Below are 57,148 nucleotides of genomic sequence, written 5' to 3'. Positions count from 1 at the left end.
CGAAACGGATGTTACTACCTATTCGATGGTGAAAGAGTTAAAGGGTGGTTTTAAAGCCTTTGTATTTCAATCAGTTGCCGGTTTATTTGGGCACAATCTTAAAGAAACATACGACCGCAATGAACAGCGCGATATTGAAACTATCCTGCAGGATGCAGGTTATAGTTCCAATTATAATTGATAATGGACGATAGAAGTATTTATCGCTTTAATGTTGACAAACTCGACGGCGACACCATCAGCCTGGCTGACTATAAAAACAAGGTTTTATTAATAGTAAACACCGCATCGCAATGTGGGTTTACCCCCCAGCTAAAAGACCTTGCCGACCTTAAAACAGAGTTTGCTGACCAGGATTTTGAGATACTGGCCTTCCCATCAAATGATTTTGGTGGGCAGGAACCGCTTGACGGACAAGCAATTGGAATTTTTTGTACAGATAATGGCAGCAATTACCCTGTATTTGATAAGATACGTGTACGCGGCCCTTATGCCCACCCGCTTTACAAATTTTTGATAGATAAAAAAGAGAACGGGGTGCTTAACTCGACCCCCCGATGGAACTTTCATAAGTACCTAATAGACAAAAATGGCAAGGTAGCCGACTTTTTTTACCCCTTTACCAAGCCTACATCATCCAAAATACGAAAGAAGATACAGCGCTTGCTTGCTTCTGATAATCAATAGTTTATATTTATGAAATTAGATATTTTAGTTTTGCCAGTGCACCCCGATGATGCCGAACTGGGCTGCGCGGGTGTTTTGTTAAAGCATATAGCCATGGGCCATAAGGTGGGTATTGCCGACCTTACCCGGGGCGAGTTAGGCACCCGTGGTACCGCCGAAATACGCGATAAAGAAGCTGCCCGATCTGCCGAGATACTGGGTGTACATGTGCGCGAGAACCTGGAACTGCCCGATGGTTTCTTTGAAAACACCAAAGAATACCAGCTAAAAGTGATTGCTGCCATACGTAAATATCAACCCGAAATTGTGATAACCAACGCCTATCACGACCGCCACCCCGACCATGGCCGGGCAAGCGAATTGGTTGAAACCTCGGCTTTCCTATCTGGCTTGCGTCGGATAGAGACATTGGATAACAATGAGTTACAAACTGAATGGCGCCCAAAACAGGTGCTGCATTTTATACAAGATAGGTATATAGAGCCTGATATTATTGTAGATATAACCGATTATTGGGACAAAAAAGTAGAGAGTGTTTATGCTTTCGGATCGCAGTTTCATAACCCCGATTGGAACCCGGACGAGCCGCAAACCTACATCTCATCGCCGGAATTTATACAGGTGGTAGAGGGCCGTGCGCGCGAATTCGGCAAAAGCATCAACGTAAAATATGGTGAAGGTTTTACCTCGCGGAAGATTTTAGGAGTAGATAATTTGTTCCACCTGTTGTAGAAGTGCTATTACAGGTTCCGCTATAAACTATTCCATATTTTTGCGAATTATTCGTTATTTTTCGTTTTAATTCGTTTTAATTGTTCCGCGCCTGTTAACTAATATAGAATAATATTTGACAATTCCTACATAAATTTTAACTATCGCCAAATCCACCTGCCGTTTTGACACTTTTGTTTGACGCCGGATAAAACACTTAATAACAAAAAGGCCGCTCAATTCAAGCGGCCTTTTTGTTTTAAACCCCAACGTATTCGAAGCGGTTGTTCTCGTTACTTCTTTCGCGCTTTAGCCTGTTTTCTTTTGCCAGTTTTAGCAAAATGCCCGATAGCTCTGAAGTTTTAAAATCAGAGTCGAATTTTTCTTTGCAGTACTCGGCTATGGATGATATAGAGTGCGGTGTCTTAAAATAATCGCTGTTTAGCAGTTGGTTTAAAACCTTGGTAGCACCGGGCTTTTTACGCCCCGGTATTGATTCCCTGCTTTCGCTGCTTCCCATTTCCGAACCGTTTTTGCGGCCTCGTTTATTGAAAATATCAGATCCTTCCGTATCCACCTTCTCAACTTCCATAATCTCGTCTAAAAGCCTGTCAACAACTCTAACTTGCACAGCTTCAGACTGGAAAGAATTTACAACTTCAGCAATCTCTGAAAGTTGTTTTTTCAATTTTTCAATTTGTCTGTTCATTCTTTTTTGGTATCCGTGTTTTTATATAATTATAGTTTGGCAACAAAACATACTTAGGGTATATGCAATGTTACGTGTGGTATTTGCTACATCTATAACTTAATATATTATAATAACGTAAAGTTGCGATTATAGTATTTTTATAAATAAAAAAAGCACCTGTTTATTTTAAACAGGTGCCTGTAGCAATATTATTACATTTTAATTATTAAATGAACGTCAATTTTAAAGATTAGGCAATATTTTTTCGAGCATGTTTATTCCTTCATCAATATGATGCTCTTCCATAATAAGTGCGGGCCTAAAACGGATGCTTTGATCGCCGCAGCCCAGGTACATAATATTATTTTGCAGCCCCATACTTATAAACTTATTGCGCATTGCTGTAGTAGGGAAATCAAAGGCGGTTATTAAACCCTTACCGCGCACGTTGCTCACTTTGTCGTTTTTGGCAGCAACAGCCTTTAGCCTGTTTTGCAGATATTCGCCGGTTTTAGCGGCTTTTTCGCAAAGATGGTCCTCTTCTATGATCTCCATTATCTTGGCCGACCTTACCATATCTACCAGGCTACCACCCCAGGTAGAGTTGATGCGCGACGATACTTTAAACACATTGTTTTCTACCTCGTCTACCTTGTTGCCTACCAGTATGCCGCAAACCTGCATTTTTTTACCAAAGGCCAAAATATCCGGCCTTGCCTTTTCGCCAAAATGCTGGTGGCACCAAAACTTACCGCTAAGGCCAACGCCGGTTTGCACCTCGTCGTATATCAACATGGCTTCATTCTCGTCGGCAAGCAGGCGCAGCTGCTCTAAAAACTCGCGGCGCACGTGCTTATCACCACCTTCCGATTGTATAGGCTCTATAATAATAGCGCATACATCATCCTTATTATCTGCAAAAGCTTGTTTTATTTGGGCTATAGAACGGGCCTCGCGCATTAGCAGGTCGTTCATATTGGCTTCAGTAAGCGGGAAGTGTATCTCTGGTACCGATACCCTTGGCCAATCAAACTTGGCAAACCATTTGGTTTTAACCGGCTGTGTATTTGTTAAGCTTAAGGTATAGCCCGAGCGGCCATGAAAAGCGTGCTCAAAGTGTATCACTTTAAAGCCCTTTTCGGCTGTAATGCCTTTGGCAAAGTTTTTTTGCACTTTCCAGTCCATGGCTACTTTTAGCGCGTTTTCTATAGCCAGGCTGCCGCCTGCAATAAAAAAGGCGTGGGGCAGGTAATCGGGTATGCCTACACGGGCAAACGTATCAACAAACTGGGCGTATTGCTCGGTATAAATGTCGGAGTTGGATGGGTTGGTTAATGCCGCCAGCATCAGGTTTTTTTTGAAAACCTCATCATTTAGCATTTTGGGGTGATTATAACCTAATGGCACCGATGCAAAGCAGGTAAAAAAATCAAGCAGGGTAGCGTTGTATTTCGAATCGTAGATATGAACGCCCTGGCTTTTCTCCATATCAAAGGTCAGATCGAAACCGTCTGCCAGGATATGTTTGCTTAAAGTGGCCTGAACGTTTTGTGGGGTTACCGGCGTAGTGCTCATAAATGGTTCTAATTTAGTATGCACCAAATCTAACAAAAAGGCCTCAAAAACAATAATTTAAAGGTTTTTGAACCGATTGCCCAAAAAGTAACTTTAAATTAACTAAAGTTGGTTTTTGTACCGAACGCACATTTGGTATGCCATATTTTTGATGTACAGATGTGCAGAGATGTGCGGAAGATGTGCAGATTTCGAATTAATATGCCGTCAATTTGAAGGTATCTCCTCTCCCGAAAGTAATGGCGCTAATATTTTCAATCAGTTCAAAGTTAGCGCCATTACTTTAAAGAGGGGAATCGCACAATTGATATTATCATCCCCGAAATTCTACTTATTCTTCAACCTGATTATTTTAAACGTATTAGCCTCCACATTAACGTTTACCAATTTTTCACTTACCGTCATGGTGCTTTGTACCGGGCTTATTGCTGTTGGGTTATCAAGGGAGTTTTCGTCGCTGCCTTTTTCGCTGTGCAGGGTTATCACGGCAGCTTTTTTCTGGTAATTGCCGCCGTTTATTTTAAAGCTTACGTTTTGCGCTGTAGCAGCGGTGTTTACAAATTTGATAATTAGCTCGTTGGTGTTTTTATCCAGGCTGGCGGTGGCATAACAACCATCCTGCCCGGCAACCGAGTTGTTGCCCAGCATCAGGGGAACTACATCGGTACCTTTATATAACGAGAACAATTGCTGTACATAGTAGTTTGGCGTTCCGTAGCTTTTTAGGTTATCAAACCAGATCAAGTCGGGTGTCCATTGCCAGCCGTCTACATGGGCAAAAAGCGGTGCGTATGAGGCCATGTTTACCACATCGGCATTACGCTCAAGGCCGGTCATAAAGGCTGCTTCGGCAAGGGCGCATTCCCAGTTATTTTTATTTAAGGGGCTGCCGGTTTGTACGCTTTGCGCGGCATATTCGCCGGCAAATATTTTTGGCCCTTTGCGGTCGTAATTATCGTAACGGCGTGCATTATCCCTAAACCATTTTGGCGATGCATAATAATGCTCGTCTAATATATCGGCGCCCAGGCTACGGAAGGTTTTATTCAATAAATCAAATTCCGGGCCTTTTGGAAAGGGGCCCAATGCCGATACTATTTTTACATCCGGGTATTTAGCTTTTATGGCTTTGGTAAATATCTTCCACCTGTCTATATATTGCGGTCCCCATTGCTCGTTACCTACACCAATCAGTTTCAGGTTAAATGGAGCCGGGTGGCCAAGGTCGGTACGCAGTTTACCCCAGGTGGTAGTTGTATCGCCATTGGCAAATTCAATCAAATCAAGCGCATCCTGCAAATAAGGGTCAAGCTTATCTAAGGGCACCATTTCGGATGTGTTAAACTCGCAGGCCATCCCGCAATTCAATATAGGTAGCGGCGATGCGCCAATATCTTCGGCAGTCATAAAATACTCCATAAAGCCAAGGCCAAAGGTTTGGTAATAATCAGGCGCGGGGCGGTGCGCAAATTCTGTGTTCCAGCGGTTAATGATGTTGGTACGGTTATCAATATCGCCGATACTTTTTTTCCATTGATAGCGGGTATTCAATTCGCGCCCTTCAACAATACATCCGCCCGGAAAGCGCAGGAAACCCGGTTTAATATCAGCAAGTTTTTGCACCAGGTCGGCTCGCAAACCTCCAGGGCGGTTTTTCCAGGTATGTTCGGGAAACAGCGAGATCATATCCATGTCGATAACGCCTTTGCCACTTAGCCAAACGTAAACCTTCGCTTTTTTAGCGGTGGCAGATGCCGTAAATTTTACGCTGTAACGGTTCCATTCCTTATCGGGGGCATTCAGTTCGGCTTTACCTATAATGGCATCGTTATCGCCATGCAATTCTATATTAAGCTTTACGTTGCCTTCGCCACCTTGCCGGGCCATTACCGAAAAGCTGTATGTCTCGCCTTCTTTAATACCGGTTCCGCCACGAAAACCTTCATTTTCAAGGCCGAATGATCCTGTTTCCGATGTTACGTAGGCTTTTATAAAGTGAGCGTTTTCGGGCCTTTCTGTAGCGCGGTTAATTACTTCTACCCTGCCATCACCGCCATCTTTTTTATGTTCTTCCCAGGCCATCATCGGCATGTTAAACTCAAACGAACGGTTTTTTATTAATTCGGCATACACACCGCCATCGGCACCCTGGTTAATATCTTCAAAAAAGATACCGTACATGGTTTTTTGTATAGGTGTTTTAATTTTATCGGCCTGTATGGTATAAACCCTGGGCGTTTGCGCCTGTGCCGATAAAAGCATACCTGCGCCGCAAATAGTTAAAAAAGTTTTCCTAATCATTGATGGTTGTATTGGCACACTAAAACTACAAAAAATATTAATAAGTGTAATTTTAACAATTATTGTTTTTATTTTGATTTCTCAATGGGTGCTGTCATGTTTCCGCTCCGTTGACTCACCCCGACATCACTACGTTCGTCGACCCTCTCTCCGCTTTGCGGAAAGAGGGTGAACTCCCATTATACTACCGGGCGTCATTGCGAAGAAAGATATCTTCCTTCTTGAGAGAGTAATAGCCCATCATATGACAGATGGTGTTAAACTTCTGTTGAGAAGCAGGTTGAAATTTGACTTATTATCTCTGTGGTTATATTTAAATGTAAATTCGTTTAGATAGGCTTGAAGGTGCTTAATTGAAACCTTATGATATTGGCCATAAATGCCTCGCTTAAGTAGTGTCCAAAAACCTTCAAGGGTATTTGTATGATATTCACCACGCACGTACTCTTCTTTTTCTTTGTTCAACACCTGGTGTTCTTTATACTGTTTATCAAGGCCCGAATATCCACCAAATCCATCAGTTACCAAACGAGCCTCCTTACTTACCGTTTGCTCAATGATGGGTTTTATAGTCTTGCCGTGTGTTTTTTTCAAGTACCTCCAGCTTTATTCTTCCCGATCGCTCTAACAAACCGATTACTGCTTTTTTGTGCTGCATCCCAGTGAAATTTAAGCCGCTTTCGCGCCTTTCCTACCGCCTTTGCTTAGAATGATTTCGCTGGGCACCACCTATATAAGTTTCGTCTACCTCTACGATTCCCTTAAAAAGATCACTATCATCACCCTCTTGCATAGCTTTCCTTATACGCATTTGCAGATACCAGGCAGTTTTGCGGTTAACCCCGATATCTCTGCCTAATTGTAATGTCGATAATCCTTTCTTAGCATTCAACATTAGGCTGATAGCTAAGAACCATTTAAACAAAGGCAGCTTCGTATCTTCAAAAATTGTCCCTACTGAAACACTATAACTGCTATTACAATTATTGCATTGATGGCGGTAGGTGTCTTTTCGATGACTGCTCTGTTTACTATTACAATAAGGACATTGAGGCTCTCCCTGCCATCGTAGTTCCTCCAAATGCTGAATACAAGTTCCCTGACTTGAAAACTTTGTAAATACTTCGCTTACATTCATTTGCATAAATATACAAAAAAAATCTGTCTACTCATGGGCTATTACTCTCTTGAGAGGGTAAACTATATATCAGTTGGGACAAAGATTTAGGGCATCCTATCTAAACCAGAAAACTTAAATTTTCCTGCGATCTTCTCAAATATAAATGCAAATTGATAGCCAGGCTCCGACTTACTTGTAAACCAAATCTGAAACTGTGTCGGATATTTTATCTTCATATCTTTATCTTTTATAGAACTGTATACGGCGAGATGATATTTGTCTGTAAGAATAATTCTACGACAGCTCGGAAACATTTCCTTAAAAAAAAGGCCTAACAGTTTATCTGGCGAGGTTAATGAGTTGCAATTAGGGTCGATAGGCATCAACATACATTTCCCGGAAACTATCTTGGATGAAAGCAATTTTAAAGCATTGATGTCCTTACTGAATAATTCTTTTTTGAATACATTCCATGCTTTAATTAATTCGATAGAGTCTCTTTGGCTTATATTATCGTTTCCACCTTGTGCAATAGATTTTATGGATACTATTAACAATAATGCAATAAAGATGAGTTTTTTCATATTTAAGTCACTTGTGGCCTAAATATAATCATTATTTACTTTTCTTGCCCTTTGCCTTTTCAGGCGGTTTCCCTAAAAACGAAGCCTTAATCACTTCATCAAAAGTACCGTGTATTTTTAACTCACTTTTCTCGTACTTTTCAGGACAATAGTTGACCCACCTTGTGGATGTGGTGGCTTATTATATGTTTTTGTATATTCGATAAACCTTATCAACATGATTGAAGAAACAGAAGAACGTAAAGCAGAAAAAGCACAAGCTTTAAAAGACATGCGTAAGCATGGATTATTATTTATAATTGGTGCTTCTATAGTTTATTTACTTTCCCATTTCTATTATAAAATATTCTAAACTTTCCTTGTCCCAACTCATATATAGTTACCCTTGAGAGGGGGCAGGGGTGTGTTAGTCAGTTATGCCTCTGCGCCGTTGACTCACCCCGACATCACTGCGTTCGTCGACCCTCTCTTTGCTGCGCACAAAGAGGGTTAAATATAACGAGGATTAAAAAAGAGCTTTTCACCCTCGTTCCGCTTGCGGAGAGAGGGTCGAACAGCGAAGCGCATTCGGGGTGAGTCGACTCGCCAACTATACATCCCGCACGTCATTGCGGTCCGTTGGCTAACGGAGTGTCAATCGTCTAATACTCATATATACTTTTCTATCGAATATTGCTTCGTGCCTCGCAATGACGTATGGGATATGCAAGTTGCCAATCTGCATATCTGAAATCTGCACATTTGCATATCTGAATCTGCACATCTACAGAAACTTCTCTTTCATCCCTAACAACCCCCAAATACCGCCGCTGTGTATGGCCAGTATGGTGCTGCCGGGGGCAAAGTGGCCCTTGGCGGCCAGGTGGTAAATGGCATAAAGCATTTTGCCGGTGTATATAGGTTCTATCAGTATGCCCGTGTCGGCTACAAAGGTTTTGATGAATTGGATCAATTCGGGCGTGGTTTTGCCATAACCGCCAAAGTGGTATTGGGTGTGCAGGCTGTAATTGGCCGGGGCGGTTAAATAGCGGTCTATTTCGGCCCTTATAAATTCGCCGTTTTTAAATACAGGTACAGCGTTAAAATGTGTGCTTAGCTGTTGGGCAGTTATTCCGTTAATAATGCCGGCCGCGGTAGTACCAGTGCCCGATGCGCAAAAAATATGGTCATACACCTGGGGCAGTTCCTCTACCAATTCGCTGCAACCTTTGGCACCCTCGGGCGATGATCCGCCTTCGTCAATAAAAAAAGCTTTTGTGTCATCGGCAGAAAACTGCTTAAACAATGCGGGTTTATCGCGGTAGCTGTCCCTGTCGGTAAATAGCAATTGCATGCCATGCAGGCGGCATAAAAATAAGGTGTCGTTTTGCACCTCTTCGCCACGCACAATACCGGTAGTTTTAAAGCCAAACTGCGCGGCAGCGGCTGCGGTAGCCAGTAAATGGTTAGAGTATGCCCCGCCAAAAGTAATTAGGTGGGTTTTGCCCAGACTTTGTGCCTGTAGTAAAGTGTATTTAAGCTTGCGCCATTTATTGCCCGATATAATGGGGTGTATCAGGTCGTCGCGCTTTATAAAAAACTTCAGCCCCTTATCAGCAAATAGTTTGTTGGTTATTTGCTGTACGGGGCTGAAGATATCTATATGCAGATGGGGTTTCTTAGAATCCAAAACCAATACCCGCGTTAACTGATGTATATTCTGCTACAGCTGCTGCAGCGTATATACGGAAAAAGCCAAGCTCTAACTGAAAACCGAGATCGGCACGCAAGCCGTTTATGCTTGTTTTTTTAATGCTTACCGGGTCGGTATAGGTGGTGTAATATTTTTGACCAAGAATGGCATCAGTAGTTACAGGGTAATTACCTAATGCAGCTACGTTGGTTTTTGAAGTGTTATAACCAACAGCTAAAAATGGTGTAAACACCGTAAGTTTTTTAGAAATAATGGCCTGTAATTGGAAGTTGTTAAAGTGGCCATCTATACGTTGGTTACTAAAATCAGTTTTAGTGCTCGAGCTTTCGGGCTGTGCATTGCCTTCAGGCTTAACATCCAACGGGATATCTAAATTTAAGCGCGAGTAACCAAATGCAAGGGCCAGGTCAAACGGAACAACTTTAGCCTTTTTACCTAAAATATCGGGCATAATGTTGTGCTTAACACCAAAGCCAAATTGCGATACCGAGCCAATATCATCACCCAACTTAACCTTGGGGATAACGCGTAAGGTAAGATCAGTGTTTTTTATTACACCAACGGTTAGTTGTATTTGCGGTGCAGGGATAATTGGCGTAACACCTTTAGGCATTTTAAACTCACCAACTTTTTGATGGCTGTCGTTGTAAGTGTTTAAGGTGGTTACCGCTTCGTCTTTACCGCCAAAAGTGGCCGTATTGTTTGGCGATCCGGGCTGTACACCTACGTGGTCTGACAGGCCCAGCTGTGTAACATCAAATGATTTTGATGATGCAGGCACAAAGGCGCCGCTTGCTGAGATGCGCAATTCAAATTTCAGCTTTTTTTTTGCTTTAGCTGTGCTGTTCCAGCCACTGTTCATGCCAACACCAAAACCTTTAAATAAAGGTTCGCCATAAGCATTTATCAGTTTGGTTGCATCTGCCGGGCTCGACTTGATAAGGTCGGAGAAACCGCTTTGCGCGTTTACCCTAAAGGCAAAGGCAGATAAAACAATGATTGTGAGGAAGGTAAAGGTTTTTTTCATGGCATAAAAGTAATAGTTTTTTTAAAATCAACGCAAAATAAAAAACAAGTACTTTTGCGCCGGTATGCCGGAAGATATAGACCTATTTGACCAGGAAGAACAGGACCTTTACGAGCACCTTAGGGTGGTGGTAGATAAGGGGCAATCCTTATTGCGCATTGATAAGTTTTTGATGCACCGTATTGAGAATGCATCGCGCAACCGCATACAAAACGCTATTGAACTAAACAATGTGCTGGTTAACGATAAACCTATTAAAGCCAGCTATAAGGTTAAGCCACAGGATGTAATATCGGTAGTATTGCCGCACCCACCGCGCGATACCGAGGTTTACCCCGAAAATATTGCCATTGATATTGTTTACGAAGATGATGACGTGCTGATAGTGAATAAAGCGGCCGGTATGGTGGTGCACCCCGGTTATAATAACTATACCGGTACGCTGGTTAACGCGCTGGTGTTTTATTTTCAGCAATTGCCAACCTTGCCCGGCAACGATGGCCGGCCGGGTTTGGTGCACCGTATTGATAAGGATACATCGGGCCTGCTGCTTATTAGTAAAAACGAGCGCAGCATGAATTACCTGGCCCGCCAGTTTTACGACCATACCATTAACCGCAAGTACATTGCGCTTGCCTGGGGCGATATTGAGCAGGATGGCACGGTTAGCGGCTATATAGGCCGCAGTGTGAACGATAGGAGGGTGATGTCGATATACGATGACCCCGAGAAGGGAAAGTGGGCGGTAACGCATTATAAGGTGCTTGAGCGCATGGGCTATGTTACCCTGATAGAATGCAAGCTGGAAACAGGCCGCACTCATCAGATACGTGCGCACATGCGCCATATAGGCCACCCGCTATTTAGCGATGCCATGTACGGCGGCGATAAAATTTTAAAGGGAACAGTATTTAGCAAGTACCGCCAGTTTGTTGATAATTGTTTTGAAATTATGCCGCGCCAGGCCCTGCATGCGGCTTCGCTTGGGTTTAAGCACCCTTCAAAAAAACAGGACATGTATTTTGAGGCCGCCCTGCCCGCCGATTTTGAAGGCGTTTTAGAAAAATGGCGCAAATACACCAGTGCCAATGCACCGGGTAGCCAGGGGTAGTGGTAATAAATTTAAATTAAGGCAATCTAATTTACAGCATCAGCGTTATTAGCTGTAATATTTACCAACAGAAATCTGCAAATTTGCACAGCTAAAAACTGCACATTAATAATGCCTGTTTACATCAATTTTAACGGAGAGATATTACCTGCAGAGAGCCAGTTGCTTACTGTGGCCAATCGTGCATTTAAATATGGCGATGGCTTGTTTGAAAGTATGCGGCTGATGAAAGGCAAGCTAAAATTTGCCGAATTGCATGCCCAGCGCCTGCAAAAAGGCATGAAAGCGCTTAAAATTGATGGCTATTCGCAGGCCGATACCTGGTTTTTAAAAGATAAGGTAGAGGAGCTTGCCCGCCGCAACAAGGTAAAGCATGGCCGCCTGCGCCTTACCGTTTACCGCGATGCCGAAGGTTTATATACCCCAAGCCAAAACAAAATGGGCTACTGCCTTGAGCTGCAACCCCTTGACGAGCCCCGCTATTTTTTAAACGACAAGGGCCTGATAATGGATGTTTTTAGCGAGCTGCCCAAGCCGTTCAACTACCTGTCAAACATAAAAACATGTAACTCGCTTATTTATGTGATGGCCGCCCTGTATAAGCAGCAAAACCGGCTGGATGATGTTTTTTTACTAAACCAAAACGGCTTTTTGTGCGAAGCCAACAGCTCTAACCTGTTTGTGTGGTACCAAAACCACCTGTATACCCCGGCGCTAAGCGAGGGCTGTGTTGAAGGTGTGATGCGCCAGGTAGTAATAAAGCTGGCCCTTGACAATGGCATACCTGTAACCGAGGCCCAAATAAATGCCGAAGTATTAAACGAAGCCGACGAGGTTTTTTTAACCAACGCCAGCAAAGGCATACAATGGGTAATGGGCTACGGCGTAAAACGCTACTTTAACCGCGTTAGCAAAGGGCTAATGGATGAGTTGAATAAGTTGTAAGGTTGGTTAAGGGTAACCCCTACGGGGCAAAAATTGGTTTCGTTAATCATATTTCTACAAAGCGGTAGTTCCTACGGAACTTTAAAGCGATTATCTATAAAGACTGGTTACTATCAAGTGATAGCTCTATAAAACAGCATAGCATTTTTTTATATAGACAGTTTAATCACAGTAGATATCCCGTAGGGATAACCGCTTTGTAGCAAACAGCAGGAGAAGTAATTTTGCGCCGTAGGTGCTACCCTTAAACCAAGTTTACTCTGGCTGTTTAAATATGTAGCGTTCGTCAAATTCAATATCAAAATTAACAAGCAACTTCCTGTACTCGTCTAAAAATGTAATTTTTTTATGGTGATCCTGCTGATTAGCTATGTATTTCACAACACTATTAATCTGCGATTTACTATAACTAAATGCGCCGTATCCTTCCTGCCATTGAAATTTGGAAGAGGTTAACCCTGTTTTATTTATCCATTCAGAAGAATCTCCCTTAACTAATCTCATCAAATCTGAAATGGATTGGGAGGGATTAAGTCCGATAAAAACATGTACATGGTCGGGCATATTGTTTATTGCCAATATTTTATGATTGTTGTTTTGTACAGTTGCTGTAATATATAACCTTAACCGCTCATCCCATTCAGCATTTAACAATGCCGAACGATTTTTAACAGCGAAAACTATATGTACATAAAGTTGAGTATAAGTATTAGGCACAATTAAAATTACATAATTTTATTATTACCCTTCCACTACTTCCGCTTTTATATTAGTCAGGATGCCATCCCATAGCGCTATGCGTGCTTGTAAGGCTTGTTTAACTGCGGTGGTTGCTTCAATCCATTTATTTTCATCATCGCCGCACAGTTCGGCGGTCATTTGGTAGGCCAGTTGCGAGTGGTGGTCGCCGTCAACCTCTATATGGCGCTCCAGGTAGTATAGCAGTATCTCCACCTTACCGGGTAGCTGGCCGTTTAGCTTTTTAACCATTTCTATAAACATGCCGGGTATCAGGTCCTCGCGGCCAAACGTAAATACGGCGGCCTGTAAAAAGCTTTTATTGGTGGCTATCACCTCAAAGGTGTGTTTAACAAAGTTGTAGGCTGCAATGGGTATATCCGCGTTTTTTAGGGCGGTAGTAACATCCGTATATTTGCTAAGCTGGTAAAACAACGATACAATGCCCGATGTATCGGCGCCGGCTTGTTCCATTGCCTGTATGTATAATTCAAAATGGCTGGTACGGCGGCCGGTATGGTCAACATCGCTTTCTTCGCCGGTTACAATTTCGTTAATAAGGTAGCGGGTGTTGGCATTGCCTACGGGCATCCACGGCAGGGAGGTGCAAGTTAGGTTTTGTTGCAAAGCCTTAAGTAACGACATAAAATCCCAAACAGCAAACAGGTGATGCTGCATGAAAACATGCAAATCGTCTATGCTGTTTATGTGATTGTATAATTGGTGGCTTATTAACTGTTGGCGTAAGGGGGCAATCTCGGCTTGTAAGCGGGCTATTCGGCTATCGGTAAATGTCATGATATATTATATAACGGCAAAAGTAAACTTTTGGATGTATTAGAAAACGACTATCACAATTTATTACCCCTCAAAAACTCTTCAATCCCCATGCGTTTTTTGCCTTCCAGCTGCACATCGGTAAGGCTTACAAAACCATCTTTGGTGGCAAATTTAAGGTGGGTTTTGTTGTTGGTGATAAAGCCGCCGGCGGCTATACCAGGTTCGGTAAGCTCATATTCGGCACCGTATATTTTTAATACCTTATCGTTGAGCAGGGTATAGGCAGTAGGCGATGGGCTTAGTCCGCGTATAAGGTTATACACATGTTCGGCAGGTTGGTTAAAATCAACCAGGCAATCGGCTTTAAATATTTTAGGGGCATGCTTTAGTTCTATCCCTTCGGCCAGTTGCTCCTGCGGGTGTTCGTTATAGCGGCCGCTCTCGATACCCTTTACCGTTTTTACCAGCAATCCTGCGCCTTTGTTCATCAGGCGATCGTGCAGCTCGCCGGCGGTTTCCGTGCCGGTTAGGGTAACTTTTTCGGTAAATAATATATCGCCGGTATCAATGTCGTGTTTTAAGAAGAAGGTTGTTACGCCGCTTTCCTTTTCGCCGTTGATGATGGCCCAGTTAATAGGGGCAGCACCACGGTATTGGGGCAATAAAGAGGCATGCAAATTAATAGTGCCCTTTGGCGGCATGTTCCAAACTACTTCGGGCAGCATTCTAAAGGCTACCACCACTTGCAGATCGGCTTGCAGGGCTTGCAGTTCTGTCAAAAAATCCGAATTTTTCAACTTTTCGGGCTGCAGGCATTTAATGCCATTGGCATCAGCATACTGCTTAACGGCAGATTGGTTTACCTTTTGCCCCCGGCCGGCAGGTTTATCGGGTGCGGTTACTACGGCAACTACATCGCAACCTGCTTTAATTAAGGCATCAAGCGATGCTACTGCAAACTGGGGCGTACCCATAAATATAATTCTCATATACCTTTTACATAATGGCCCTAAGCCATGGTTAAGAACGAAAACCGCCGCTGTGCCTATTTATACAACAGGTATTTGGCGCGTGTTACTTTAAATGCCGATAGCGATGGTTCCCAGCTGGCACGTATCTCGGCCTCGGTTTTACCTCCTACTATTTGCTGCTGCAATGTTTTGCTGCCTGCCAGTTTAGTAAAATAGGGGATAAAAAAGTGCTCCTTATCCGGGTACTGGTTATACATATCTATCAACCATGCTAAATTAAGTCTTCCATTACTCAGGATGGTTTGCATATTGTAATTTTTAAGGTCGATGCCATAGCAAACCTGGTCTTTTAGGGGCGGGTTTTCGCTCATTCCGGGTATACTTACCGGTTTAAACGAAAAACTATACTTGTCTTTTAGCAAAGGGCTGCCCAGTATCTGGAAAGGGAACATGGTGCCCCTGCCCAAGCTAATGTTAGTGCCCTCGAAAAAGCAGATGTGCGGGTACAGCAATATCGACTGTGCCGAATTTAAATTAGGCGATGGGCTAACCGGCAAAACATAGCGCATGTTGTGCGCGTAGTTGGCTATCTTAATTATTTTAAGCTTGCATTGCATCTTGTTTTTTAGCCAGCCTTCGCCATTTATCATTTGGGCATATTCGGCAATGGTCATTCCGTGCGATACGGGTATAGGGTGCATACCCACAAACGAGCGGTAGGCAGTATCCAATGTTGGGCCGTCAACCAGGTAACCGTTAGGGTTCGGCCTGTCCAGTATCATCAGCTCGATATTGTTTTCGGCGCAAGCCTCCATCAGGTAATGCAGGGTAGATATATACGTATAAAACCGGGTGCCAACATCCTGCACATCAAACACCATCAGGTTGATGCCTTTAAGGTCGTCGGGGGTGGGTTTGTAGTGCTTGCCATATAACGATATCACCGGCAGGCCGGTAGCTTTATCAATGTCGTTATTAATGGTAGCGCCATTGCTGGCATCGCCCCTAAAGCCATGCTCGGGGCCGTATATTTTTTTGATGCTGATGCCTGCCTTTAACAAGCTATCAACCACGGGTGTTTTTTTAGGGCCTATAACCGATGTTTGGTTTACCAGCATGCCCACGTTTTTACCCTTAAGGTAAGCAATGTAAACAGGTACCTGCTCGGCAGCGGGTATAATGGCTTTGGCGCTTTTTACAGTATCGGCAGCAGGGCGGGTAGTGTTGTTGGTAAGCGTTTTGGTATAGTTGTTACAGCTTAAAATAATACTGCCCAGCGCAATAATTGGCATTAATAACTTCATCCTAATTATAATTTTATAATGTAAAGCAAATTTAAAAGCAGTATGTTTAGTACTAAAAACGCATATTTGCGAAGGTACAAAAATCATTCTGCATTGAGTTTCGCCGGGTTTATATCAAGTCGTATTACGTTTAAATCAAAGCGTACGTTTTCCAAATTAATTGTGCGCATAGCCATAATTGGGATAATGCTGGGCCTTGGGGTAATGATACTGTCGTTAGCCGTTATAAAGGGATTTAAACAGGAGATACGCGAAAAAGTTCGAGGTTTTTCTGGCGATATCCAAATTGTAAAGGCCGACTTGAACAATTCGTACGAAAACTCGTCATTTACCGATAGCGCCAATGTTTTAAATAAAGTTGGCAAGCTTAGCCGCGTTTACAGCATTACACCTTACGCTACAAAACCCGGTATTATTAAAGCCAACGGCGAAATTGAGGGCGTAGTTTTAAAGGGAGTAGATAAAACATACAACTGGGAGTATCTTAAAAAAGCGCTGGTGGCCGGCATGGTTATCGATTTTAAAGATTCGGTTGCGGCTAATACGCAGATAATGATATCGCAGATAACAGCCAACCGTTTAAAGCTAAAGGCAGGCGATGACCTGCTGATGTACTTTATACAGGACCCGCCGCGCAAACGAAAATTGAAAATTGTAGGCATATTTAACGTAGGCGTTGACGAGGTGGATAAAACCTTTGTTGTAGGCAACCTTAGCCTTATAAAACGCCTTAACGACTGGAATGACCACGAAGTTGGCGGCTACGAAGTAAGAGTAAAAAACTTTGATGTGATAAACACAGCAGCCAATGATATTGATAATCAATTGCCGGTTTATCTGCGATCGTACACCATAACAGATAATTACCCCACCATATTTGAGTGGCTGGGCCTGCTGGATGTAAACACCGTAGTAATGCTGGTGCTAATGACGGCTGTAGCGGTTATCAACATGATATCGGCCTTGCTGATAATGATATTGGAACGCACCGCCATGATAGGCATGTTTAAGGCCATGGGCGCCGGTAACTGGCTTATTCAAAAGATATTTTTATACAACGCAGCTTACTTAATAGGGGTGGGATTGCTTTTGGGGAATTTACTGGGCCTTGGGCTTGGCTATTTCCAGGGGGCTACACACTTTTTTAAGCTTGACCAGGCCAGCTACTACATGACCTTTGTACCCATTAAAATAGACTGGAGCGATGTGCTATTACTTAATATTGGCACGCTAACAATTTGCCTGCTGGTACTCGTCATACCATCTATGCTGGTTAGCCGTATATCGCCGGTAAAAGCCATCAGGTTTAAATAAAAAGCCCCGCACATGAAGGGCTTAAATGGTCTATTTAATAAGGATATACCCCGTTAACCGTTTACTTTCGGTACTGTCTTTATAAGTAAGGATGTAGTAATACGTCCCCGGTTTTTGCATTGCCCCCTTTTTGGAGTGCCCGTCAAATACTCTGTTTTGGTTATCATATCCTTTTACCTCGTAAACGCTGTTTCCGTTAACATCCATTACGCTTAAAGTATTATCCGGATAGTTTTGGATATTGGCAATGTTTAGCACATCGTTTATACCATCGCCATTGGGCGATAGGGCGCTGCTAACTATGGGTTGTGCAGGCACATCAATATCATTCAACTTTACCGACGATGCAGCCACCGTTAGTTTACCGGCTACATAAGTAATTAGATAATTACTACTCGCAGCTCCGCTTGCAGTAATAACATAGCTGCCTGCTTTTGACGATGTAACCGCCGTGGTTACCAGTTTGGGTTGGGTGCCGAGGTCATTTTTATCATCTCCATTAACAAAGCCTTTGTAGGTTGCCGTTAGCGCCGGGTTGGCCTGGCCTGCTTTTTTGGTTTTGTTATCGGCGGTTATGGTAAGCGGCGCTTTAATTACTGTAAGTGTTTGAGTGATACTTTTTGCCGCGGTATATGTAGTATTACCGGCCTGGCTGGCAAAAATGGTTGCCGTACCCACACCTGTAATATGTAGCTTGCCGCTAACAATAGTAGCTACTTTTGCATTTGAACTGGTATAGGCAACAGGTAAACCGGATGAAGCTGCGGCAGGTGAAAAATCGGCATCGCCGTATTTTTTGGCGACCGTTGGAAAAGTAATAATTTGGCTTGCCTTATTTACCGTTATAGTACGGGTTACATGTTGTATTGCAGTGTAGTATGCGTTACCCGATTGCGTAGCTGTAATATTGGTTTCGCCAGCGCCATTGATGTGCAGTTTATTATTGATGACAGAAATTACGTTAGGGTTTGAACTGGTATAGCTGATGGGTAATGACGAACTTATGATAGCTGGAGAAAAGTCCGCATCGCCTATGTATTTATTAGCAGTGTTAAATTGGAGTGTTTGAATACCCTTATTTACAACCATAACCACTCTATTTGATGCTGGTTCATACTCTTTAGTACCAAATTGACTTGCAATTATTTCTGCTTTACCCGGCTTTATTATATGAAACTTATTATTAACCACCGAGATTATTTCGCTGTTTAACGTATAAAATGTTAGAGGTAGTCCGGACGAATTTACGGCTGGAATAAAATCAGGGTCGCCATAATTTTTACTTTCCGTATTGAATGTGATGGTTTGTTGTTTTAGTGTAACGACGGTTACCACAGAAAAAGAACGAGCTGCGGCATATATGGCGTTCCCTTGCTGTTTTAAATAAAATCTTGCGTTCCCTGCCTTAGTATTATTAGGTTTGATCTTGTTGCCTATGATAGTATAAACATCTTTAGGAAGCGACTCCATCAATGTTAATGAAACAGGAAGATTTGATGATGCCGTTGCAACAACAAATGCCGAATCGCCAATGGATGACACCCATTTTACAACTTTTATTGTTTGTGGCAACTTGTTTACTGTTAGGGCGTTGCTTGCATTAACTACACTGAAATTATCATTACCCGCCTGCGTTACTGTTATTGTTGATGTCCCTGCACCAATAATGTGTATTTTATTATTTGTAATGATAGCTACTTTGGAGTTTGAACTGCTATATGTTACTGACAAACCGGATGATGCTGTTGACGGGCTGAAATCAGCGTCTGTTACAAACCTAGTAAGCAGGCCAAACGTAATAGTTTGTGGCGCTTTGGCTATGGTAAGCGCTTTGATTACGCTTGTTGCTGCATTATATATATCATTACCTGCCTGGCTGGCGGTAATGTTAGCTGTACCTGCCCCTACTATATGTATTTTACCATTTACAATGGTAGCCACATTGTTGTTGCTGCTATTGTAAGTTATTGCCAGTTTTGATGAGGCAGTAGCAGGTGAAAAATCCCCATCGCCATAGGTTTTGCTTTGGGCTGCAAGCGTTATGGTTTGGTTTTGTTTAGCGCGTGTTATGGTAATGGTATACTGGTAGTCTACCCCCTGCGGCTGCACCACTAAGGTGTTTACGCCCACTTTTATAGAGCTGTTATAGCCGGTATTGGTATTTGGCGGGTTTGTAGTAATTCCGTTAAGGATTGATTTGACTGCGCCCAGCGAAACATAGGTTTGCTCAAACGGCACCGAAACGCTATACAAATAATTAACACCCGATTTGCCCTGGTACACCAGCACGCTACCCGTATTAATGGCTGGCGCGGGCGGATACGCATCGCGGTTTACCACAAGGGTGTAGGTTGTAGTTGGTGAATTGGCCGCGGCTACCTGTATGGTAAAAGTATTTGACGTGCCCACGTTAAGCGGCACTTTTACTACGGCGTTTCTGTCATGCTCAACACCATTTATAGTTACGTTTACGCTATCGTTAGCTACCAGCGGCTGTATGTTTATCTCATTAACCTCGGCGCCCACCTTGGCTGTGTAGCTAAAGGTTTGTGAGTTAAATACGGGCGTTACTGTGCCGGCACTTAAACTGATGCCGGATAACCTGGTTTTACCAGCCAATTTATTTATCAATAGCGTATAGGTTTTTACTGCTGCATCTGTTCCGGTCACTTTTATAGCTATCGTATTATTGCCCAGCGTAAGGGGTAATATAAGGGTGCCGGATACAGGTAAGTTGTTAACTTGTATGCTTGCGCCTAAATTGGCTACAATTGGTAATAGCGCTATACTGCTTATATCGTCGCTTACTGTGGCGGTGTAGTTAAAAGTAGTTGGATCAAATAGGGTAGAGAAACTTACGTTTGATGTAAGATTGCTTAACAGGGCCGTTGCGCCAAGCCTTTTTACCGTGATATTGTACGTTTTTACAATATCGTCGCTAGTTTGTATAGTTACACTAATGGGCGTAGGGCTAAGCTGTAAAGTAAGGTTATTTGAAGGGTTGCCAGATAGCACGATATCTCCGTTAACTTTAATAGCCGCCGCGATGGCGTTGGCAGTTGGCGTTACTTTTATGGATGAAGTAGCCAATGGTACAGTTACCTTATAATTAAGCGAATCGGGTGAAAATGCCGGCGACAGCGTACCCGTGCTTAGCACAATAGCGGTTAGGATATTTTTTTTACGGTATACATTAATTGTATAAGTTGCTGCTACTACGCTATCGGGCCCGGTAATAATTATATTGATAGCATTTTGCCCAACGGTTAGCGGTATATTTAACGGGATACCTGAGGCAATCGTAATGCCCTCAATTTTAATGTTAAGGCCAGTACTGTCCGTTAACGGCGTTAACATTAATGAGCTTACCTCAAACCCAACGCTATCAACCGAGTAATTGTATGTATTGCGGTCAAAGCCTGGCACCAACTGTTTGCCTGATATGGTTAAGCCCGAAAGTAAAGGCTGGTTTACAGGCGGCTCTTGAGCAAAACAATTAGCTGCACCAACTGATAATGTTAAAAAGAAGAATAGAAATGTAGTTTGAGAAAAAAGTTTAAGCATAAAAAAAGCATAGGTTACCTATTTGAAGATACGGCAATACCATGCTTTTACATATCAAGGCATTTGGGTCTTCATATGTAAATGATAGTATAGGTTTAATCAAAATATTCGCTTATAAAACTATAAAATTGTATTGAGTTATGCAGGGCTCTGATAGTTATTTAATAAGTATATACCCCGTGAACCGTTTACTTTCTATACTAAGCCTAAAGTTGTTGTTGCCGGAGAATGGAGGAGGGCGCGCGCGCCTATTTTTTGACCCCTTTAAAATTAAACTTAAGGTTTAAACCACCTGCACCAAAGTTTATCTGCTGCGTGCCTAAACCACCTAAAGGGTATTTTAAAAAAGGCTCAAAAATCAGTCGGTTACTTTTGCCAACCGGTACACCCACACCAAAGGCAATGTTTAAGGTTTTACCAAAATAAAAGTTGTTAAAGCTTTTACGGGTAGTCTCATTTTCGGTAGTGGTTGATGCTGTGGTTATAATATTTTTATTAGCGTCGGCGCTGGTGTAGGTATAGTTGTAAGTGTAGGTGTAGCGCTCGTCTATAAACGTACCCGAACTTAAGCCCGCTGATATATAGGTATCTGATTTTTGCGGATTAAACTCGTATTTAATATTTACAGGTATATCTAAGCCAACCAGGCTGGCATTATAGTTACGGAATTGCGGTACAGCTGCAGATACGGCAAACAACCCGTCGGACCGTATTTGCGCCGGTGCAGATGCTACCAGGGCAACACCATTTGTGACAGGCGGTGTATTATCGTAGCTTAAGGTATTTTGTGCCAATGCAAGGCCTGTAGATAACTTTAAATTTTTGGTCAGCTTAATATCCGAGGTAAAACCGGCACCGGCGTTCATTTGGTTTTTACTGCCTTCGGCATAGTTAAAGTAGGTAGCAGCGTATACGCTAAAGGCTACCTTGCGGGTGTCTTGTTTATTACTCGCTTGCTTTTTGTAAGGCTGTTGTGCTTGTTCTTCGGCAAGTAATTGGGTAATGGTTTTAGTGGATTGCCTGGCAGCGGCCATGCTGTTGGTTTTATTATCGGTAAGCGGCGGTTGTGCTGCTATTACCTGTGCAGATGTATTATCAACCTTATGCGGCTCGGCTTTGGCTATTTGCGGGGTTGTTACAGGTAAAGTAGTAGTAGTTTTTTGGGTATCAACCGGGTTAGTAACACCTGCTGCTGTATTATTTTTAGGTAATACAGCAGCGGTGTAAGCTTTTGTAGGGGTTACTGGTATATAGGTATTTGCAGGGCCAAAATTGGTATGGGTGTTTTTACCTGCAGGGCTGGCATATGGTTTTGCAGATAAAGCACCGTTTTGTTTAGCGGAATTATTTGTTGCAGGGGCACTATTTAGCGCAATGCTGTTGGTAGCGTTGGTAACAGTATCGGCTTTGTTTGGTTGTGGTTTAACAGCCGGCTTTGCAGCTACTACATCATTGTTTTTGGTGGGTTTGTTATCGTACCATAAGCCTACACCTAAAAACACAAGCAAAACAGCGGCAGCGCTGCCCCACCATAGCCACACAACTTTATTGCGGCTTTGTTGCGCCGGGAATTTCTCCCTTAGCTTCATCCAGCCCTCATCAGCGCCCGGATGTTCAAAATTTTCAAACACGTCCCTGATGTGGTCTGTTAGTTTATTATCAAACTGCTCATCCATGGCTTTGTGCTTCTGTAGTAATTAACTGTCTCAATTTATCTTTCGCCCTGCTTAAATATACCCTTGATGAGCTTGCAGGAAGGTTTAAAATTTTACCGATCTCATCATGGTTGTACCCGTCTATCTCGTACATGTTAAAAATAGTAAGCTGAATTTCGGGTAACTTTTTCATCAGCTTTAAAATATCCTGCGCGTTTAAACTGCCAATAACGCTTGCGCTGCTACCCACGCCAATGGCGGTATCTAAATCGGTATTGGCCTGGTGCTTTATTTCTTTACGGCGCCTGTCAATAGCAGTATTTACAATAATAGTGCGCAGCCAGGCCCTAAATGGTTTATCGGTGTTGTACGTATTGATATTATTAAACACTTTTATAAATGCATCGTTAACCACTTCAATGGCATCATCGCTATTTAAACTATAGCGCATACTTATACCCATAGCATAGCCATAAAACTGCTTATACAGCAATTCCTGGTGTTTAAGGCTGCCTTTTTTGCAATTACTGACAATTTCATCTTCAGTAACGCGGTGTAGTAAATGCATTAATAATTATTAATTCCGCTTAAGTTGATATTTGCAATACGCGGTTACGTGCTAAAGTGTAACACGTAAGCAAAATATTATATAGGTAAAGCTTGTGCCGGTTAACCATGCACAAGCTTTTAATTATTTATGCAATATTTAGTTAACCTTTTTAAGGTCGTATTGCAGGCTTAAAGTATCTAACGAATTTGCTACCATCTGTAAAACACTACTACCATCAAAATAATACTGGTAAGTACCCGAAAGGTGCGTTTTTGCAGGCGTGCCTGTTTTAGGATAGGTGTCGTCATCAAAAGCAACATAATTAGCATTGGTGGCAAACCCATAATGCCCTTTACTGCCTGCATGCACAGTAAGTGTATCGCCTAAAACTTTGTAGCCAACGCCCGGTTCAAATACAATATTAATATTAGCCTTTGTCGTATCAATTATTGCGCTGTTGGTACGTTTGTGTAAACGCCTGAATTCGCCCGAATAAGTGCCCGATGGATAAACTCTCGGAACATTCTCGGCAGTCTTTAAACACCCTGATGCTAAGGCAACCAGTACGGGTATTAAGTAAATTAAACTTTTTTTCATATCTATTGTGTTACAATAGCGTTACGTATAAATTAGGCAAACGCTACAATTGGTTTAAACTTTTTTTGCTTCCTCCCAAAAAACATCCATTTCGGCAAGGTTCATATCGTGTAATTGCTTGCCATGCTCCTTTGCCTTGCTCTCCAGGTATTGGAAGCGCTTAATAAACTTACGATTTGTTTTTTCTAAGGCGTCCTCGGGGTTAATATTGATAAAACGGGCATAATTGATCAGTGAAAACAGCAGGTCGCCAAATTCGCCCTCGGCCTTTTCGTGGTCTATATCCTTTTCATCCGTATGGTTAAACTCGTCTTTAAACTCCTGCAGTTCTTCTTCTACCTTGGCCCAAACCTGGTCCTTGTTATCCCAGTCGAATCCTACACCACGGGCCTTTTCCTGTATACGCGATGCTTTCACCAGCGCCGGTAAAGATGCAGGTACCCCGCCTAAAACAGATTTGTTACCCTCTTTAAGCTTAATTTGCTCCCAATTGCGCTTTACGTCGTTTTCGTCGGCTACTTCGGTATCGCTGTAAATATGCGGGTGGCGGTTTATTAGCTTGTCGCAAATGCCGTTTAGTACGCCGGTTATATTAAAATCATTAGTTTCGGATGCTATGCGCGAGTAAAAAACCAGGTGCAGCATTATATCACCCAACTCCTTTTTTATTTCATCCATATCGCCGCTTAGTATAGCATCAGATAGTTCGTAGGTTTCTTCTATGGTTAAATGGCGCAGGCTTTCCAGAGTTTGCTTTTTGTCCCATGGGCAATTGATACGCAGGTCGTCCATAATGCTAAGCAAGCGTTGAAACGCTGCTGATGGATCATGAGCGGTAACAGGTGGTATAAGTGGCATAGTGTATAGTTATATACAAATATAATTAGTTTGCAGTTTGCAGTGTGCAGTTGGCGCGTAATAGTTTGCAATATGCAGTTTGCACATTGCTTTTTTAATCAGCTTGCCCAACAATATGCTAACTGCAAACCGTTTACTGCAAACTGCTTACTGCTCTCAGCATTTCGCGTTTGCCGGGTGCACCGGGGGCTTTTTCAACCTTTAGGCCTAAAGCTTTAATCGTTCGTTTTAGGTTGCCGGTAATGGCATAGGTAACAAACACACCGCCGGGCTTTAAAAATTTAAGGGTATGAGTGATAGCGGCTTCGTCCCACATTTCGGGCTGGTGCACCGCCGCAAAAGCGTCAAAGTAAATTACATCAAAACGTTCGTCGGTCCTAAAATCCATTAGTTTGCGCGCGACAAGTTGTAATTGGCAGGTATCGTTAACCTTTACCGGGCCCAATAAAGCCTGGCGGTAACTATTTAAAAAGCCCTGCCAAATAGGGGTAGGCACATATTGGTCGTAGCCTGTTTCGCTTATCATGGCGGTATCAAGCGGGTATGCTTCAATACCGGTGTAGTTTAAATAAACTTGTTCGGTGGTGCAAAAATCGGCACTGAGTAAAAAGTTGAGGCCTGTACCAAAACCAACCTCTAATACCGATACCTGCGCGGGTATAGTGCCGCAATTGTTTAAAAAGTATGCCAGCCCCGATTGTATAAAAACGTGCCTGCTCTCTTGCAGTGCCCCATGGCGCGAGTGGTAGTTTTCGCCAACATTGGCGTTGTAAATGGTTTTTGAACCATCGGCAGTAGTAACAATTTGTAAATGGCCGGTCATAGTAGGTGTTAAAGCTAAAAATAATTTACAGTTAATATTAGCCTTGCAACAACTAATTATGCCACCATTGCCAGCAAACGGTTAAGCTGTGAGCAGTAATCGGGTAACGATATTTTGCCTTTATCGTAATTGGCAACCAGTTCGTCAAGCTGTTGTGCAATTTGCTTGTGCGCTATTGCATTATCGCTGCATTTTTTTTTAATAGTATGTAATTTGTCGCCTGTAGCCTGTTGCTCAAACAATGGTTTTACATCGCGTGTTGATGCCATTATGCGGTTAAGCTTTTGCCTTTGTATTGTGTCGAACTTTAAAATTAAATATACAATAACCGACCCTATAACCAGGAAAAAGCAAAAAGTAAATAATGATGATGAAAATAATTCGCTCATAATAGCAGCCTCCTCATTGTAAAATATTACCGTTATTACGATATAAGCAACACATAGGTTTCAACGAATTTTATTTTTAGAGCAGCAAATGTTAAATGATATTGATACCTAATGTTTTAAACAAACGCTTTACCTTTGCGCCATGCCACCAAAGCACTTTACTGCATTTAAAATATATTGCATAGTATTATTTATAGGGTTTGCCACCAGTTTGCCGGCCTTTGCGCAAACCGGCAAACCTAAGCCTACCGAAACCATAAAAACTTTTAGGTTTAAAACTATTGTGATAGACCCCGGGCACGGTGGTAAAGACCCCGGCGCGCATGGCGCCTACTCAAACGAAAAAACCGTTGCCCTAAGCATTGGCAAAAAATTAAAGCAAGCCATAAACGACCAGATGGGCAGCGTTAATGTGATAATGACCCGCAGCACCGATAAGTTTATTGAATTGCACCGCAGGGCCGATATAGCCAACGAAAACAAAGCCAACTTATTTATATCTATCCATTGCAACTCATCGCCCGAGCGGGTGGGCAGCAGGCGCGGGGTGTTATTATTGGTGTATGGTTTTCACCGCAAGCAGGAGCAGTTGGAGGCGCTGCGCGAAAATGCATCTATTTATATTGAAAAGGATTACAAGCAAAAATATAACGGTTACGGCGAAGATGCTGCTGTAAATGCAATTGTGCTGGCGGCTTTTCAGCAACGGTACCGTAAACAAAGCGTGCAGTTTGGCGATCTGCTAAACAACGAATTTAAAGATATTGGCAGGCGAAGCGCAGGCGTAAAAGAACAAGGTGTGCTGGTACTGCAGCAAAGCGGTATGCCCGGTTTGTTAATAGAGACAGGCTTTATCAACAACCCCGACGACGAAAAATACCTCAACTCCGACGAAGGCCAGGATGCCATTGTACGATCTATTGTAAACGCTATAAAGAACTACAAGGATAGCTTTTCTTCCTAACACATTTTAATTGTATACCATCCTGTATATAATAATACTAATAGAGGCACAAATATTGTAGCTTTTGCCGATATTGTGTAACCAAAAAACCTTCTAAAGCTTATGAAACCAAAGTTAAAAACCTCCCGTCGTGATTTTATCCGTAAAGGTTCAATATGTGCCGGCGCGTTATTGCTGGGCTCGGCATTGTCATCGTTGGCCTCGTGTAAATCCGATAAAAAACTGGGTATAGCCCTGGTTGGTTTAGGTGGTTACAGCAGGGGGCAATTGGCCCCTGCCTTGCAGCAAACTAAAAATTGTTACCTGGCAGGCCTGGTAACCGGTACACCTGCAAAAGCGGCAGAATGGTCTAAAAAATATAACATTCCGCAAAAAAACATATACAACTACCAAAACTTTGATGATATAGCCAATAACCCTGATATTGATATTGTATACATTGTGCTGCCCGTATCAATGCATAAAGAGTATACCATACGCGCGGCAAAAGCCGGCAAGCATGTGCTTTGCGAAAAGCCAATGGCATTGAACGCCGCCGAATGTGCCGAAATGATAGCTACCTGCAAGCAAGCCAATAGGCTGTTATCCATAGGTTACCGACTGCACTTTGAGCCGCATACGCTGGAGGTAATGCGCCTTGGCCAAAAGCAGGTGCTGGGTAAGGTAACCAAATTGGATACCGGTAACGGCTTTACCTACAATGGCGACCCTAACGCCTGGCGATTGAAAAAAGCGATAGCCGGTGGTGGCGGGCTAATGGATATGGGTATTTACTCGATACAGGGCTCGCGGTATACATTAGGCCAGGAGCCCGTTGCAGTGAAGGCCACTCAGGAGAAAAAGCGCCCGGATTTTTTTAAAGAAGTTGATGAAACCGTTTTTTGGGAACTGAAGTTTCCGGGAGGTGCCAAAGTTACGGGTAAATCCAGCTATAACAACGATTGGGCCTACCTGCGCGTTGATGCCGAAAAGGGTAATTTTGAATTGGAACCTGCCTATGGGTACGGCGGTTTAGATGGTAAAATAAACGGCAAACCCATGGATATCCCAAATATTAACCAGCAAGCCGCCCAAATGGACGACTTTGCCACCTGTGTAACCCTAAACAAACAAAGCCGTGTACCCGGCGAAGAAGGTTTAAAGGATATGAAAGTGGTTGATGCTATTTACCGCAGCCTGGATAGCGGTAAGTGGGAAGATATTGTTTAGAATATCACCTTGTAAAAGCGTCGTTGTGGCGGTGTTACGCAATCTCCTTTTAATCAAAGCTATACCATCCTATAACAGCTAAATAACTATATTTACCGTATGCAACTTAAACGAATACTGGTAATGGCAGTTATACCACAATTGTTAGCGCTGATAGGCTGCGCTCAAAAAGTGCCTTATGGCCATAACAAAGAGGTGGGCAAGTATTATAATGTGAACGGGGTAAGGCTATATGTAGAGGAATACGGCACCGGGCAACCTTTATTAATGACCCACGGCAATGGCGGCGATATGAGTGCCTTTGCCCAAAATGTACCCTATTTTAGTAAAAAATACCATGTGATTTTGGTGGATAGCCGCGCGCATGGCAAATCAGTTGATAGTGCATCTACACTTACTTTTGAGCAAATGGCTGATGATTTTGCCGCGCTGCTTGATCAAATGAAAATACCCAAGGCCTACGTACTTGGCTGGAGCGATGGCGGCATCAACGCGCTGATGATGGCCATACATCACCGCGATAAGGTGATAAAGCTGGCATCAACAGGGGCAAACATTACACCCGATTCTACCGCGTTTGCACAGGGCACCTGGAAAGAGTGGTTTAAGTATTACACCGCCAACAAAAACAGGATATGGAAAACCCCTAAAGCAAAAAACGACTGGAAGATATTTTTGCTTGATTGGGATCAGCCTAATATACCGTTAAGCGATCTGCAAAAAATCACTACCCCATCTTTTATCATCGCTGGCGACCATGATGTGATTGCCGACAAACACACCCATTTAATACAGGCAAACATACCTAATTCAAAGCTATGGATAGTGCCTAACTCGGGCCATGGTACCCTGGTTGAACATGCTGATGAGTTTAACAAAAGGGTAGATGCCTTTTTTGAAGAGAAATAATATTGTCATCAATTGTTCAAAAAAAGGTGTTTAAACTTATATTTTATTTTATATATAAAACGTTTATCTATCTTTGATTCATAATTAATTGATAAATAACCGAAACAAGACAAAACAAATGAAAAAGACCCTTACCTTATTAGCAGCAGCATTATTTATGCAAACGGCTGTATTTGCGCAAAGCACCTGGAAAGCTGACAAAGCACACTCACACGTTACTTTCACTATCACTCACCTTGCAGTATCTGATGTTGATGGTACTTTTAAAGATTTTGATGCCAGCATAGTTGCAGCAAAACCAGATTTTAGCGATGCCAAATTTAGCTTTACCGCTAACACTGCTTCTGTTAGTACTGATAACGATATGCGCGATAAACACTTAAAATCGCCTGACTTTTTTGAAGTTGATAAATTCCCAACATTGTCTTTTACCAGCACCAGCATTGCACCTGCAGGTACAAACAAATACAAAGTAACAGGTAACTTAACCTTACATGGTGTTACCAAACCGGTTACTTTAGACCTTGTTTACCGTGGTACAATTAACCACCCAATGATGAAAGTGCCTGATGCAGGTTTTAAAGTTACAGGTACCATTAAACGTACCGATTTTGGTTTCGGTAGCAAATATGGCTCACCAATGCTAAGCGACGAAGTAGAACTGAGCGCAAGCGGCGAGTTCTTAAAAGCTAACTAATAATAGTTTTCATATATAAAAGCAAAGGGCCATGGTAATTACCATGGCCCTTTGCTTTTTATGCTTTTAGTTGATTAGTCGGTGTAACGGTGAAAGGTCATGGTTTTGCCAATAAATTTAACATGCCAATAGCCTTTAACCTTAAGCGACCCATCCTTGGCTAAATAAGCCGAAGAATTCCACTTGCGGCCGCTTTTGGCATCGTAAATCATACCATCTTCCCACGAATTACTTTTAGGATTGTAGGTTAGTTTTTCCAAAACATTTAGGCCTAATATTTTGCGGCTGCGCAGTGCGGGGTCGGGATTATGTACATCGGTCCAGGTGGCCATTTTTTTGTTGCCCTCCCCATCATTAAACCATACAATTTTGCCTTTAAATTGGTTATTATCGTCTTTATAAACCTGCACAATAATATTTTTTTGAGCCGATTCCCACTTGCCGCATATCATTTCATCTGCGGCGGTTGGCGCGCTTACTTTGCCGGGGTTACCCGTAAATAATAGCAGAAATAAAAAGCCTGATAGAAACTGGTTACTCATATTAAAGGTCAATTGGCTATTGTTAACGGCATAGCGCAATCATGATGCCAATTTAGCAATTTCTTATATATTTGAGATGTAAACCTATACATCTGCACCTGTATGAAAAAGCTACAACTATTGTTGCCGGTATTAACGCTGGCAATTTCGGCATCGGCACAACAAAAAAATATATACCATAAAGGCTGGGTCGATTTTAATAAGAATGGTAAAATGGATGTTTTTGAAGACCCATCACAAAACATCGAAAAGCGTATAACCGACCTGTTAGGCCAAATGACCGTCGACGAAAAAACCTGCCAGATGGCTACCCTGTATGGTTATAAACGCGTGCTTAAAGACGAGATGCCGGTTGAACGCTGGAAAACCGAAATATGGAAAGACGGTATAGCCAATATAGATGAAGAACTAAACAACCTTACCTCGCATACTGATGATGCGCCTACGCAATATTCTTACCCCTTTAGCAAGCACGCAGCAGCCATAAACACCGTGCAAAAATGGTTTGTTGAAGAAACACGCATGGGTATCCCTGTCGACTTTACCAACGAGGGTATACACGGCCTTAACCACGACCGCGCCACCCCGCTGCCCGCGCCTATAGGCATAGGTAGCACCTGGGACAAAAACCTGGTGCGCCAGGCCGGGCAAACCGTTGGTCGCGAGGCCAAAGCCTTAGGCTATACTAATGTTTACGCGCCTATACTCGACCCTGCCCGCGATCAGCGCTGGGGGCGGGTAGTAGAGTGCTACGGCGAAAACCCCTTTTTGATAGCCGAAATGGGCAAACAAATGGTATTGGGTATACAGGAAGAAGGAGTGGCATCAACCCTTAAACATTATGCTGTATATAGCGTGCCCAAAGGTGGCCGTGATGGCAGCGCCCGTACCGACCCGCATGTGGCACCGCGCGAAATGCACCAGGTATATTTATACCCATTTCGCCGGGTGATACAGGAGGCACACCCCATGGGTGTAATGAGCAGTTATAACGACTGGGATGGCGTGCCCATAACCGGTAGCTATTACTTTTTAACCACTCTGCTTAGGCAGCAGTTTGGCTTTGAGGGCTACGTGGTATCTGATAGCGAGGCGGTGGAGTTTTTGTACAGCAAGCACCATGTAGCTATTGATTATAAAGAAGCCGTGCGCCAGGCGGTTGAGGCCGGCTTAAACGTGCGTACCAATTTTACCATGCCGCAAACTTTTATACTTCCCCTGCGCGAACTGATCAAAGAGAATAAGATATCTATGAAGGTGATTGATTCGCGCGTGGCGGATGTGTTGAGGGTGAAATTCAGGCTGGGTTTGTTTGATTACCCTTATGTAAAAGACCCAAAAGCAGCCGATAAAACTGTACATACCGACGCCGATAAGGCGATGTCGCTTAAAATGAATCGCGAGGCGATGGTTTTACTAAAGAATGAGAACAACCTGCTGCCCCTTGATAAAACTAAACTGAAAAACATACTGGTAACCGGCCCGCTGGCCGCCGAAACCAATTATGCCATTAGCAGGTACGGCCCGTCGCATAACCCAGTAACTACAGTGTTTGATGGTATAAAAAACTATGTTGGTGCCGGTGCAAAAGTAAACTATGTAAAAGGCTGTGATATTATAGATGCCACCTGGCCTGAAAGCGAAATTATAGAAACCCCGCTAACAGCCGCCGAGCAGGCCGGTATTGATTCGGCAGTTGCGCAGGCCAGGCTGTCAGACGTGGTTATAGCCGTTGTGGGTGAGGATGTGGATAGGGTAGGCGAAAGTCTGTCGCGCACGGGATTGAACCTTCCCGGGCGTCAATTAAAGCTTATACAGGCCTTACAGGCAACCGGTAAGCCGGTGGTTATGGTAATGATAAACGGGCAGCCGCTAACCATTAACTGGGAAAACAAATATGTACCTGCCATACTGGAAGCATGGTTCCCCAGTGTGCAAAGCGGGCAGGTAATTGCCGAAACGCTTTTTGGAGACAACAACCCGGGCGGTAAGCTGCCTATTACCTTCCCAAAAACAACCGGACAGATAGAATTTAACTTTCCGTTCAAACCGTCGGCACAGGCCGACCAGGGCGGGCAAAACAGCTGGGGCAAAACCAGCGTAAAGGGTGCCTTGTACCCATTTGGTTATGGCCTTAGCTACACTACTTTTGAATACAGCAACTTGCAGGTATCGCCTGAAAAAGAGAACGCTCAGGGCGATATAACGGTTACAGTGGATGTAACCAACACAGGGCAGCGCAAAGGCGATGATGTAGTGCAGCTATACCTTAAAGACGATATTAGCACCGTAACTACCTATGAATATGACCTGCGCGGATTTGAGCGTGTGAACCTAAACCCCGGCGAAAAGAAAACCCTGCAATTTACCCTGCACCCGGATGACCTGGCCCTGCTGGATAAAAACATGAACTGGACCGTTGAGCCCGGCACCTTCCAGGTATGGATAGGCAGCTCGTCGCAGGATATTAAGCTGAAGAAAAGTTTTACGGTGGAGTAGGCTAATAAGAAAACTTAAATTAAGCAATGGCAGCATCATTTCATTTTGTTTTTGAGTTATTAAAAATAGCGGTACTGGCAGCTGTGTATGCTGGTATATTTATTTGTTTATGGTCGATTCGGCGTAATTTCAAAAAAGAAATAACAAAGTTTTCAAAAATTTATTTAACAGTTTATGTAGTTCTTTTTGTATTTATGTTTACCTATTACGGTGACCATGGCTTGGGTGATGAATCACGAATTCCAATAGGGCATTGGGAGGCAATTGATGCAAGTGACGGTTACCCGTATTTTAGACCAAAAGGTGAAAACGAAGTTAGATTATTCAAATATGTAGTAAAAAGCGATGTTTTATGTGCGACAGTTGATTCGGGTTATATGGCATATGATTTAAACGACGATCGGCTTAATAAATTCGCAAGTATAACCGATTACGAAAGTTTCGCTTCAAAAAATCATCTGCCATTAGTAAAGGAATTCATGGACTTTTATCCTCAATACGATAAATATTGGGGTGGGTGGAGATTTTGGCTGCTTCCTTAATAGCAATAACATGGGATGTGTTTATAATCTATATATTTAATCCAAATATTATCATATGCCCCATTCTTTGCGCTTTTTAGCAGTATTTAAAACCGTAGCATTATTAATGATTGTAACCGGCTTCACCATAAATGTAAAAGCCCAGAATATTTACAGCATAAGTGGTAATGTTAAAGACGATGGCGGCAACTTGCCTGGCGCCACCGTTTACATCAACGGATCAAAACTAATAACAGCCTGCGATAATGCCGGTAACTACCAGTTTAACAAGCTGTCGCCAGGAACGTATGGGGTAGTGGTAAAAATGGTTGGGTTTGCTGCATCAGCAAAATCTATCACTATAAAAGGCGGCGCGGTTAGGCTTGATTTTAAGCTACAGGCAAGCAGTAAAGTTTTAGGCGAGGTGGTAATACGGGCTGAAACCAATTGGGAAGACCATTACCAGATATTCAAAAAGCACTTTTTGGGCACAACCCCCAATGCCGAATACTGCAAAATAGTTAATCCTAAAATTCTATATTTTCATTTTGATAAAGCAACCCAGGTACTATCTGGTAGTGCAGATGAGTTTTTAGTAATAGATAACCAGGCTTTAGGCTATCAAATTAAATACCTGCTTACCAATTTTGAGTATAACGAACAAACAAACGTTTTAACCTACCAGGGGTACCCATCGTTTAAAGAGTTAACACCAAAATCAGATAAAGAAGCTAAAAACTGGGATAAGAACCGCGAACTGGCCTATCGTGGGTCTATACTACATTTTATGCGGGCTTTATACACCGGCGACGTGTATACTAATGGGTACGAGATATACAAGGTGATAAATAAGCCGCTGCCGGGCCACGAACCCGACCCCAAAAAGCCTGTGTATTTTGACAGGCGGCCGGTTGTAATGGACAGCCTGGTTTCGGTGGCAGACGAAGGCCTTAAAACGCTCACCTTTAAGGATGCCCTTTTTGTTTTGAATGTAAAGGAACGCGAATCGGCCCCGTTGGGAGGTAGCGGTTATAAAATAGAAAAACCCGTAGGGTATAAAATACCTAACGGGCAAATGTCTACGGTTAGCTTGTTGGATAGTAGCGTAACAATAGATATAAATGGTAACTACAGCGACCCGGCCGGATTATTGTTTGAAGGTTATATGGCATGGGAGCAGGTAGCCGACATGATACCGCTGGAGTATGGTAAAATAACTGCCAAGTGAAATGAGCTTTTTTAAATCGCCATTTAACAATAAACCCGAAGATAAGCCGGAGCCTAAGGCAAAGAACGAAAACTTGCTTGCGCTTATTAGCCTTTGGTATTTAAAACCAACCGACGATAGCTACAAAAATGTGGTATTTGAGCTGATGGATGGTAAAGCTACATTGTTACTGCCATCAAATAATAATACTAACCAAACCCATCAATGGCAAACGGCAGACGAGAAAACCCATTTAAAGCTAACATCGGTATCTGTTGTAGATGGGTTAAAGGTACTGGGCGCTTTTACCGACGAACAAGCGCTTTTGAACTGGGCAAACGAACCCAGTAGCTATACCGAAATGCTATCAGACGATGTGCTGCTGCTTTGCGAGCGCAATAGCATCAGTCGCGTGGTTATTAATAGCAATAGCTACAATATGTTTGTACTGGAACGCAGCCGCAAAAGCGTTAAACCAAATACCATTACGCAAGATACTTTAGTAAGGATAGGTACAGCCGAGCGCCAACTGCAAAAAAGCGTACACAATAAGCTAAAGATCGCGTTTAGTAATAGCGATATTGTTGAGGAAGCCTATCAATACGATAACGAAATTAATGGCGAAACAAAATTGGTTATCGGTGTAAAATTAGTTGCTTATACCGATGAAGCTAAAACCGCCGTTGTGTTTATGGTGCAGGATGCCCTTAAAGGCGAAACTACCGAGCAGGAGGTTGATGTTTTCTTTTTAGAAGATGATGCCTGGCTGCAAACTGTAAAGAAAATCCCGGGCGCGCTTATCTATAAAGGCGCACTTGAATAACATTGAATATTAGTAATCATGATCAACTTAGAATGGATCCCCGAAGCTTATTCATCTATGGATAATATAATCATACGCAAGGCTACCCATGCCGATATGGATACACTGCTGGAGTTTGAGCAAGGTGTTATAACCGCCGAGCGGCCTTTTGATAGTACTATAAAGGACGGGGACATAAACTATTACAACCTGGAGCTGATGCTTACAGCTCCCTACATTTATTTGGTGGTAGCCGAATTGAACGGCCAGCCTATAGGCAGCGGCTATGCGCGTATAGAAGATGCCAAGAAGCCATATTTTAAGCATACCCAACATGCTTACCTTGGCTTTATGTATGTGCAGCCGCAGCATCGTGGCAAGGGAGTAAATAAAAAGGTGATAGAAGCCCTTAAAGACTGGGCCGTAAGTAAAGGCATTAACGAATTACGCCTGGAAGTTTATTATGACAATGCTCCCGCCATAAAGGCTTACGAAAAGGTTGGGTTTAGCAGTAATATGATAGAAATGCGAATGGGATTGTAACTATTGCTTTTCAAAGTATTCTGTACGCTCGTAGTAGGCTAAATGATTTTTACCATCGGGGAAAGTTACGTTTACGTTAGATAGCACTTTGCCCTTTAGCCGCATGTGGGTGGCGTCAAGCCCGATTATTTGGTATTCAGTAACATCAAGCCCAACCAGTTGGGTAGTTAAATACTGTTGCTGATTGTTAACCCTAACACTGTAAGCATGTGTAAAAGTGTTGTTAAAGGCAGGGTCGTATGAGTTAGCTGTGCCTTTGCCGTCAAGGGTAAGCTCGGTACCCATGCCGTGCAGGTAGTTTACATGGTCTACCTCGTTGCCGGTAGCCATGTCGTGTATCACATCCATTGTAAGGGTCGATTTCCACTTGCCGGTTAGCAATCTTTCTGTATTTAAGCTTAAATCCTCCTCTTTTTTGCAGCCAAAAAATACGAATGAGAGTAATAATATGCTAAGTAACTTTTTGTGCATAACTGCAAATAATTGGCTTTTATAAATGTAGTGTTATTTAAATACATAGCGTATAAATAATTACAATTGCACATCCGTACTTTATTTATATTTTTATAAAGTTTTAGTACTTATAGCTATTTAATAAGTACAATAATTTGCACCTACAACCAATGATAGAACCCAAAGAGAAAGCCGTAAAAGGCAGTCATCTTAAAAACATGATTATCAAGCGTTTGTATTTTGATAAAGCCATGTCCTGCGCATCGTTAAGTTTGCTTTTCGATAAAAGTATCCCATCAATTGCAAAGGCGATTAACGAACTTATTAAAGAAGGATTTGTTGTTGAGCAGGGTTACGCGCCATCAAGCGGCGGCCGCAGGCCCTTAATGTATGCTATAAATACAAAAGCCATGTATATTTTGGCAGTAGCTATGGATCAGTTATCGGCACGCATACAACTGTTAGATCTGCAAAATAACCCGGTTGCCGATATGGCGACGGTAGAACTAAGATTATTGAACAATGATAAAGCGCTATCGCAACTCATTAATCATTTAAACACCTATATAGCTAATAGCGGCATACCAAAAAATAAAATTGCCGGCATTGGCATAGGTATGCCCGGCTTTATTAACGCCATAGAAGGCATCAACTATACCTATTTGGATGCGGGTGGACAAAGCCTTAGCAAATATATCAGCCGTAATACTGGTATCAGCACTTATATTGATAACGACTCGAGCCTTATCGCGCTTGCCGAGCAAAAATTTGGTATTGCCCGCTCGCAGCAGGAGGTTATGGTAATTAACCTGGGCTGGGGTATAGGCTTGGGGATGATCATAGACGGGAAGATATTTAGGGGCTACAACGGCTTTGCCGGCGAACTGAGCCATATTCCGCTATCAGAAGATGGCGCTTTATGTACCTGCGGCAAGCGTGGCTGCCTGGAGGCCGAAGCTTCAATGCTGGTGGTAGCCGAAAAGGCCGAAGAAGGTATTAAACAAGGCCGTATAACCAGCCTTAAACCCCACAACGGCCAATCAAAACTAATGGGCGATGCCCTGATGGATGCAGCCAACCAGGGCGACCAGTTTGCTTTAGAGTTACTATCAGAAGCCGGGTATAAAATAGGCAAGGCCTTGGCTATATTGATACATATTATGAACCCGGCCAACATTGTGCTAAGCGGCCGCGGTGCCAAAGTGGGTAAAATATTATTGGCCCCTATACAACAGGCGCTGCATAAGTATTGTATACCCCGCCTTTCGTCGGGTACCGAATTACTGATATCCTCCTTAGGATTTGATGCTGAATTAATAGGCGCAGCTGTATTGGTGATGGAGAACTTTGATAAAGAGATGAAGGGGTAATATACCGGCCATGCGCAAAGTAATAGCCACATAAAATAACACTATGAAAGTACTTTTATTGGGGGCAAATGGCCGTACAGGTAAGCAAATACTTAAGCAACTTTTAAAGCGGCGCTATAAGGTAAGTGTACTTATACGTAACAAAAAAACATTCTCGATATCCTCATCATCCTTAACTGTGTTTGAAGGCGATGTCACCGATGCAGCGGATATTGATATGGCGATAGAGGGCTGCGGGGCTATTATCAGCGCTTTAAATATATCCCGCAATAATGATTTCCCATGGGCGGCGCTACGTACACCTATCGACTTTTTATCCACAACTATTACTAATGTTATACAGGCTGCACATGCACATCAAATTAAACGTGTATTAGTAATTACTGCATGGGGTGTTAACGAAACAAAAAAGGATATCCCGTTTTGGTTTAGGTGGATGATAGACCATAGTAACATCAGTTATCCCTACAAAGATCACGAGCGGCAAGAGGACTTATTAAAGCAGTCGGGTTTAGACTGGACAGCCATTCGACCTGTAGGTTTAACTAATTTTGCAGCTAAAACCGTGCGTATCAGCCTAAACAACAAGCCCAAGCCAAACCTGCTTATCAGTCGTAAAAGTGTGGCTGTTTTTACAGTGCATGCGTTAGAAAAAGACTTGTACTTGCAAAAAGCACCGGTAATATCTAATTAAATAGTGATGCTATCGCCCGCTTGATATATCTCATGGAATTTAACGCCAAGATTATCAAAGTGGCGCTTGTAATTTTGGTAGCGTTGTTTAATAAAAAACTCTTTTGCATAGCCGTCGTGTACAGGCAATATCTGCTTAGGCATTAGTTTATCTGCAAAGTTGGCTATGGTAAGTTCGGTGGTAAAAGGCGCCATGGTTACCATCAACAGCAACTCAATTCCCTTGTATCGCGTTAGTTTGGCCTCCATCGAATCTACAGGGTGCAGCACTTTATCGTTAATAAGCAGGGCTGTCATTTGTGGGATGGGGTTGTCCAGCAAAGCTTCATGCTGTGCGGGGATAGCTTCTATTTTAAAGGGGCCAATATTATAAATACCCTCGTCTATTAAATGGTATGTTAAGCCCTCTTTTTCAATAGAATCGCCAACCTGTTTATTGGTATATATGGTAGCGTTGCTTAGCGCTACTATCTTTTTGAGGTTTTCGGTATCCAGGTGATCGGGATGTATATGGGTAATAACAATGCTGTTTACATCAGCAAATATATCAGGCGTTACTATACCCTCGGCAAACGAGAACTTGCCAGGATCTATCAGCAATTTATAACCATCCAACTCAAATAGCAGGCAGGAGTGCAGGTATTTAGCAATTTTCATATCATCGGTATTTAAAAATAAACTTACCGGCTGTAAAAAGGTTTGCTTAAAGCAGTTGCTTTAAATCTTCAAAACGGTCTATAGTAGCTACTTGCCCGCTTTCAACCACGCCAAAACCATAGGAACAAAAGATGAATGGAACACCCGCTTTTGTAGCCGATTCGTAATCGCCCATGGTATCGCCCACATAAACAGGGGCTTTAAGGTTATGGTCGTTCACAATATCCCTTATATTATCCGCTTTAGGGTTGCCTTTGGTACCATAGCACTGGTGAGCCAAAAAATAAGCGTGCATGTTGTTCAGATCTAAAAACAACTCGATGTACCCGCTTTGGCAATTACTAACTATATATAACTTGTATTTTTGGCGCAGGTAAGTTAGGGTTTCGGCAAGGTTGGGGTATAGTATGCCGCCAATTTTATGCAATATGTCCAGCTCGCTTACCGAGCAAAGCGACTGTATCTCTTTGCGTTGTGCATCGTCAAGGTAAGGAAAAAGCTTTTCAAATATCTTATCATAGGTCATCCCGGTTATCGATCGTACACGCTCGCGGGTCATTACCTCGTGGCTCATGTAAGGTGCTTGATCAAGAGCGGCCTGCCATGCCCTGGTAATGGTTTCGGTGCTATCCCAAAGGGTGCCATCCAAATCAAAAATTATACTGTCGTATGTATGTTGTAAGCTCATTTGCTGCGTTTTGTGCCGCAAAAATAGAAGATTATTTTTAGGAGCGGGGGTTTAATTATCAGCCTGTTTCAATTGCAGGTTGTAGTCGTCATCATGTAATACGGTATTATGGATATTCCAGTCTTCAATATCAATTAAACCGACAGGTGTTTGGTAATGATCGTTGTTTGAGGGGCATTTTACCACATACCCAGTGTTGCCTGCTAATGCAATAATGGGCCTTGCACCGCATTGTTTGCACAACTTGCAGTAAATGGATTTAGGAATATTTACATAGCCCTTCATAGTATAAAATACGTAGTATTACTCCACATGGTCGTGGAACACGTAAAAATTATCTAAAGCAGTTACTTGGCGTCGTTTATCTCGATAAGGTAGCCATCTGGGTCGCGTATGTAAACCTGGTTAACACCATCTACACGGTGTTCGGTTTTGCCGGTTTCGCCTTTCCAGTTGCTATATTCAACCTTCATGCTGTTTAATCGCTCAATAAAAGCGGTAATCGAGGGCACGCTAAAGCACAAGTGGACACCGCGGTGAAAATCGGCTTTGGGGCAATCGCCTTGTATAACGTGCATGGCCAAATTAGGGCCAATATTGTACCAGGTGTGTACGGTATCTTTAAAAGGATTTGGTATAATTTTAAGTTGTAAAACGCTGGTATAAAACTTATTACTAACTTTTAAATTTTGCGAACATATGGCCGCGTGATTAAAAGTAGCTTGTGCATTACTAACAAAGGGAAGGCAAAACAGCGCGAGCGCTACAGCCAATTTTAAAGCTTTTATTGGACTATACATTGATACACCTATTATATTGGTTTATAGTTGTTAAATATACACTTTGATATAATTGCACGCCCATATTATTTGTAACGATTTAGTGATGCTTGTTTTGGCGTTAAACCCTGCTTAACAGTTGTAGTTTAACCTATATAACATGATTAACACACTAAAAATAAGGGTATGAAAAAAGATATTGTAAAACTGTTAGCATTACTGTTTTTGGGTGCTGCAGCGCTATCCGGATGTGCGATTGATAACTACGGGCACCATAGGCGGGGCTACGATAACCGTTACCGCCACGACCGTAATTATGACCGTGACCACGACAGAGGGTATGGCCACGACAGGTATAACGACTCGCGCGGTTACTAATATTTGGTAGCAAAAGGCTACAAAAAAAGAGGCTGTCCTAAAAGGATAGCCTCTTTTGCTTTATCAGGTTTTTCTATTCCACACCCTTACTTAAAGTTTTCCACTTTTTTCGTTGTCATACAGGGGGATTTTCGTTTTTTTTTCGTTTTAATTCGTTTGGGAAGGTTTACTAAGATAATATTATTGGGCATATAAACAAGCTTTTTTACTATATAAATTAGGCTACCCGTAATCTTGATACCCTCAAAATTTTACTACCGGGTAACCAATACCCAGTCTACATAAACCGTTGCATTGCCTGCTTTTATTTTGTCAACGGTGCTTTGGGCTATACCGTAGTAGGGCTCTTTAACCTTGTTTACCGCGTTGGGGAAACCACCGCCCAGTGCCAGGTTCAATATCAGGAATTTGGGGTTGTCAAACGCCCAGCGGCCATATTTTTCTACCATGGCTTTGGTTACGTTATAGGTTACCTTGCCATCAACTTTAAAGGTAAGGCTATTGGCGGTCCAGTCTACCGTATACACGTGCCATTGGGTAACATCAACACCTTTTGCAAAAGGGGTACGTTTAACTATTGGCGTGTTGCCAAAGTAGCCCGGGCCATGCAGGGCGCTGCTGGTCCACGATCCATCGCCTACGGTTTCCATAATATCTACTTCGCCGCAATCGGGCCAGTTGCCAAGGCCCATGGCCCAAAATGCCGGCCATAGCCCTGCGCCATCAGGTATTTTCATACGTGCCGAAGCGCTGCCATAGGTGAACATCATTTTTTCGCGGGTGTTTATCCTGCCCGATATAAAGTCGTATTTTTTTTGCTCTTTGCTGGTGTGGCCGGGTTTGTATACGCCTTTTATAACCAGTGCGCCGTGCCTGGCACCCATGGTGTTGCCTTTTACAAAATACAGCGTAGCGGCCGAATCTACATAAGCCTGCTGCTCGTCGTTTACGGTGTTGCCGGTAACTTCAACGTTCCACTTGCTGCGGTCGAGCGTGGGTTTGCTGAAATCATCAAAAAATACGGTATCTTTTTTAGCATGCTGCGCCATAACTGCCGACGATAGCAGCAATAAGGCTGATAGGTTAAATAAAGTTAGTTTCATTAATAATTTATATTGGTGGCTAAAAATAGCAATTAAACCGCATTACGCATTTTTTACAAGCCAATTACCTTACCTTTTTTATATTGCGGCCTTAAGTATCAATATTTTATGCATAGGGGTGGTTTTTTAAGCGTTTTTTTAGTGATAGCGGCAATAACCTTGCTGATGGACTGGTATGTGTTTAACGGTTTGCGCACACTAACCCACGATATGCAATCGCGCCCCTGGCGGCTGATCATTTTGTGGGGTTTCCTGCTCATATCGGTGGGGGTAACGGTAGTATTTTTGCTGGGCTTTGGCAGCTTTAGCACCGCCAGGGGTATGACACCTTTCCACGAGTGGATGCTGAGCCTGCTCCTTACCTTTTTTGTAACCAAGCTGGTGTTTGTAATAGTGCTGTCGATAGGCGACCTGGGCCGTTTTATATATGGTATTGGCAGCAATGTAGCTACTAAAAGGCCCGAAGGGCAACCCTTTTTTCCCGAACGCAGGAAATTTATTACCGAGATAGCCATACTGTTGGCGGCTATACCGTTTTCGGGTTTCTTTTATGCCATGTTTCGTGGTAAGTACGATTATAAGGTACACCGCCACACCATTTACTTTGACGAACTGCCTGATGCCTTTGATGGCTTTACCATAACCCAATTATCTGACATTCACTCGGGTAGTTTTGATAATGTGGATGCCATGCAGCGCGGTATAGACCTGGCCAAAGCGCAAAAAAGCGACCTATTTGTTTTTACCGGCGACCTGGTGAACAATGCGGCCTGGGAGATAGAACAATACATCGGCCGTTTTAGCCAGATAAAGGCCCCATACGGTCAATTCTCGATATTAGGAAACCACGATTATGGCGATTACATACAATGGGACAGCGCGCAGCAAAAGGCCGCCAACCTGGCCCAGTTAAAAAAGCACCACGCCGACCTTGGTTACCGACTGCTGCTAAACGAGAACGTAGAGATTGAAAAAGGCGGGCAAAAAATAGCCTTAATAGGGGTAGAGAACTGGGGCAAAGGCTTTATACAATTAGGCGACCTGGACAAGGCTATGCGGGGCGTTGATAAAAATGCCTTTAAGGTGCTGCTATCGCACGACCCTACGCATTGGGAAGAAAAAGTACGCTATAACCCTATTGATATCCACCTTACCCTATCGGGCCATACCCATGGCGCGCAGTTTGGCATTGAGGCGGCAGGCATGCGCTGGAGCCCCGTTAAATATCGTTATGTAGATTGGGCTGGGCTGGTTAAGCAATACAACCGCCACCTTTATGTAAACCGGGGGTTTGGTTTCCTGGCATTTTCGGGCCGTTTAGGCATCTGGCCGGAAATAACTGTAATAGAACTTAAGAAAAGGAGGGCCGCATAACCGTTTAGGAATGCGCGGCACGCGCGCACCAGCTTGGGGTAATCCGAAGGTATCAATAGTTATTTTCATAACCACAAAAGTCATTCGTCCATAAATTACAGGAGGCTGTATCAAAAGTAAAATCTAAAGGCGTAACGCAGAATAATATTTTGTAATAGATAATCTCTGTGTTTCTTTGTGACTTACTCAGTGTACTTTGCGGTTAATTTTACCACAAAGTACGCCGAGACTAAGACACAGAGAACACAAAGGCAAATATTATTTGGCAACCTTTTGCTAAAATGTACTTTTGATACAGCCCCCTGTAAGCGAAACGCGCGATTCACTTTTGGTGCAGTTGCCAATTGCGTCCACTGGAATAAGGTATTTTTTTTAGGGCGAATTTACCTATGATAGTCTTAGGGAATGAATCTGATAACTCCTGTCCATTTTGCACCTTCCATTCAATTGTATCAGGAGGAAGATAGCTAAAATCTGTAATTAGAGCATTTTTAGAGGCACTTCTGATATTTTTTTCGAAGTCTACCCCAATTAACCAGCTTTTTAAATACCCATGCAAACTTTTCTCGTCTGTAATAATAATAAGTTGTAGGCCTTTTTTTTCAATTTTTGCATTTTGACTAAATAACCCCGAATAAAGCCAATGATGCTCCAGCCAAGCAGATTTTACATTTATCGAAATACTATCATTTATTTTATAAGGATTTTTTAAAGGCACGTACTCACAAATAAAAACACCTTTTTTTTTTGATTCTTGGATATTTTCCGATGCACCTAAATTTCCATTAGTCACAAAAAGATTACATGAACAAATGGAAATAAAAAAGAAAAAAGAGTAAAACATAAATCCAGCTGGGTATAAGTTGTTCGAGGGAGTATGCTTGGCTAACCTAATATGATTCACATTAAATGATTAATTAATTTCTTTTCAAGGATTAAACAATGGCTTGCATAGTGGCCAGTTGTAATAGATTCTTTTACTCTTTTCCTAAACTCTGTCCCAGGAAATGTTATTAAAATTCCACCAGGGTTATTCGCCACAATCGCAGGAAATCTAACATCGGGTATTGGGTTTAAAGTTGGATGCATTAACATAAGGACTAAATCTCCTTGACTTCTGCCAATGGATCCACACTCGTCCACCTGGCGATCACCAGATCATAGAACCTTGCGCCGTAATCATACTTCTGCAGGTTTTTCTGCAGTTCCTTGCCATTGTAAAGATACTCGTTTTTTGTACCCGCCGTATAGGTGGCTATTTCTTTGCCAAATGGCAAATAGTCCGTAGCCTGCACTTTTCTGGCGGCACCGTTGTAAATATCAAATGTTATACGGGTGTAGCCCAAATGTTCCCGCTTAGCAATCGCTCGGCTGCTGCCGGGTGATTGCTATTATAAGCCCCCCGGCCCCATCTATTCGTTGGATCGGCCACAGGGCCGGGTAATACTTGTCACTCGGCAGGAGCCGGGCGACTACCCGGTTGCCATGGCCGAGCTTTGCCATTCCTATCCTTGTTTTACGTTTTGGAACGCGACACGCGCGCACCAGCTTGGGGATTCGTTGTTGACTTAGAATTCCATTTAATGAGGCATAGACGGCCTGGTTAAGCTTATTAAAATAATCGTGAAAGCAAGACTTAACGTATAGTAGGAAATAATTAAGAAGCCCATAAGTTTAACATCTTTCTTCTCTACTTCAACATCTTTTATATCGTCTATGGGCATAAAAAGCTTTAATAAAATCATAATTAGTATGGCTAAAGATAAAAACCATATTATAAATGTATTCTTAGAATCAGAAATAAGGTTTTTATGAACCCCCATTTTAAGGATTAACAAAACATCAAAAAGATTTAACAGTAATATCCCCGTGACTCCTAAACATAAATTAAAGTAAGGAGTTCCATCGGGCCGTCTACTTTTTATACTTTGATAAACAGCGGCAAAAAAGTATCTTATTTTCCCCATAATAATATTAAAGGTATGTCGATTATTTTACAAACAAAATCCCTGCTGCAATCTTTATACTATATGGAACGCAAAAAAATAGGAACCAACAAAGCAGCGGTAAAGCATAGCGAAGGGCATGGCGTTATTGAGGTTATGAAACCCTTTGTGCATTTTGGTGTAAAGGCTATGGCTTTTTTAGGCAGTGCGCTGGTGCATATTGTTAAAAATGTACCCAAGCCCGATAGTAAACCTACCCGCAAAAACAATAAGATAATTAAGATATAATTTACAAAAAGGTATGACTCCTGGTTCTTGACTCTTGGCTTCTCGACCCCCTTTAACTAAGCCATTTGCCAAATTCGAAGTATTTTTTTATGCTGATGCCAATTTTGCCGCCAACCTTGTATTTGCCCCTGTCGTAATTAATAACACGTAAAACAACCTCGTTACGCTCGATAACCAGCTCTTCAAAAAAGCCTTTAAAAAGCACTTGTTTTATCAGCCATTTTTTACCCAGGCGGTTAATGTTGATGTGCTCGGCATAAATAACTACGGTACCACGTTTCGATTTTATACCGCAAACCTTTGCCTGCTCGGTTGTAAGTTCGGTGCAGGGCACTAATATTTTGGCGGTATATTGCAGTTTTGGCGAATGGTATAATTCTGCCGGCGATCCATGCTCCACTATTTCACCCTCTTTTATCACTATCAGTTCATCGGCCATTGATAGCAGTTCGGCAGGGTCGTGCGATACCAGTATAACCGTTACACCCCATTCCTTCACTATTTGCCGTATATCGTGCTGCAGGCCCTCGCGGTAATTAGCATCTACCTGGTTAAAGGGTTCATCAAGCATTAATACTTCGGGGCGGTTTATAAGGGCCTTGGCTATGGTAACGCGCTGCTTTTCGCCGCCGCTTAATTTGCCAAAGGGCTGCTCGCGCAAATCGTATATGCCTAATAAATTAAGTGCCTGCGTTGTTTTTTGTAGCTGGTAATTTACATCCTCGGTAGGCAGGCCGCGCCCAACGTTATCCCATACGGATGCGGCTGCTTGTATATCGTGGTTATCCTGGCTCACCATAGTAATAACCGTGTGGGCGGCGGTAAAGCCGGCGCTGCGCACAGGCAGGGGCTGGCCATGAAAGAATACATCGCCGCTATCGGGCTTAATCATCCCCGATAATAGCTTAAGCAGGGTGGTTTTGCCGCTGCCGCTTTCGCCAACAATAGCGGTTATTTTGCCCTTTGGTACAAAAATGGTGATGTTGTTAACCCCTGAAGACTTATCGCCAAAGAAATTTTTGGTAACCGATATGGTTTCCAGTATCAACTCATCATTCATTTTTTAACCGGGGAATATGCCACTAAAATAATGCTTTTACCCCCGTGCTGCAATGTATTTTATAAAATGTTGTAAGCCAATAAGTAAATAAATGGCCCATGCAAACAAATACGACTATAAATTGCTATAAACTATCAACTAAACAAACATCACCATGAACAGAACTATTGGAATAGTATTAATAATTGTAGGCGCAGCAATGCTGATATGGACAGGATTTACCTACACCAAAAAAGAAAAGATAGTAGATGCCGGACCTATTCAAATATCGGCCGACAGGCAAAAATCGGTTAACTGGCCGCCATATGCAGGTGGCTTGTTGCTTATTGGCGGTGTTGTATTGGTAGCTACTGCTAAAAAAGCTTAAAACCGTGCTATATTAGCCGTATGGAACCGCATTTTTTTGCCACCCCTGCCGATTTTAGGGAATGGCTGCAGGCTAATTATGATAAACAAACCGAGCTGTTGGTGGGCTTTTACAAAACCGGCAGCGGCAAAGCCAGTATTACCTGGCCGCAATCTGTAGACGAAGCCCTATGCTTTGGCTGGATTGATGGTGTGCGCAGGTCGAGGGATGAGGAGAGCTACACCATACGCTTTACGCCGCGTAAACCAAACAGCATATGGAGCGCGGTAAACATTAAAAAGGTGGCCGAATTGACCGAAAAGGGACTGATGCAAGCTGCCGGCCTTGCTGCTTATGCCAAACGCCAGGAACACAAATCGGCCATATATAGCTTTGAGGTAGCCGAGATGGTGCTGAGCCCTGCCTACGAGCAGCAGTTTAAAGCCAACCCAAAAGCATGGGACTGGTTTAAAAACCAGGCACCCTGGTACCGCAAACTAAGCGTACACCGCGTAATGAGCGCCAAGCAGGCAAAAACCCAGCAAAGCAGGTTGAATAAACTCATAGCCGCCAGCGAAAAAGGCGAAAGGATAGGGTAGGTTGCCCTCAATGACGTGGCAGCGTACTCAATTTCAGACCGTCATTGCGAGGCACGAAGCAATCTCCCTTAACGCAAAGCGTTTATGCATAGCCTGGAGATTGCTTTGTCGCTATCGCTCCTCGCAATGACGTTTGAGTTATGGAGCCTGCCCGCCAGACCGTCATTGCGAGGCACGAAGCAATCTCCCTTAATGCAAAGCGTTTATGCATAGTCGGGAGATCGCTTTGTCGCTATCGCTCCTCGCAATGACGATTGGGTTATGGAGCCTGCCCCTGGACTAACATGGCAAGCAAGTTATTATTCCCCTATCTCTTCAATGGGTACAAATGCAGCACCTGGCCGCCGCCGGGAGCAAGCTGTAGGTTTAATATGCTTTTCTTATCAACCTGTTTTATCTCTTTTATTAAATGGTTGGCGTCTTTATCCGCATCAGGGGCGTCGCGCCAAATTTCGGCGCCATAGGTGGCATCGCCTAAAAAGTCGAGCTTAATGTTAAAGTCGCGGGCGGTGCGGTTGGTAATAGCGCCAATGTACCAGTTATCGCCTTTGCGGCGGGCAACGGTGAGGTATCCGCTGGGTTCGGCGTTCAGTACACGGGTCTCGTCCCAGGTGGTGGGTACTTGCTGCAAAAAATCGAAGCCCGGCTGTTTAATGTAGGCATCCGGATAATCGCATACCATACCCAACGGATTTTCGAGTGCCATATACATGGCCAGCATGTGGCACCGCGTGCCCTCTACCATAGGGCAGGTATATTGTGTTTTAAAGCTTTGTGGCGTAGCGGCCCTAAATCCCCCTAAATGATAATCGGTTTGCCCGGCCAGCATACGGGTAAAAATAATATCGAGGTCGGTATTGGGGTTCACACGGTTACCCCATTTATCGTTCTCGTAGTTAAGGGTGCCTTCGCGGGTAAACTCGTTGGGGTAGGTGCGGTTCATGCCGGTGGGTTTGTATGCGCCATGGAACTGTATGTGTAGCTTATGCCTGGCCGCGCTTTTTAATACTTCTTCCTGCATGTTTACCATTTCCTGGTCGTCGCGGTCCATAAAATCACACATCAGGCCTTTTATGCCCCATTTTTCGTATTGTGCAAAGGTTTGTTCAAGTTTGGGGTACAGGGCGTAAAAATGCACCCAAACGCGTATTCCTACACCCTTTACAGCGGCCGAATCACATACTTGCTGCATATCCAGCCCGGGTACCGCGCGTGATGGATCGGCATTTGGCCCGGGTTGAAAACCCTGCCCATCGTTCACGTACCACTCGTGCAGGCCGTACTCTACCACCGAGTGGTATTCGATGCCATACTTGCTGCAAAAATCTACATAATACATATTGGTAACGTAGTTGTTGCCGGGCGCGTTAATGGTATCGGGTACTACGTTGCCGTTCCACCATGGGAAGGTGGTTTTGCCGGGCTTTATCCAGCTGACATCATTTAATTGATTTGCATCGGCCAGGTTGGTGAGTATATTGGTTTCGATGAAGGCGCCTATCCGGTCGCTTATCATCATCACCCGCCAGGGGCTATTATGTGGCAGGGTGGCTTTTACTTTAATTTCGGGCGTTTTGGGCAGGGGCGAGAGGCGCGTTTCAATCACGCCGTTATGTTTGGTGAGGTACATACCCGCATAATCGCGCAGGTTAGCCTCAGTAATGGCCATATATATCCCCTTTGGGAAACTGAAAAGCGCCGGCATATCTACTAGTTGGTCGGCGGGCCAGTCGGCAAGGTTAGCTTTGGTGTATTCTCCCTCGTGTGATGAGGTGTAGTTAGGTAATATTAACGCTGTAATTTTTGGGTTTTGTGTGAGGTTGAAGGTGTTGATCTCGTAGGTAATGTCCACACTTTGCAAGCCGTTTTGCTGCGGCAGTACATAACGGAAACCTATGCCATCATTAAAAATTCGCACTTCTATATTTAGCTTTCTTTTGCTGCCTGTTTGTTCAGTAACCGGGATGATAACGCGATTGCATTCGCTGTTTACCTTGCTGGTTTTGCCGGTGATCAGATTATAGGTTTCGGTTAATCTTTCAGTTTTTGCGGGTGATATTTTCAGTTTATTGCCAAACAGTCCGCCTTCCTTAAAAGACATATTCAAACGCGACTTATCAGCAAGTAAAACGCCCTTGTACCAAACCCGGTAATAGAGCCCTGCATTATCGGCACTTAAATTAAAGGTGATGTTTTTATCGGGAGAGGTGATTTTGATGGTGCTGGCCGCAAAAGTATTTACAGCAACAAATAGCAAAAGCACTACAAGTAGTTTTTTGATAAGCATAACAGGTTTACCGATGGTGCGGAAAACTAATATACCTATTGTTTTGTCATTTACAATAACTTGCCCGTTTGCAGGGCGTTTTGAAGCGTGTGCACCTTAAACTTAGGTTTGTAGCAATAGCCTGCCAGTTGTTTTACCCATGGTTTTTTATAACCAAACAGGGTTTTAAGTATACGCACCCGGGTAGATCCTTTTGGGTAACCGTATTTATACCAGCTGAATTTAGAAGCATCTACCTTAAAGTGTTCGGCAAATTCAGCCAAAAAAAGTTCTATTTCAATATCTACAATATCCAGGTCAAGGTCTATGCTGGTATCAGGGTGCAGCATATCAGGGTCGATAGGCTTAACCTTGTACCGCGTACAGTAGTTGATAATAAAATCTTTTAACTGTGGGTGTACCTGCTCCATAGCATGCCTTAATAGTTTTAAATAACGATATATAAGACACCAATATAATGGCGGCGTTGCAGTATAAAAATAGTAAAAATGTTAAATAGTGTTAATGCAACTATATAAGTGTTGCATTTTTTGTGATGCTTGTCACAATCAGTAAAAAATACCATAACAACACCATACTGTACCATTGGCTTGTATAATTGTTAAGTATCTTTGTGTTGATGAAAAAATCGTTCCCGGTATATGATATTTGCTCGTTGGCTGATCATCAGCACGACGAACTGCTTATTAGCCGGTTTGCGCCTTATTTGCAAAAACATCAAAAGCTAAACCTGCCGCATAAGCACAGTTTTTATCATGTGGTACTATTTACCGAAGGCGGCGGCAATCACTCTATCGATTTTAAAAGCTTTGCGGTTAAGCCGTATCAAATATACTTTATGGCGCCGGGCCAGGTACACCGCTGGAATTTTGAAGGCCCTGTTGATGGTTACATTATTAACTTCTCGGCCTCATTCTTCCAGTCGTTTTTGCTAAGGCCCGATTATTTAGACAGCCTGCCCTTTTTTAGCAGCAATATTGATGACGAGGTAATTAACCTTACACCCGATGTACATGCTGCCACCATTAACCTTTTTGAACAGCTGATACTGGAGAGCCACAACCCCGCGCGCATGGGTATGGATATGATAAAGGCGCTGATGCTGCAACTATTTATACTGGTGGCCCGCCAAAGCGAATATGCCGGGCAAACTATTGCGCCAACGTACAATTATACCCTGTTACAGAGTTTCCGCAAGCTTACGGATAAGCACTTTGCTACGTTAAAGCTGCCTAAAGATTATGCCGCCCTGCTATACATTACGCCCAACCATTTAAACGCCCTGTGTAACGATATTTTGGGCGTATCGGCAGGTGAGGTAATACGCAACAGGGTGCTGTTAGAGGCCAAGCGACTGCTGATAAACCTGGAGCTAAGCATTAGCGCCATAGCCCGGCAGTTAAATTTTACCGACAACTCTTACTTTACCAAATTTTTTAAAAAATACACCGGACTTACTCCCGAAGAATTCCGCAAAAACCCCATCCCGCAATGACAACTACTGACGATATTAAACCCGCTAAACCGATATCTGCCTTGCAAGCTATTGTGCAGGCCAAGTGCCCGCGCTGTCGCCGTGGCGATATCTACTCGACGCCAACCTATAGTTTCGGTGGCCAAAAAATGCACGAAAAATGCTCGCATTGCGGCCTGCATTACGAGCGCGAACCGGGATACTGGTATGTGGCTATGTTTGTAAGCTACGCCTTTAACGTAGCCGAAATGGTAACCTTTGCCGTAGCTACCTATGTTTTAACAGGCTCGGTTTCGCCATGGGTGTATGTGGCAGTGTTAATGGGGGTGGTGTTTATATTAGCGCCATTCAATTACAGGTACTCGCGGGTGATATTGTTATACTGGCTTACACCGGGTTTAAACTATGAGGCCTGGAGAGGCGAGGACAGGTATAAAATTGGTACCCCCCAGCCCCCTGAAGGGGGAGTTGAAGCAGAGGGCTAACATTTATCCCCCGGTTAATTGCTCTATCTTTCTTATGAGTTCGTCCATTTCAAATGGTTTGGCTAAAAAATCGTCGGCACCGGCCGTTATTGCCGATTGTTTGATATCGCGGCTGGCCGATAACATTATTACCGGTATATTTTTGGTAAGGTTTGCGCTTTTCAATTTTTTGCAAATATCGCGGCCGTCATCGCCGCTCATCCAAATATCCAGCAAAAGCAGGTCGGGCAGTTCGTCCTTCATATCCAGTACGGTGCGCCCGTCAACGGTGGTAGTTACATCATAGCCCTCAAATTCAAGCAGCATGGCTACAGCATCTATAATTCCGGGGTCATCGTCGGCTATCATTATTTTTTTTTGTTGCTGGCTCATGTCTTAGTCGTTGCTGCTGTTATTGTCATTAGGTTTAGCCGGTAGCGAAAAACAAAACGTAGATCCCTTCCCTTCAATGCTGTTCACCCACATCCGGCCACCCTCGCGTTTAATTATCTCTGACGAAATGTACAATCCCAGCCCTAAACCCGGGAAAGTGTGCTGTTTATCGCCGCTAACGCGGTAAAACTGTTCAAACACCCTATCTTTTTTATCATCGGCTATACCAATGCCAAAATCTTGTACGCAAACAATTATTTCGTTATCTACTAATTCGGTACTAATGACGACTCGGTTGGCTTGCGGCGAATATTTTATAGCATTGGTAATTAAATTGGTTATTACCTGCCCCAAACGCTCCTTATCGGCGTATACCTCACCGGTATCTTTAAAGTCCATTACCAACAAATGCTTGTTGGCTGTATGCTGCAAATCTTGTACAGTATCCTGCACGGCCTGGTTAAAATTAAACCAGTTTTTATTAAACTGAATTCTACCGGAGTTTATTTTGGTTACATCCAGCAGGTCGCCAATTAAATTGGTAAGGCGGTTTATCTGCGCATCCATTTTTAAAACCATGGCTGCTTTTTTGTCTTCGCCCTCTTTACTTAGCATAGCGCCCAGTACCTGCGCATAGGCTTTAATACTGGTAACAGGGGTTTTTAATTCGTGGCTGGCGATGCCTAAAAAATCATCTTTTTGGCGTTGTAGTTGCTTTTGTTCTTCTTTATCTTTTACCTCGGTGGTAATATCCTGTGTAATGCCGGCAAAGCGTATGCAATTGCCTTTGTCATCAAAATATGCCTTGCCTTTGCTTCGCAGCCACCGTATTGTTTTGTCCTCGGGGTCTATAACCCTAAAAGTTTCATCTAATAAACCTGTTCCATTAGGATTTAGTACCCGGCTTACATTATCGGTTATTATTTGGTGATCGTCGGGATGTATGTACTTCAATACATCCTGGTAATATTTTAATTCACCCTTCTTAAAGCCGTGCATATGGCTGCATCGGTCATCCCAGGTTATCACATTATTTGCCGGATCCATATGCCAGGCACCTAACTCTGCCGAATTGAGTGCAAAGCGGCTGCGTTCTTCATTTTCGGCAAGTTTTTGTCGTGTAAGCACCAGTTCGGTAACATCTTCGGCGGTGTTTAATATCGCCCAAACCTTGCCCTTATCATCCTTAATTGGCTGATAAATAAAGTTGAAGTAAAAGGTTTGCATGTTGCCGCCGCTCAACAGGTCAACCCGCTCGGCGTAGGCCTCGTAGGGTATGCCTGTGGCGTAAACACGGTCGAGTATATCAAAAAACGGTTGGCCTTCCAGTTCTGGCAGTGCCTGCCTAAAGGTTTTGCCAATTACCGAGGCATCCTTATCCCATACCTTTAAAATAGATGCGTTGGCTAAGGTTATAACAATATCAGGCCCAACATAAAGCCCTACCGGCGATGGCGATTGCTCTATAATCGTCTTAAAAACATTTTGGTTATGCCCTGAATTTTGGTCGATAATTTCGTCCATAATCTTAAAAAATGCACATAGGTTGAATGTAATATATTGTCTGCTAAAATATAAAGAGTTGTAACAAATATATGTTTGAACGCGATGAAAATAAAGATATTAACACATTAACGGTAAATATTACGCCTTATACTTTTTTTGCATTTGGTATAACAATTGCATCCGAAATATAAAGTGTAAAAAAAATGCTATAAATCAAACAATTATGATTTTGCAAAGTTGAAGTGGATATTTTATTGAAGGTATATAACTATAATTTATGCAACAGGAAAATTACCCATCTGTAACTTTCTTAATTAGGTAAAATTTATACTTTTATGAAACAAACAACAATAATTAATGAGCGATAAAAAGAAAGAAAAAAACGTGGCTAAATATAAAACGATACCTAAATCTGCTACCGGTATTATTGGCCTTGACCAAATTACCGAAGGTGGCTTACCAACGGGCAGGCCTACCCTAATTTGCGGCGAAGCCGGTAGTGGTAAAACCTTAATGTCGGTAGAATTTATTGTGCGCGGCGCCGTTGAGTTTAATGAGCCGGGCGTATTTGTGGCATTTGAAGAAAAATCTGACGAGCTGGCGGCGAACGTTTCTTCGTTGGGGTTCGACCTGAAAAAATTACAAGACGAAAAGAAAATAAGGGTTGACCATATACACATAGACCGCAGTGAGATAGAAGAAACAGGCGAGTATGACCTGGAAGGGTTATTTATCCGTTTGGGGTTTGCTATTGATAGCATAGGTGCCAAGCGCATTGTGTTGGATACTTTAGAGAATTTATTTTCGGGCCTTAGCAATCAGGCCATTTTGCGCGCCGAGTTAAGGCGCCTGTTTTCCTGGCTAAAAAACAAAGGCGTTACAGCCGTTATAACCGGCGAGCGAGGCGATGGCCCGGCGTTAACCCGCCAGGGACTTGAAGAGTATGTGTCGGACTGTGTTATTTTGCTGGACCATAGGGTAAGCAACCAAATATCAACCCGCCGCTTACGCATCATTAAGTATCGTGGTACTACCCACGGCACTAACGAGTATCCGTTTTTAATAGATGATGATGGTATATCGGTACTGCCGGTCACCTCACTTAAAATGGCCAACCAGGTATCGTCAGAGCGCATATCAACAGGTGTTAAAGCTTTAGATGCCATGCTAGGCGGCAAGGGTTTATACCGTGGCGGCAGCGTATTGGTATCGGGGACGGCGGGTACTGGTAAAACCAGTTTGGCGGCATCATTTGCCAACGAAACCTGTAACCGTAAAGAAAAATGCGTTTACTTTGCCATGGAAGAATCGCCCAGGCAGATTATCCGTAACATGAATTCGATAGGTATCGACCTGCAAAAGCATGTTGATAGCGGCTTGCTTTACTTTAACGCCTCGAGGCCAAATTTATACGGTTTAGAGATGCACCTGGTAGCCATGCACAAATGCATAAGGCAATACAAGCCAAGCGTGGTTATTATGGACCCTATAACCAACTTTATTAACGTTGGTTCGGTTAGCGAGGTAAAGAATATGCTGGTGCGAATGATTGATTATTTGCAGGAAGAGCAAATATCGGTAATGTTTACCGCGCTATCGTTAAACACTATTGTAAACGAGCAGACAGACGAGGGCGTATCATCGCTTGTAGACGCCTGGATACTGGTGCGTGATATTGAGTTTAACGGCGAACGTAACCGTGGATTATACGTGATGAAATCGCGCGGGATGAAACACTCTAACCAGGTGCGCGAGTTTACCATAACCGACGAAGGCCTTAACCTGGTTGATGTGTACTTAGGCCCCGAAGGCGTACTTACCGGTTCGGCGCGTAAAGAGCAAATGCTGCAGGAACAAACCGGCGAAGCCATACGCTCGCACGCCGTGATACGTAAAGACCGCGAAATTTTGCGCAAGCGCCAGGTGCTTGAGGCAAAAATAGCAAGCTTGCACAGCGAGTTTGAATCTGTAGAAGAAGAGTTGAATAAGGTTTACCTGGAAGAAGAATTAAAAAAAGAAATAATAAGAAAAAACCGTGAGGAGGTAACCCGCTTAAGAACCGGGGAAGCAGAAAAGGAAAAAAAACGCGGAAAAAAATAACATGACAAAAACTGATAAAAAGTGGGAATTAAGGCTATATGTAGCCGGTAAAACCCCAAAATCTGTTACAGCACTAAGCAACTTGCAAAAATATTGCGAGGAGCACCTAAAAGGGCAATATCGTATTGAAGTAATAGACCTGCTTTTACAACCACAACTGGCCGAAGGCGACCAGATATTGGCTATACCAACACTGGTGCGTAAAGTGCCCGAGCCTATACGAAAAATAATTGGCGACCTATCAAACGAAGAAAAAGTTTTGGTAGGCCTAAACATACGACCGGCTTAATTGCCATAAATTTTGATAATGGCTAATACGACCGGATTATTTGCAGATTACGACAGTAATGATGAGGCTGACACTTATCATCTACGATTATTTATTATAGGAGCATCGCCAAATTCTATCCGCGCGGTAGAAAACATTAATGCCATTTGCGAGCAATACCTACCCGGTAAGTATCAACTGGAGATCATAGACATTCATCAGCAGAGAGAACTTGCAGAAGGGGAGGATATTATTGCTTTGCCCATGCTCATAAAAAAAGCGCCCGGCCCCGAAAGGCGCATGATTGGCGATATGAGCAATACAAACAAGGTTTTAAAGGGGCTTGGCCTTGGTGACAATTTATAACATATGGAGCCGATAAATTCAAATAACTTGCTAAGCGAAATTAAAGAACTTCGCCACCAACTGGAAGAGGCGAACGATACTATTGAAGCCATACGTACCGGACAGGTTGATGCATTAGTTGTAAAAGACCAGGAAGGGCATCAATTATATACACTTAAAACTGCCGACCAAACCTACCGCGTTTTTATCGAAAAGATGAGCGAAGGCGCTGTAACGGTAAGTAAGGATGGCATTGTTTTATATTGCAACAACCGTTTTGCGCAAATGGCCGATACCCCGCTCGAAAAAGTAATAGGTATGCCTTTGCTTAGCTTTGTACCGGACGCATCAAAACATAAGCTGCAAAAAATATTAACATCCAGTTGGGACGATGATTGCCGCGAAGAAATATTGCTGAAAGATGGTGGGGGGCAGGATATGCATTGCCTTTTTTCCTGCAATACCATTGAGGTGGATGGCGGGCAGGCGCTCAGCCTGATCATAACCGACCTAACTATTTTAAAAGAAACCGAAAAGCAATTACAGGTACGTAACGAACAGTTGGAAGAGGCACGCGCCGCTACCGAGTTAATGAACAATAACCTTGAGGCAACGGTTAAAGAACGCACACTTGATTTGGTTATAAGCCGCGAGCACTTTAAGCTGCTTACCAACAACATTGTGCAGATGACCTGG

The 57,148-nt window shown here is 43.1% G+C and carries 61 protein-coding genes and 1 pseudogene (2 of these 62 cut by a window edge); 28 read left to right on the top strand and 34 right to left on the bottom strand.

Annotated elements, in window-relative coordinates; genetic code table 11:
* The 3 genes in view from FFF34_009090 to bshB1 are tightly spaced (at most 9 nt apart) and all read left to right on the top strand, a layout consistent with a single transcriptional unit that may run on beyond the window.
* Positions 1-181: the 3' end of a DUF4294 domain-containing protein gene (locus tag FFF34_009090; GenBank protein ID TSD67526.1), read on the top strand. Its footprint begins 437 nt before the window's first position; 181 of the gene's 618 nt are visible here — the last part of the coding sequence; its start codon lies beyond the left edge, outside the window; the stop codon is at positions 179-181.
* Between the two features lie 2 nt (positions 182-183).
* Positions 184-687: a glutathione peroxidase gene (locus tag FFF34_009085; protein TSD67525.1), complete on the top strand. Its 504-nt coding sequence runs from the start codon at positions 184-186 to the stop codon at positions 685-687.
* Between the two features lie 9 nt (positions 688-696).
* A complete protein-coding gene (gene bshB1 / locus FFF34_009080) occupies positions 697-1,419 on the top strand; it encodes a bacillithiol biosynthesis deacetylase BshB1 (GenBank protein ID TSD67524.1) in 723 nt (240 codons plus the stop codon).
* Between the two features lie 238 nt (positions 1,420-1,657).
* On the opposite strand, the gene FFF34_009075 is transcribed toward bshB1, so the two are convergent.
* The 8 genes from FFF34_009075 to FFF34_009040 all read right to left on the bottom strand — a co-directional run bounded on the left by FFF34_009075 (position 1,658) and on the right by FFF34_009040 (position 10,389).
* Complete coding sequence (locus tag FFF34_009075) at positions 1,658-2,107, bottom strand: hypothetical protein (GenBank protein TSD67523.1); 450 nt, start codon at positions 2,105-2,107, stop codon at positions 1,658-1,660.
* A gap of 225 nt (positions 2,108-2,332) precedes the next feature.
* Positions 2,333-3,664 (bottom strand): L-lysine 6-transaminase, encoded by a 1,332-nt coding sequence (locus FFF34_009070; GenBank protein TSD67522.1) that lies wholly within the window; start codon positions 3,662-3,664, stop codon positions 2,333-2,335.
* 327 nt (positions 3,665-3,991) lie between these two features.
* Complete coding sequence (locus tag FFF34_009065) at positions 3,992-5,965, bottom strand: alpha-L-arabinofuranosidase (GenBank protein TSD67521.1); 1,974 nt, start codon at positions 5,963-5,965, stop codon at positions 3,992-3,994.
* 240 nt (positions 5,966-6,205) lie between these two features.
* The gene (locus tag FFF34_009060; protein TSD67520.1) at positions 6,206-6,559 is read right to left on the bottom strand and encodes an IS1595 family transposase; all 354 of its coding nucleotides are present in this window, start codon (positions 6,557-6,559) and stop codon (positions 6,206-6,208) included.
* 97 nt (positions 6,560-6,656) lie between these two features.
* The gene (locus FFF34_009055) at positions 6,657-7,109 is read right to left on the bottom strand and encodes an IS1595 family transposase (GenBank protein ID TSD67519.1); all 453 of its coding nucleotides are present in this window, start codon (positions 7,107-7,109) and stop codon (positions 6,657-6,659) included.
* 80 nt (positions 7,110-7,189) lie between these two features.
* Positions 7,190-7,669, bottom strand: a complete 480-nt coding sequence (locus tag FFF34_009050) for a hypothetical protein (GenBank protein TSD67518.1) — start codon at positions 7,667-7,669, stop codon at positions 7,190-7,192.
* A gap of 763 nt (positions 7,670-8,432) precedes the next feature.
* On the bottom strand, positions 8,433-9,317 hold the full coding sequence (locus FFF34_009045; GenBank protein TSD68003.1) for a 1-aminocyclopropane-1-carboxylate deaminase/D-cysteine desulfhydrase: 885 nt from the start codon (positions 9,315-9,317) through the stop codon (positions 8,433-8,435).
* 10 nt (positions 9,318-9,327) lie between these two features.
* On the bottom strand, positions 9,328-10,389 hold the full coding sequence (locus FFF34_009040; GenBank protein ID TSD67517.1) for a hypothetical protein: 1,062 nt from the start codon (positions 10,387-10,389) through the stop codon (positions 9,328-9,330).
* A 64-nt stretch (positions 10,390-10,453) separates the two neighbouring features.
* Between FFF34_009040 and FFF34_009035 the strand changes: the two genes are divergently transcribed.
* Both FFF34_009035 and FFF34_009030 read left to right on the top strand, forming a co-directional pair.
* Entirely contained in the window at positions 10,454-11,500 is a 1,047-nt protein-coding gene (locus FFF34_009035; protein TSD67516.1) for an RluA family pseudouridine synthase, read from the top strand.
* A 108-nt stretch (positions 11,501-11,608) separates the two neighbouring features.
* A complete protein-coding gene (locus FFF34_009030) occupies positions 11,609-12,445 on the top strand; it encodes a 4-amino-4-deoxychorismate lyase (protein TSD67515.1) in 837 nt (278 codons plus the stop codon).
* 255 nt (positions 12,446-12,700) lie between these two features.
* Here FFF34_009030 and tnpA read toward each other — a convergent pair whose 3' ends face one another.
* The 4 genes from tnpA to FFF34_009010 are packed head-to-tail and all read right to left on the bottom strand — an operon-like array spanning position 12,701 to position 16,226.
* Complete coding sequence (gene tnpA, locus FFF34_009025) at positions 12,701-13,162, bottom strand: IS200/IS605 family transposase (protein TSD67514.1); 462 nt, start codon at positions 13,160-13,162, stop codon at positions 12,701-12,703.
* 24 nt (positions 13,163-13,186) lie between these two features.
* The gene (locus FFF34_009020) at positions 13,187-13,981 is read right to left on the bottom strand and encodes a DUF3050 domain-containing protein (GenBank protein ID TSD67513.1); all 795 of its coding nucleotides are present in this window, start codon (positions 13,979-13,981) and stop codon (positions 13,187-13,189) included.
* Positions 13,982-14,034: 53 nt separating this feature from the next.
* The gene (locus tag FFF34_009015; GenBank protein ID TSD67512.1) at positions 14,035-14,952 is read right to left on the bottom strand and encodes a methionyl-tRNA formyltransferase; all 918 of its coding nucleotides are present in this window, start codon (positions 14,950-14,952) and stop codon (positions 14,035-14,037) included.
* A gap of 56 nt (positions 14,953-15,008) precedes the next feature.
* On the bottom strand, positions 15,009-16,226 hold the full coding sequence (locus FFF34_009010; protein TSD68002.1) for a DUF1343 domain-containing protein: 1,218 nt from the start codon (positions 16,224-16,226) through the stop codon (positions 15,009-15,011).
* A gap of 105 nt (positions 16,227-16,331) precedes the next feature.
* Here FFF34_009010 and FFF34_009005 point away from each other — a divergent pair, with 105 nt between their 5' ends.
* The gene (locus FFF34_009005; protein TSD67511.1) at positions 16,332-17,552 is read left to right on the top strand and encodes an ABC transporter permease; all 1,221 of its coding nucleotides are present in this window, start codon (positions 16,332-16,334) and stop codon (positions 17,550-17,552) included.
* A gap of 30 nt (positions 17,553-17,582) precedes the next feature.
* Here the strand turns inward: FFF34_009005 and FFF34_009000 are convergent, their stop codons facing one another.
* The 7 genes from FFF34_009000 to FFF34_008970 all read right to left on the bottom strand — a co-directional run bounded on the left by FFF34_009000 (position 17,583) and on the right by FFF34_008970 (position 25,988).
* A complete protein-coding gene (locus FFF34_009000) occupies positions 17,583-21,116 on the bottom strand; it encodes a hypothetical protein (GenBank protein TSD67510.1) in 3,534 nt (1,177 codons plus the stop codon).
* A gap of 248 nt (positions 21,117-21,364) precedes the next feature.
* Complete coding sequence (locus tag FFF34_008995) at positions 21,365-22,792, bottom strand: hypothetical protein (GenBank protein TSD67509.1); 1,428 nt, start codon at positions 22,790-22,792, stop codon at positions 21,365-21,367.
* Positions 22,785-23,339 carry an RNA polymerase sigma factor gene (locus FFF34_008990; GenBank protein TSD67508.1) on the bottom strand — a complete coding sequence of 185 codons (555 nt, stop codon included), beginning with the start codon at positions 23,337-23,339 and terminating at the stop codon, positions 22,785-22,787. Before FFF34_008990 ends, FFF34_008995 begins: the two co-directional genes overlap by 8 nt.
* 138 nt (positions 23,340-23,477) lie before the next feature.
* Positions 23,478-23,918 carry a hypothetical protein gene (locus FFF34_008985; GenBank protein ID TSD67507.1) on the bottom strand — a complete coding sequence of 147 codons (441 nt, stop codon included), beginning with the start codon at positions 23,916-23,918 and terminating at the stop codon, positions 23,478-23,480.
* Positions 23,919-23,972: 54 nt separating this feature from the next.
* On the bottom strand, positions 23,973-24,776 hold the full coding sequence (gene mazG / locus FFF34_008980) for a nucleoside triphosphate pyrophosphohydrolase (GenBank protein ID TSD67506.1): 804 nt from the start codon (positions 24,774-24,776) through the stop codon (positions 23,973-23,975).
* A gap of 133 nt (positions 24,777-24,909) precedes the next feature.
* Entirely contained in the window at positions 24,910-25,599 is a 690-nt protein-coding gene (mnmD, locus tag FFF34_008975; GenBank protein TSD67505.1) for a tRNA (5-methylaminomethyl-2-thiouridine)(34)-methyltransferase MnmD, read from the bottom strand.
* Positions 25,600-25,655: 56 nt separating this feature from the next.
* A complete protein-coding gene (locus FFF34_008970; GenBank protein TSD67504.1) occupies positions 25,656-25,988 on the bottom strand; it encodes a hypothetical protein in 333 nt (110 codons plus the stop codon).
* Between the two features lie 142 nt (positions 25,989-26,130).
* Here FFF34_008970 and FFF34_008965 point away from each other — a divergent pair, with 142 nt between their 5' ends.
* The 4 genes from FFF34_008965 to FFF34_008950 all read left to right on the top strand — a co-directional run bounded on the left by FFF34_008965 (position 26,131) and on the right by FFF34_008950 (position 29,767).
* Positions 26,131-26,952: an N-acetylmuramoyl-L-alanine amidase gene (locus tag FFF34_008965; GenBank protein ID TSD67503.1), complete on the top strand. Its 822-nt coding sequence runs from the start codon at positions 26,131-26,133 to the stop codon at positions 26,950-26,952.
* Between the two features lie 102 nt (positions 26,953-27,054).
* On the top strand, positions 27,055-28,161 hold the full coding sequence (locus FFF34_008960; protein TSD67502.1) for a Gfo/Idh/MocA family oxidoreductase: 1,107 nt from the start codon (positions 27,055-27,057) through the stop codon (positions 28,159-28,161).
* 123 nt (positions 28,162-28,284) lie between these two features.
* The gene (locus FFF34_008955) at positions 28,285-29,070 is read left to right on the top strand and encodes an alpha/beta hydrolase (protein ID TSD68001.1); all 786 of its coding nucleotides are present in this window, start codon (positions 28,285-28,287) and stop codon (positions 29,068-29,070) included.
* Between the two features lie 118 nt (positions 29,071-29,188).
* On the top strand, positions 29,189-29,767 hold the full coding sequence (locus FFF34_008950; GenBank protein TSD67501.1) for a YceI family protein: 579 nt from the start codon (positions 29,189-29,191) through the stop codon (positions 29,765-29,767).
* 74 nt (positions 29,768-29,841) lie between these two features.
* Here the strand turns inward: FFF34_008950 and FFF34_008945 are convergent, their stop codons facing one another.
* Positions 29,842-30,309 (bottom strand): DUF2147 domain-containing protein, encoded by a 468-nt coding sequence (locus FFF34_008945; GenBank protein TSD67500.1) that lies wholly within the window; start codon positions 30,307-30,309, stop codon positions 29,842-29,844.
* A 102-nt stretch (positions 30,310-30,411) separates the two neighbouring features.
* Between FFF34_008945 and FFF34_008940 the strand changes: the two genes are divergently transcribed.
* Genes FFF34_008940 through FFF34_008920 form a run of 5 tightly spaced genes read left to right on the top strand, consistent with a single transcriptional unit; the run spans position 30,412 to position 35,881 of the window.
* Positions 30,412-32,808, top strand: a complete 2,397-nt coding sequence (locus tag FFF34_008940) for a beta-glucosidase (protein TSD67499.1) — start codon at positions 30,412-30,414, stop codon at positions 32,806-32,808.
* A 26-nt stretch (positions 32,809-32,834) separates the two neighbouring features.
* Entirely contained in the window at positions 32,835-33,350 is a 516-nt protein-coding gene (locus FFF34_008935) for a hypothetical protein (protein ID TSD67498.1), read from the top strand.
* A 55-nt stretch (positions 33,351-33,405) separates the two neighbouring features.
* Positions 33,406-34,557, top strand: coding sequence for a carboxypeptidase-like regulatory domain-containing protein (locus tag FFF34_008930; GenBank protein TSD67497.1), 1,152 nt, complete (start codon positions 33,406-33,408; stop codon positions 34,555-34,557).
* A 1-nt stretch (position 34,558) separates the two neighbouring features.
* A complete protein-coding gene (locus FFF34_008925) occupies positions 34,559-35,359 on the top strand; it encodes an SseB family protein (GenBank protein ID TSD67496.1) in 801 nt (266 codons plus the stop codon).
* 57 nt (positions 35,360-35,416) lie between these two features.
* Positions 35,417-35,881 carry a GNAT family N-acetyltransferase gene (locus FFF34_008920; protein ID TSD68000.1) on the top strand — a complete coding sequence of 155 codons (465 nt, stop codon included), beginning with the start codon at positions 35,417-35,419 and terminating at the stop codon, positions 35,879-35,881.
* Here FFF34_008920 and FFF34_008915 read toward each other — a convergent pair whose 3' ends face one another.
* Positions 35,882-36,352 carry a hypothetical protein gene (locus tag FFF34_008915; GenBank protein TSD67495.1) on the bottom strand — a complete coding sequence of 157 codons (471 nt, stop codon included), beginning with the start codon at positions 36,350-36,352 and terminating at the stop codon, positions 35,882-35,884.
* 152 nt (positions 36,353-36,504) lie between these two features.
* On the opposite strand from FFF34_008915, the gene FFF34_008910 reads away from it, so the two are divergent.
* Both FFF34_008910 and FFF34_008905 read left to right on the top strand, forming a co-directional pair.
* Entirely contained in the window at positions 36,505-37,704 is a 1,200-nt protein-coding gene (locus FFF34_008910) for an ROK family protein (protein TSD67494.1), read from the top strand.
* A gap of 43 nt (positions 37,705-37,747) precedes the next feature.
* Positions 37,748-38,398, top strand: a complete 651-nt coding sequence (locus tag FFF34_008905; protein ID TSD67493.1) for an NAD-dependent epimerase/dehydratase family protein — start codon at positions 37,748-37,750, stop codon at positions 38,396-38,398.
* On the opposite strand, the gene FFF34_008900 is transcribed toward FFF34_008905, so the two are convergent.
* From FFF34_008900 to FFF34_008885, 4 genes are all read right to left on the bottom strand, one after another.
* Positions 38,395-39,054: an MBL fold metallo-hydrolase gene (locus FFF34_008900; GenBank protein ID TSD67492.1), complete on the bottom strand. Its 660-nt coding sequence runs from the start codon at positions 39,052-39,054 to the stop codon at positions 38,395-38,397. The two genes, FFF34_008905 and FFF34_008900, sit on opposite strands and share 4 nt — an antisense overlap.
* Before the next feature lie 46 nt (positions 39,055-39,100).
* Entirely contained in the window at positions 39,101-39,742 is a 642-nt protein-coding gene (locus FFF34_008895) for an HAD family hydrolase (GenBank protein ID TSD67491.1), read from the bottom strand.
* Positions 39,743-39,793: 51 nt separating this feature from the next.
* Positions 39,794-40,027, bottom strand: coding sequence for a hypothetical protein (locus FFF34_008890; GenBank protein TSD67490.1), 234 nt, complete (start codon positions 40,025-40,027; stop codon positions 39,794-39,796).
* Between the two features lie 62 nt (positions 40,028-40,089).
* Positions 40,090-40,542 (bottom strand): hypothetical protein, encoded by a 453-nt coding sequence (locus FFF34_008885; protein ID TSD67489.1) that lies wholly within the window; start codon positions 40,540-40,542, stop codon positions 40,090-40,092.
* A 165-nt stretch (positions 40,543-40,707) separates the two neighbouring features.
* Here FFF34_008885 and FFF34_008880 point away from each other — a divergent pair, with 165 nt between their 5' ends.
* Complete coding sequence (locus tag FFF34_008880) at positions 40,708-40,899, top strand: hypothetical protein (protein TSD67488.1); 192 nt, start codon at positions 40,708-40,710, stop codon at positions 40,897-40,899.
* Positions 40,900-41,153: 254 nt separating this feature from the next.
* Here FFF34_008880 and FFF34_008875 read toward each other — a convergent pair whose 3' ends face one another.
* Positions 41,154-42,002, bottom strand: a complete 849-nt coding sequence (locus tag FFF34_008875; GenBank protein ID TSD67487.1) for a glycoside hydrolase family 16 protein — start codon at positions 42,000-42,002, stop codon at positions 41,154-41,156.
* A 108-nt stretch (positions 42,003-42,110) separates the two neighbouring features.
* On the opposite strand from FFF34_008875, the gene FFF34_008870 reads away from it, so the two are divergent.
* On the top strand, positions 42,111-43,376 hold the full coding sequence (locus FFF34_008870) for a metallophosphoesterase (protein TSD67486.1): 1,266 nt from the start codon (positions 42,111-42,113) through the stop codon (positions 43,374-43,376).
* A 322-nt stretch (positions 43,377-43,698) separates the two neighbouring features.
* Here FFF34_008870 and FFF34_008865 read toward each other — a convergent pair whose 3' ends face one another.
* The 3 genes and pseudogenes from FFF34_008865 to FFF34_008855 all read right to left on the bottom strand — a co-directional run bounded on the left by FFF34_008865 (position 43,699) and on the right by FFF34_008855 (position 45,343).
* Positions 43,699-44,220 carry a hypothetical protein gene (locus FFF34_008865; GenBank protein ID TSD67485.1) on the bottom strand — a complete coding sequence of 174 codons (522 nt, stop codon included), beginning with the start codon at positions 44,218-44,220 and terminating at the stop codon, positions 43,699-43,701.
* A 210-nt stretch (positions 44,221-44,430) separates the two neighbouring features.
* Positions 44,431-44,740 (bottom strand): annotated as a pseudogene (locus FFF34_008860) (hypothetical protein).
* 216 nt (positions 44,741-44,956) lie between these two features.
* A complete protein-coding gene (locus FFF34_008855) occupies positions 44,957-45,343 on the bottom strand; it encodes a hypothetical protein (GenBank protein TSD67484.1) in 387 nt (128 codons plus the stop codon).
* Between the two features lie 63 nt (positions 45,344-45,406).
* Here FFF34_008855 and FFF34_008850 point away from each other — a divergent pair, with 63 nt between their 5' ends.
* Positions 45,407-45,610 carry a hypothetical protein gene (locus FFF34_008850; GenBank protein ID TSD67483.1) on the top strand — a complete coding sequence of 68 codons (204 nt, stop codon included), beginning with the start codon at positions 45,407-45,409 and terminating at the stop codon, positions 45,608-45,610.
* A gap of 52 nt (positions 45,611-45,662) precedes the next feature.
* On the opposite strand, the gene FFF34_008845 is transcribed toward FFF34_008850, so the two are convergent.
* A complete protein-coding gene (locus tag FFF34_008845) occupies positions 45,663-46,670 on the bottom strand; it encodes an ABC transporter ATP-binding protein (protein ID TSD67482.1) in 1,008 nt (335 codons plus the stop codon).
* A 154-nt stretch (positions 46,671-46,824) separates the two neighbouring features.
* Here FFF34_008845 and FFF34_008840 point away from each other — a divergent pair, with 154 nt between their 5' ends.
* Together FFF34_008840 and FFF34_008835 are read left to right on the top strand one after the other, a co-directional pair.
* Positions 46,825-47,037 (top strand): hypothetical protein, encoded by a 213-nt coding sequence (locus FFF34_008840; GenBank protein TSD67481.1) that lies wholly within the window; start codon positions 46,825-46,827, stop codon positions 47,035-47,037.
* A 20-nt stretch (positions 47,038-47,057) separates the two neighbouring features.
* On the top strand, positions 47,058-47,615 hold the full coding sequence (locus tag FFF34_008835) for a bacteriocin-protection protein (GenBank protein ID TSD67480.1): 558 nt from the start codon (positions 47,058-47,060) through the stop codon (positions 47,613-47,615).
* A 307-nt stretch (positions 47,616-47,922) separates the two neighbouring features.
* Here the strand turns inward: FFF34_008835 and FFF34_008830 are convergent, their stop codons facing one another.
* On the bottom strand, positions 47,923-49,902 hold the full coding sequence (locus FFF34_008830; protein ID TSD67479.1) for a glycoside hydrolase family 97 protein: 1,980 nt from the start codon (positions 49,900-49,902) through the stop codon (positions 47,923-47,925).
* Between the two features lie 50 nt (positions 49,903-49,952).
* Complete coding sequence (locus FFF34_008825; GenBank protein ID TSD67478.1) at positions 49,953-50,312, bottom strand: DUF1493 family protein; 360 nt, start codon at positions 50,310-50,312, stop codon at positions 49,953-49,955.
* Positions 50,313-50,521: 209 nt separating this feature from the next.
* Here FFF34_008825 and FFF34_008820 point away from each other — a divergent pair, with 209 nt between their 5' ends.
* Positions 50,522-51,397: a helix-turn-helix domain-containing protein gene (locus FFF34_008820; GenBank protein ID TSD67477.1), complete on the top strand. Its 876-nt coding sequence runs from the start codon at positions 50,522-50,524 to the stop codon at positions 51,395-51,397.
* Positions 51,394-51,861: a DUF983 domain-containing protein gene (locus tag FFF34_008815; GenBank protein TSD67476.1), complete on the top strand. Its 468-nt coding sequence runs from the start codon at positions 51,394-51,396 to the stop codon at positions 51,859-51,861. The genes FFF34_008820 and FFF34_008815 overlap by 4 nt, the downstream gene beginning before the upstream one ends.
* Before the next feature lie 3 nt (positions 51,862-51,864).
* Here the strand turns inward: FFF34_008815 and FFF34_008810 are convergent, their stop codons facing one another.
* Positions 51,865-52,233, bottom strand: a complete 369-nt coding sequence (locus tag FFF34_008810; GenBank protein ID TSD67475.1) for a response regulator — start codon at positions 52,231-52,233, stop codon at positions 51,865-51,867.
* A 3-nt stretch (positions 52,234-52,236) separates the two neighbouring features.
* A complete protein-coding gene (locus tag FFF34_008805; GenBank protein TSD67474.1) occupies positions 52,237-53,757 on the bottom strand; it encodes a PAS domain S-box protein in 1,521 nt (506 codons plus the stop codon).
* 339 nt (positions 53,758-54,096) lie between these two features.
* On the opposite strand from FFF34_008805, the gene kaiC reads away from it, so the two are divergent.
* The 4 genes in view from kaiC to FFF34_008785 are tightly spaced (at most 18 nt apart) and all read left to right on the top strand, a layout consistent with a single transcriptional unit that may run on beyond the window.
* The gene (gene kaiC, locus FFF34_008800) at positions 54,097-55,839 is read left to right on the top strand and encodes a circadian clock protein KaiC (protein TSD67473.1); all 1,743 of its coding nucleotides are present in this window, start codon (positions 54,097-54,099) and stop codon (positions 55,837-55,839) included.
* A gap of 1 nt (position 55,840) precedes the next feature.
* Complete coding sequence (locus FFF34_008795) at positions 55,841-56,128, top strand: circadian clock protein KaiB (GenBank protein ID TSD67472.1); 288 nt, start codon at positions 55,841-55,843, stop codon at positions 56,126-56,128.
* Positions 56,129-56,146: 18 nt separating this feature from the next.
* Entirely contained in the window at positions 56,147-56,473 is a 327-nt protein-coding gene (locus FFF34_008790) for a circadian clock protein KaiB (protein TSD67471.1), read from the top strand.
* Positions 56,474-56,476: 3 nt separating this feature from the next.
* Positions 56,477-57,148, top strand: the 5' end (the start) of a protein-coding gene (locus FFF34_008785; protein TSD67470.1) for a PAS domain S-box protein. It continues 993 nt past the right edge of the window; the window shows 672 of its 1,665 coding nt (coding positions 1-672); its start codon is at positions 56,477-56,479; its stop codon lies off the right edge, out of view.

Source organism: Inquilinus sp. KBS0705, from assembly GCA_005938025.2.
Classification (GTDB): domain Bacteria; phylum Bacteroidota; class Bacteroidia; order Sphingobacteriales; family Sphingobacteriaceae; genus Mucilaginibacter.
This window is presented reverse-complemented; position numbering and strand designations above follow the sequence as displayed.

Bases quoted from the DNA above. Each gene is read 5' to 3' on its own strand.
- FFF34_008875 (TSD67487.1), bottom strand. From the start codon at position 42,002: ATGAAACTAACTTTATTTAACCTATCAGCCTTATTGCTGCTATCGTCG.
- mnmD (TSD67505.1), bottom strand. From the start codon at position 25,599: ATGACCGGCCATTTACAAATTGTTACTACTGCCGATGGTTCAAAAACC.
- FFF34_008885 (TSD67489.1), bottom strand. From the start codon at position 40,542: ATGTATAGTCCAATAAAAGCTTTAAAATTGGCTGTAGCGCTCGCGCTG.
- FFF34_009050 (TSD67518.1), bottom strand. From the start codon at position 7,669: ATGAAAAAACTCATCTTTATTGCATTATTGTTAATAGTATCCATAAAA.
- FFF34_008905 (TSD67493.1), top strand. From the start codon at position 37,748: ATGAAAGTACTTTTATTGGGGGCAAATGGCCGTACAGGTAAGCAAATA.
- FFF34_008810 (TSD67475.1), bottom strand. From the start codon at position 52,233: ATGAGCCAGCAACAAAAAAAAATAATGATAGCCGACGATGACCCCGGA.
- FFF34_008820 (TSD67477.1), top strand. From the start codon at position 50,522: ATGAAAAAATCGTTCCCGGTATATGATATTTGCTCGTTGGCTGATCAT.
- FFF34_008935 (TSD67498.1), top strand. From the start codon at position 32,835: ATGGCAGCATCATTTCATTTTGTTTTTGAGTTATTAAAAATAGCGGTA.
- FFF34_009000 (TSD67510.1), bottom strand. From the start codon at position 21,116: ATGCTTAAACTTTTTTCTCAAACTACATTTCTATTCTTCTTTTTAACA.
- FFF34_008855 (TSD67484.1), bottom strand. From the start codon at position 45,343: ATGGGGAAAATAAGATACTTTTTTGCCGCTGTTTATCAAAGTATAAAA.
- FFF34_008955 (TSD68001.1), top strand. From the start codon at position 28,285: ATGGCAGTTATACCACAATTGTTAGCGCTGATAGGCTGCGCTCAAAAA.
- mazG (TSD67506.1), bottom strand. From the start codon at position 24,776: ATGCCACTTATACCACCTGTTACCGCTCATGATCCATCAGCAGCGTTT.
- FFF34_008995 (TSD67509.1), bottom strand. From the start codon at position 22,792: ATGGATGAGCAGTTTGATAATAAACTAACAGACCACATCAGGGACGTG.
- FFF34_008835 (TSD67480.1), top strand. From the start codon at position 47,058: ATGGAACCGCATTTTTTTGCCACCCCTGCCGATTTTAGGGAATGGCTG.
- FFF34_008865 (TSD67485.1), bottom strand. From the start codon at position 44,220: ATGTTTTACTCTTTTTTCTTTTTTATTTCCATTTGTTCATGTAATCTT.
- FFF34_008890 (TSD67490.1), bottom strand. From the start codon at position 40,027: ATGAAGGGCTATGTAAATATTCCTAAATCCATTTACTGCAAGTTGTGC.
- FFF34_009075 (TSD67523.1), bottom strand. From the start codon at position 2,107: ATGAACAGACAAATTGAAAAATTGAAAAAACAACTTTCAGAGATTGCT.
- FFF34_009040 (TSD67517.1), bottom strand. From the start codon at position 10,389: ATGAAAAAAACCTTTACCTTCCTCACAATCATTGTTTTATCTGCCTTT.
- FFF34_008915 (TSD67495.1), bottom strand. From the start codon at position 36,352: ATGCACAAAAAGTTACTTAGCATATTATTACTCTCATTCGTATTTTTT.
- FFF34_008950 (TSD67501.1), top strand. From the start codon at position 29,189: ATGAAAAAGACCCTTACCTTATTAGCAGCAGCATTATTTATGCAAACG.
- FFF34_009085 (TSD67525.1), top strand. From the start codon at position 184: ATGGACGATAGAAGTATTTATCGCTTTAATGTTGACAAACTCGACGGC.
- FFF34_008920 (TSD68000.1), top strand. From the start codon at position 35,417: ATGGATAATATAATCATACGCAAGGCTACCCATGCCGATATGGATACA.
- FFF34_008815 (TSD67476.1), top strand. From the start codon at position 51,394: ATGACAACTACTGACGATATTAAACCCGCTAAACCGATATCTGCCTTG.
- FFF34_008965 (TSD67503.1), top strand. From the start codon at position 26,131: ATGCCACCAAAGCACTTTACTGCATTTAAAATATATTGCATAGTATTA.
- FFF34_009055 (TSD67519.1), bottom strand. From the start codon at position 7,109: ATGCAAATGAATGTAAGCGAAGTATTTACAAAGTTTTCAAGTCAGGGA.
- FFF34_008960 (TSD67502.1), top strand. From the start codon at position 27,055: ATGAAACCAAAGTTAAAAACCTCCCGTCGTGATTTTATCCGTAAAGGT.
- FFF34_008825 (TSD67478.1), bottom strand. From the start codon at position 50,312: ATGGAGCAGGTACACCCACAGTTAAAAGATTTTATTATCAACTACTGT.
- FFF34_008985 (TSD67507.1), bottom strand. From the start codon at position 23,918: ATGAAAAAAAGTTTAATTTACTTAATACCCGTACTGGTTGCCTTAGCA.
- FFF34_008830 (TSD67479.1), bottom strand. From the start codon at position 49,902: ATGCTTATCAAAAAACTACTTGTAGTGCTTTTGCTATTTGTTGCTGTA.
- FFF34_008925 (TSD67496.1), top strand. From the start codon at position 34,559: ATGAGCTTTTTTAAATCGCCATTTAACAATAAACCCGAAGATAAGCCG.
- FFF34_008945 (TSD67500.1), bottom strand. From the start codon at position 30,309: ATGAGTAACCAGTTTCTATCAGGCTTTTTATTTCTGCTATTATTTACG.
- FFF34_009070 (TSD67522.1), bottom strand. From the start codon at position 3,664: ATGAGCACTACGCCGGTAACCCCACAAAACGTTCAGGCCACTTTAAGC.
- FFF34_008850 (TSD67483.1), top strand. From the start codon at position 45,407: ATGGAACGCAAAAAAATAGGAACCAACAAAGCAGCGGTAAAGCATAGC.
- FFF34_009020 (TSD67513.1), bottom strand. From the start codon at position 13,981: ATGACATTTACCGATAGCCGAATAGCCCGCTTACAAGCCGAGATTGCC.
- FFF34_008940 (TSD67499.1), top strand. From the start codon at position 30,412: ATGAAAAAGCTACAACTATTGTTGCCGGTATTAACGCTGGCAATTTCG.
- FFF34_008840 (TSD67481.1), top strand. From the start codon at position 46,825: ATGAACAGAACTATTGGAATAGTATTAATAATTGTAGGCGCAGCAATG.
- FFF34_008970 (TSD67504.1), bottom strand. From the start codon at position 25,988: ATGAGCGAATTATTTTCATCATCATTATTTACTTTTTGCTTTTTCCTG.
- FFF34_008795 (TSD67472.1), top strand. From the start codon at position 55,841: ATGACAAAAACTGATAAAAAGTGGGAATTAAGGCTATATGTAGCCGGT.
- FFF34_008880 (TSD67488.1), top strand. From the start codon at position 40,708: ATGAAAAAAGATATTGTAAAACTGTTAGCATTACTGTTTTTGGGTGCT.
- FFF34_008990 (TSD67508.1), bottom strand. From the start codon at position 23,339: ATGCATTTACTACACCGCGTTACTGAAGATGAAATTGTCAGTAATTGC.
- FFF34_009010 (TSD68002.1), bottom strand. From the start codon at position 16,226: ATGCCAATTATTGCGCTGGGCAGTATTATTTTAAGCTGTAACAACTAT.
- FFF34_008870 (TSD67486.1), top strand. From the start codon at position 42,111: ATGCATAGGGGTGGTTTTTTAAGCGTTTTTTTAGTGATAGCGGCAATA.
- FFF34_008910 (TSD67494.1), top strand. From the start codon at position 36,505: ATGATAGAACCCAAAGAGAAAGCCGTAAAAGGCAGTCATCTTAAAAAC.
- FFF34_009035 (TSD67516.1), top strand. From the start codon at position 10,454: ATGCCGGAAGATATAGACCTATTTGACCAGGAAGAACAGGACCTTTAC.
- FFF34_008845 (TSD67482.1), bottom strand. From the start codon at position 46,670: ATGAATGATGAGTTGATACTGGAAACCATATCGGTTACCAAAAATTTC.
- FFF34_008805 (TSD67474.1), bottom strand. From the start codon at position 53,757: ATGGACGAAATTATCGACCAAAATTCAGGGCATAACCAAAATGTTTTT.
- FFF34_009065 (TSD67521.1), bottom strand. From the start codon at position 5,965: ATGATTAGGAAAACTTTTTTAACTATTTGCGGCGCAGGTATGCTTTTA.
- FFF34_009015 (TSD67512.1), bottom strand. From the start codon at position 14,952: ATGAGAATTATATTTATGGGTACGCCCCAGTTTGCAGTAGCATCGCTT.
- FFF34_008895 (TSD67491.1), bottom strand. From the start codon at position 39,742: ATGAGCTTACAACATACATACGACAGTATAATTTTTGATTTGGATGGC.
- FFF34_008900 (TSD67492.1), bottom strand. From the start codon at position 39,054: ATGAAAATTGCTAAATACCTGCACTCCTGCCTGCTATTTGAGTTGGAT.
- FFF34_008930 (TSD67497.1), top strand. From the start codon at position 33,406: ATGCCCCATTCTTTGCGCTTTTTAGCAGTATTTAAAACCGTAGCATTA.
- FFF34_008790 (TSD67471.1), top strand. From the start codon at position 56,147: ATGGCTAATACGACCGGATTATTTGCAGATTACGACAGTAATGATGAG.
- bshB1 (TSD67524.1), top strand. From the start codon at position 697: ATGAAATTAGATATTTTAGTTTTGCCAGTGCACCCCGATGATGCCGAA.
- kaiC (TSD67473.1), top strand. From the start codon at position 54,097: ATGAGCGATAAAAAGAAAGAAAAAAACGTGGCTAAATATAAAACGATA.